The following is a 56,379-nucleotide window of genomic DNA, read 5'->3' on the forward strand; positions in this document are numbered from 1 at the left end:
CAGCCGCCGCCACAGCCGAAGCGCCCTCGGGTACCATTTCGTCTTCGTGACGAAACGGAGACGGCGCGTCTTTTTCGGCAAGGTGGAGGCGGCGCTCAAACGTGTCCTGTCTGAGGTTTCGGTCGGGGCCGGTTACGGGCTCGAGCTGGTCGGGGTGGACCGGGATCACGTCCACCTGTTCGTGACCGCTCCGCCGGACGCGCCCCCCTCCGAGGTGGCGCGCCGCCTCAAGGGGGAGAGCGCGCGCCGGATGCGCGCGACCTTCCCCTGGCTTAAGGGCCGCGTCCCGGGCGGGTCCCTCTGGTCCCCGAGCTTCTTCGTCGCCTCCGTGGGAGCGATCTCCGAGGGGGCGGTGCGCCGCTACGTCGCCGCCCAGGGGGCCTCGGCATGAAGAAGCCGCGCGCGAAACGGGTCAAGCGCCCCAAGCACCCCGGCGAGATCCGGGCCTGGCGCTTCGCGCTCCGGCTCGATCAGGACGTCTCCGCCCTGCACCGGGCGCTGGACACGGCCTGGGCGCTGCGCAACGACCTCGCCGAGGCCCGGGCGGAGAACGGACGCGTGATCCGGGCCGCGAAGGAGGCGGGGCTCGTCCCGCCGGCCCGGCTCACGAAACGGGACCAGGAGATGGTCCTCGCGGAGCGGCGCCGCCGGGACCCGAAAGGGGCCGGGGCGCTCCACAGCCTCGTGGTCAAGAACATCGCGGACCGGGTCGACGAGGGGTGGAACCGTTTCTGGGACGCGCTCAAGGAGCGTCGCCCCAACGTGCGCCCCCCCGAAGCCGATCCGGCGCGAGCGGTACCGGTCGATCACCTACCCCCAATACGGGAACGGGGCCCGTCTGAAAGACGGACGCATCGAGCTGTCCATGATCGGGACGTTCCGGCTGCATGATCACCGCAAGGTCCGGGGCCGGATCCAGACCGTGACCCTGAAATGGGCACACGGGCGCTGGTGGTGCGTCCTCACCAGCCTGATCCAGGCCAAGGACCTCTACCAGCCCGTACGCGCAGGGGTAGGGGACGCCGGTGCGGACCCGGGTCTGACCGCCGCCCTGACCCTGTCGGATGGGCGGGTGCTGGACCCGCCGCGGGCACTCGACGAGGGGCTCGCCCGGCTGCGGAGGGCGCAGCGGGCCCTGTCGCGCAAGTTCGAGGCGCTCAAGGCGCGCCAGGCGGAGGAGAACCGGGCCGCGAGGGCGGAGGGGCGTGAGCCGGTACGGCTCCCGCGGCCGAACCGGCTCCGGCGCCAGATCGCGGAGGTGGGCCGCGCCCACACCCGGGTCGTGAACGTGCGGGACCACTGGCACAAGGTGAACGCCCGGCGCGTCGCCAACGCCTACGACCGGGTCGCCTACGAGGCGCACGGGCTCATGTTCATGATCCGGAACCGGAGGCTGGCCCGGATCGCGTCCGACCGGGCGCTGGCGCAGCAGCGCCACGCGCTCGCCTCCGCGCTCGGCCCCCGTCTGGTCCCGGTCCCGAACCGGCGCGAGGGGGTTGGCGGGAACAGCCAGACCTGCGTCTGCGGCGCCTCCGTCCCGAAGACGCTGCGGGACCGGTGGCATCACTGCCCCGCCTGCGGGGTCAGCGCGCCGCGCGACGTCGTCTCCGCGAATATCGCGGAGCTGATCGCGTTCGGAACGCACAAGTTGACGACGGCCCCGGGCAGGGGACCGACAGACGTGGAGGGGGCGACGCCTCAGGCGCGCGAAAGCGCGCCGGGGACGGGTGAGGAGCCCGTCAGAGCCCCCGATGAAACGTCGACCTCTTGCGACCTGAGGTCCAATGAGAACACCGCCGGTGGCTTCGGCCTACGGCGGAAGGCCAGACTCGTTCCCATCGGCGTTTTGTCGTTGGAGCGTAAACCGAAACCTCACGGATACGAAAAAATCAGGAAGCACCCGGCCTCGGCCGGGTGAGGATGTCACCGCGCGTCCGGGCAGGCTTCGATTGAGAACAAAATAGGAACGTGCTATCCCATGGGTTCGAATCTCGCCATGGAGGACCGATGCGACTCGTTCCCGTTCCCGCCTTCACCCAGATCCCGGACGGCCGCATCCGGGTCGGCCCCCTGCGTGGCCCGATCAGTCGGGTCCGGACCGTTTTCATGCGTTACGGGATCCGGCTCAGCCTGGAGACGTCCGATCCGGTGATGGTCTCGCGTCACGCCCAGGGGCTCGTGCTCTCCTGCGCCGGACCCGGCGTGCGCGGATATCTGCTCGACCGGGACGGGATCGAGGCCCCGTCCAGCGACGTGGACGCGCTGATGGCGCTGTTGCTGCCGGACCGGTCCACCTGTCGGCTCACCGGCCACTACCGGGCGGAGGAAGACCGGATGGTGGAAAGCGAGGCGCTCTACTGGCGGGTCTCGGGGGAGGTCCTGTCCAGCGAGCGGCGTGAGCTGATCGGCACCGACGGGACCCGGCGTCTCCTCTCGGCCCGCTCGGCCCAAGCGCCGCGGCGCCGGGACGGGCGCGGCGCGGGACGGCTGATCGCCGTCTAAGCCTTCGCGCTCTTTGCGAATTTTCTGTTGACCCGATCTTTCAGATTCGCGATTGTCCTATTTATATTTTCGCAAATCGGGGTCGATCATGCTGAGCAGGGAGCTGGCGCGCGAGGCCTGGACCGGGACCGGCCTGACGATCGGGGATCTGACCGCGGCGGACCTGTCCGATCTTCGGGCGCGTCTTGATCGGGGGCTGCGCGCCTCCGGGCTGATCCGCGGTTCCTTCCGGATGCAGGGGCGGGTCCTCACCCGGTCCCAAGAGGGGCGACTTCGGAGCGCGGAGCTGCGCTGTCGGTCCGACTACTTCACCGACCGACAGGCGGTCACCTTCGAGGAAGGCGGGTTCGTGGGGTTCGCCGGCTGGGCGGATGAGGTGAACGTGCAGCCGGTCCTGACCGCCTTCATCGGCTGGGCCCGGGAGCGGGCACGGCGCCCCCTACCCGCGTGAGTCAGGGGGACGGGTCGTCCCCCTCAAGGTCCAGGTACCCGTTCTCGACCGCCGTCGCCCGGATCCGCCGCCAGGCGGAGAGGTGCGCCGCGTGCCCCGCCGGAGAGAAGCCGAGCCCGTCCCGGTTCTGCGTCGGCACGTCGCCGAGCAGGTCCGCCGCCGCCCCGATCAGGAGGGCGGACCGGCCCGCCCCCCGCGCCTCCGGGTCCACCCAGAGCTGACCGCCCATGTAGAACCCGCGCGCCGCCCCGTCCGGGCCCAGAAGCCCCATCGTGCCGGGCGGCTCCCAGTCCGGCAGCCAGCGCACGGTCCACCCGTCCGGGGACCGGGCGAGGTCCGGAAGGTCCACCCCCTCCGCCTCGAGCGCCTCCCAGAGGTGATCGTAGGCGCCGCAGCGCCCGTCGATCTCGAAGACGGGGAGGACCAGCGAGGGGCCGATGAACGCGTCCAGGTCATGCTCCCAGGGGTCGAGGGACCCCTCGATCGGCCCGTCCCGGACCAGGCGCAGCTGATCCGGCGCGATGATCATCCAGGACATGGAGCCGGGGTCCTCATGACGGTTCCGGTAGCCGATCCCGTCATAGCCGGCCGCCCGGAGCTCGAGGGCGAGCAGGTCGAACCCCTCCCCGGTCTCCTCCTCATGAGCGAGGAGCCGGCCCCGGACCTCGGGCCCGAAGGCGGCCCCCGCCTCGGAGACGGCGAGGAGCCCGAGGAGCCGGTCCAGCCCGTGATTGTCGTTCAGGTCCGGCAGGTAGAGGGGGCGCCTGATGTCCAGGAGGCCGGAGATCAGCCGGGCCCCGCCCCATTCGAACATCCGCTGACGCGCCGCGGCCCGGGTCCCGAAATGGGTGAACGGGGCCAGCTCGGCGGGGTCGAACCCCCACTCCCGGGTCGCGTGATGGACGAGCAGGAGCGCGTCCGTCTCCGAGCGGACCTCAGAGGCGGCGAGGTCGTCAAACCGGGTCACGGGCTGGGCTCCTCGGACCTGTCCGCGCTCGCATCGGCGCGCCGGGCGCCCGCGACCAGTTCCAGGGTCCGGTCGAAAAGCGATTCGGCGATCCCCGTCTCCTCCGCTCCGGACCGGGCGAAGGCGTGATCAAGCAGGAGCGAGATCTGCGCCGGCTCCCAGGTCCCGACCGGCCCCCAGTCCTCAAGGTCCGCGGAGAAGTAGGGCGCGAACCCGGCGCGGGGGGAGAGCTCCGCGCGGACCCGGTCACGGAACGCGGCCGCCTGTGCCGGGTCCGACATGACCCCCGCGTGCAACGCGCGGACCCGGTCTGGCGCGACCCGGACCAGGATGTCATCCGTCCCGAAATTGTAGAAGTCGGGCGAGCTGACCCGGGAGAAGGTCATCCCGACCCCGATCAGCCTTGAGACCTCGCGCATATAGGCTTGCGCGTAACCGAGCCGGACCGCCGGCCAGTCGACCGCGTCAGAGTCCACCCCCGCCGCCTCGGCGGCCAGGTCGAACTGGTGCTCATGCACCGTCTCGTAGAACCCGGAGAAGGGGAGCCGAAGCTCCGTCCCCTTGTTGTCCTGCTCCGCCATCTGGTCCTCCCCCCTCCTCTGGGAACAGCCTAGAGCCACCGCGCGAAAACACGAAATACCCCCTTTCCGAAACGCCCGATCCGGTGCAGGCTGGACCAATCAACAGGAAGGAGGGACGCATGTCCGTAGAAGGTCGTATCGAGAAGCTGCGCCGGGATCACCAGGAGCTGGATCAGCAGATCACCGCCCTGGAGGCCCATCCGGGCGCGGACCCGCTCGAGATCGTCGAGCTGAAGAAGCGCAAACTGGCCGTGAAGGAGGAGCTGGCCGCCATCGAGCGGGCCTGACCCCAAGACGGGGGATAACCTCCCCCGCCCCCTTCCCACCCGGGTCGATTTGCGATAAACAGGATTTGATTTCCTTTTTCGCAAACGGGACGACCCATGAAAAGACCCCTGCTCGGCACCGCCGCCCTGATCGCCCTGATGACCGGCCCCGCCTCCGCCGGCCCCGCCCTCGACGCCCTCGTCGGCCTGATGCCTGAGGGGGCGGAGGTGCGCCACACGGCCGAACGGGTCGAGGGGGGCGAGGAGGTCTATGAGGGGCTCGAGATCAGCGCGGGCGGGGACCTGGTCCGCCTGGAGGGGGCCCGTCTCACCCTGACGGAGGGGTCTGTCGGCCTGATCGGGGACCGGGTCCGCTTCACGCGCGCCGAGGGGGGCGGCGGGGAGATCGGCCGGATCGACCTGTCCGTCCCGCTCGCGATCAGGGGGCTCCCGGCCGGCACCCTGCTCGCCGGGGAGAACGGGGTGCGGGTCAGCCCGGAGCTCTGCGGGGCCCTGCGGACCCCGATCCGGGTGGCCGGCTCCGACGTGACCTTCGGGTCCGGGGGGCGGATCGCCTCCCTGCGCCTTGACGCGGTCGTCTCCGGCCCGGACGAGGCCTGCCTGCTCGACCTGACCCAGGAGCTGACCGGGGCGGAGCTGACGGACCCGGCCGGCCTCGGCCTCCGGGTCGCGGAGCAGCGGGTCCGGCTCCGGACCCCGGTCACCCCGGGCCTGCCGGAGGTGGCGACCGGGGAGACCTGGAGCTCCACGTTCAGCCTCTCCGGCGCGGAACTCCTGATGAACGGGACGGTCGAGCTGCGCCTGGGCCGGCTGGAGACGGGTCTGCGTCTTGACGGGGACAGCCTCCTGCCGCTCGCCGCGACCGGCCACGCGCGCGCCCTCGCCAAGGCGATCGCCGCCGGGCGCGCCCCGGAGGAGCAGCTCCCCTGGGCGGACCTGTGGAACGGGCTGCGCGCCGCGGTCGGTGAGGGGCTGGTGAGCCTCAAAGGGCTCGAGGTGACCGGGACCGGCCTGGCCGCCCTGACCGGTGTGACCGGCCCCCTGGACCCGGGGGCCCGGATCGACCTGAGCGGGGTGGCGCGCAAGAGCGAGGAGGGGCTGACCGGCTCGCTGACCCTTGACGGGACCGCGACCGCGCTCCTCGCCGTCGAGTTCGGGGTCGCGACCGGGCCCGCGGACCCCTCCTTCAACACGCTCCCGCCCGGCGCGCTCCTGACCGGGGCCCCGATCAGCCTCACCGGCGCCTCGGTCCGGTTCTCCGACCGCGGGGTCGGGCAGCTCCTGGAGCGGGTGCTCGGGATGAGCCCCTACGAGGTACTGAACGCCGCCCTCCCGGGCTGGCTCGGGGCGGAGAAGGGGGCGCTGGTCACCGCATGGGTTGACCGGGCCCGTGACGGGGGCATTGCCGCCTTCCGGTCGGCCCCGGCCGAGCCGGTCCCCCTCCTCACCATCGGGATGATGGGGCTCGGGGACTGGACGGTCCTGGGGCAGATGCTGAACGTCTCGACCGGAGCCGAATAACGGATCCATCAGCCCGTTTCGCAAAAAAAGGGGCCGCCCGGGGGCGGCCCTTGAGGTCGAGGCAGTCAGGAAGCGTAGCGGGACAGGCCGGAACGGTTCCAAACCGAGCAGTCCTTGCATAATCCCAGCGAATCAAGCTGTTGTAAAGGTTTTTCGCATCGGATAGGGTGAGAAAGCCCGTTTGGAGACCCTCCCCATGCCCCGAATCCTGATCATCGCCGACCTTCACTCCGACATGTGGGCGGATCGGGGCCGGGACCCGCTCGCGGGGCTGGACCTGTCCGACCTGGACCTCCTGCTGATCGCCGGGGACCTCTCGAACAAGGGGCACGTGCAGTGGCGTTACGCGCTCGACCGGCTCTCCGCACATATCGACCTGGACCGGGTCCATGTGGGGCCCGGCAACCACGACTATTACGGGGGCCGGGTCGACCGGGAGGACAAGCTGCGGGAGGCGGCGGAGGCGGCCGGGGCGCATTTCATGCAGAAGACGGAGCTAATCCATGAGGGGGTCCGGCTCCTCTACTGCACCCTGTGGACGGACATGGCCCTCGGCGGGCTGACCGTCGAGTTCAACCGGATGCGGGCGGAGGACCGGATGAACGACCACCGGGTGATCCGGGTCGAGTCCGAGGGGTTCCGGCGGATGTCCGCGCTCCATTCGAGCCGGATCCACGCGGACCACAAGGCCTGGCTCGACGCGCGGCTCGCCGCCCCGTTCGACGGGGACACGATCGTGGTGACCCATCACGCCCCCCACCCCTACAGCCTGCGCGGGACGACCGGGCCGGGCGACCTCCCCTTCGCCTACGGGTCTGACCTGAGCGAGCTGATCCTGGCCCGTCAGCCGAAGATGTGGGTGCACGGGCACACGCATCAGCCGGCGGATTACGAGGTTGGCCGCACGCGCGTCCTTAACGTCTCCCTGGGCTACCCGCCGGAGGTGGACCCGGGCCGGCCGGTCGGGGACCCGATGACCGGGCTGATCACCTGGGACCGGCCCGCCCCCCTGCCGTCCCCCTAGAGGTCCCAGGCGAGGGTCAGCTCACCGAGCAGACGCGCCTGATCCCCCTCCGCCTCCACGAGGAGGAGCCGGGGGGCGGCGCGCAGCGCCCGCTCCGCCCGCAGGTCGAACAGGAGGGTCGCGCCCGGGACCGCGACCCGGAGCCCGTCCCGGTCCCGGCTCACCCGGCCGGCGCGCCGCGCCGCCCCCTCGAGCTCCCCGGGCAGGAGCGCGACGAGGGTCTGCGCCCCCGTCTCGATCAGCGGCAGCGGTCCGATCTCGCGGCTCATCGCGGCCCCTCCAGCTCCGGGCCCGGGGCGGGCGTGGCGAACGGATCCGTCACGGTCAGGTCGGGCGGGCCGGACCTGGTCATCGCGTCGATCGTGGACAGGAACGCGGCGAGGCCGAACCCCGCTTTCCGGTCCGGCGCATGAACCCTTCCGTCCGCTCCGAGGATCATGACGTTCCCCGGCGTCTCCGTGTAGATGAACGGCGCCCTTGAGGGGGAGGTCACGTGCCCCTCGGTCCGGTCCAGGAAGGGCAGGTCCGGGCGGGGAACATGCGTGAGCCAGGAGGCGCGGCACTCGCGACCCGGGAACCCGGCGCTGAAGAGGAGGTCCGCGTCCAGGGACGGGACCCGCTCGATCCGGTCCGGATCAACCCCGAGCGCGGTCAGGACGCGTGGGCTGGAGAGCGGCGGCCCGCCGGCCACCGCGTCCACCATCACCCCGACGGAGGGGCCGGAGGCCGCCTCCTCCAGCAGCTCACGCGCGAGCGGGGTGAGCAGCGGGACCGGGCCGTGCTCCCAGTTCAGGGTCGCCTCCGGCATCGTCGTGTTCGCGGCGGCCCGGTAGGAGTTGACGGCCGGGAGGATCTCCGAGACGAGCCCGACGGCGCGCCCTTCGGGATCGAGCAGGGCCGCGCCCGAGTAGCCCGGGGCGATGAAGGACCGGTTCCCCTCCCCGTGGAACACCATCAGGCTCTCGGACTGGACGGGGGAGACCTCAACGCCCCGCCCGGCCCAGGAGAGGGCCATCTCCGGGCTCGGGAAGGCGCTCGGCGCGAGGACCATCACGTCCTCATGAATGAGATCGTGCGAGATCTCCCCCAGCTGGATTCGCGATTCGCTGTGCAGGGCCGGTTCCAGGTTCGCCACGAGGCGCCCCTCCGCGTCGAAGGCGTGAATCGAGGACAGGGTCGCCGGCTCCCCCTGCGCGGTGATGACCTGCGGGTTGGCCACGTGGGCGGCGGTCAGGACCCGGTTGATCCCGGTCTCCGCCCGGATCACCGTCCCGGTCCCGTACATCGAGGTGGCCAGGTCCGTGCCGTCGATCCGGTAGACCGCCATCAGCATGAGGGTCGCATCCGCGACCCGTCCGTCCCGGAGAAGCCGGCTCTGGCCCGGCGGGAAACAGGGGAGCGGCGGTTCCTCGATCCCAGACCCGTCCCCGGTCAGGCCGGCCCCGGACAGGGGGGCGGCGGGGCCGGTCAGGATCACCTCCCCGCTCTGGATCCGGTCCTGGAATATCTCGAGATAGGCGGCCTCTTTCCGCTCCCCGACGGAGGAGGGGAGCCCGTCCGGCAACGCGGCACCCGCCCCCAGGGCGCTCAGGAGCCCGGCAAGCGCGGCGAGCCGCTTCGGGGAGACCCCGTGTGAGAAAAGATCGGTCATGAGAAAACTCCCAACTCTGGAAATGGGCCGCGGACCCGAAAACGAGTAGCGTTTTTCGCGTGCCCCCTTCCGATTTTCCGGTCGGGGGTGGAGAGTGGGGGAGGATCACACGGATGGAGGCCGAGATGGGCGTGAAACTCAGGGACCGGGACCCGATCTACCAGTGCTGGCGGGTCGCGGCGATCTACCGCTGCGTCCTGCGCCACGGACGCGACCGGGACTGGGCCCTGGACCGGATCCGGGAGGTCTCCCCTGACGGCCGCAAGGATCATCTGGTCGAGGTCTGGTTTCTCGGGATGGAGGAGTTCCGCAGCGGGCGGATCCGCCCCGTCACGGAGGAGCCGATTCACGAGATCCGGCTCGCCGCCTGATCGGGCAATGAGAGGTCCGGCAGGGCCCGGAGCCGGGCCGCCACCTCGGCCATCAGACGTGCGAGAACACGTCCCCGCCCCTCCCGATCGGGCAGGTCCCGACCCCGGACCCAGAGCCTCAGCTCCTGTGAGCTGACCTCACAGAGATCCGCGAGCCGGCCTCTGGGGATCCGCATCTCCTCAGCCGCCTGGATCAGCGTGACGAACACGTCCGGGTCCGCGAGGTCCGGGGCCCGCAGCTCCTCGGCGTAAAGACGCAGATGCGCCTGAAACGACCGCTCCAGCCGCGCCCGTGTCCCGTCGAGACGGACGAGGGCGGAGCCGATCCGAACGTAGCCCGGGTCCGGGAGGTCAGACATCGGCGTCCGCCCCCTCCCTCAGCCGATCAGACGGGCGTGCGGCTCGCCCGGACCGCAGATGAGCGTGACCAGGCCCGCCTCGACGAGCTGGTCCAGCCGCGACCGTACCCCGAAACGCGCCGACCTTTGCCTGTAGTGCCCTTTCGAGACCATGTGCTCGGCGATCATGCTCAGCGGCACGTCCTCCCCGGCGAAGCCGCGTAGAAAGTCCAGGATCGCATCGTTGAAGGCGAGGTTGCGCCGGATGATCCGCGGCGCCGCCGGCACGCCCTCTGCCGTCTCGGCCAGGGCGGCGATCAGATAGGGGGGCCGGGTGAAGACGAGCGTCTGCCCGACCATCTCCGGGGTGATCGTCAGGGTGGTCAGCTCGCCACGGGCGATCATCATCCCGATCCGGACCGCCTCCTGGTCCAGAGGGACAGACCCGGTGACCGGGACGGGAGCCGAAACCGGGTCGGCTTTCGGGCTGCCTGCGCGGGCCGTCCGCGTGGTACCTCCGACAGAAGGCGCTTTCACGCGGGGGGCGGGTGTTGCGCGGGCGGTCGGCGCAGCGGCCGGGACCTCCGGAACGCGGGTGGCGGTGGCGATCTCGGGTTCGACGATCATGTTCATTTCGGTCAGCTCCTTCTGCTGTTCCTGTTGACCCGCCTCCGGGGTCTCGATCCGGGTCATCTGCTCTTCACCGGTCACATCACGGGCGACGATCGGGCCCTGCTCTACGGCCGGGTTGCGCCTGCGATCCTCTTTTCTCGCAGGCTCAGATCCGATCCGGCTCACCACAAGAGCGGGGATCGTCTCGACGCTCCGGCGTCCGCTCCGACGTCGCTTGCGTTTGTGCATGCTCAGGATCTCCGCCGCCTGGTCCGGGCCGATAAGGGTCGTTGAAGGGTCCGGGCAACGAGCCGTCCCCATCAGCGCGCTTCGGCAGTCCCGAACCAGGTTGAACGGGGTGCGAAAGTCCGAAGGGGTCGATGAGGTGAAGACCGGCTTCGCCGCATCCGCGTGCTCGAGGCGAATATGCCCACCGTTCGTCTTTGAGGGGGTCCACCCCTCCTGATGTAGTCGTCTGATCGTGTCCCGAAGGTCCGGCTGAACCCCCTTCAGGACGGAAGATAGTCCCGTCATTCTGACCCCGCCTTGCGAATAATGATCTGGAAAGGATAGGCTTGAGATCTCGGCTTTGCAATTATTTTTTCGCACATGCCTGGATGTCAAATGGGAAACAACAACAAGAGGAAGGATCCAAACATCCCCGCGCACCTCTGACAGATTGGGGCGGGAAGAGGCAAGGATCCGCCCCGACGGCTCTTTTCGGTGCCGGCGCCCTTGCGCAGCTGACGGAAAACGTATAATTTTTCGCAAATCTTGAGGTGATGAGGGTGAACATGTCGGACGTGAGCGGGAAGGACCTGATCGAGATGGGCTTTGCGCCCGCCCCCTGGTTTGGGGAGGCGCTACGGGAGATCACGGAGCGGCGGCTGTCCCTGTCACAGGCGGCCCGGATCGCACAGGGCTACGTCGACCGCATCGCGGCGGCGGAGGCCGCACGGGCGGCGCGCGAGCGGCCCCTGCACGCGACCCCGCCCGACTGGCGGCTTAACATCACGTCAGAATCCGAGGCCCGGTTCGGGCTCGCCAACGTGGTCGACGAGATCCGCCCGCACGGGGCGATCATGGCCGGGGACTGGGAGGCGGACGCCCCCTGGCGCCGCAAGCGGGGGTCAGAATGATCCGCCCCCCGCCTCCCCCGGCCGGCCTCGTCAAGGCAACGATCCTCCTCCTCGTGATCTGCGCCGTCCTCTACGCGCAGCGCACCGGCTGACTTGCGAGAAATAGAATCATGCGCGCCCTCCTCCTGACCGCCCTCCTTTCAACCCTATCCGCCCCCGCGCTGGCGGAGACCCGGATCGCCTCCTGGAACATCCGGAACCTCGGCTGGGACAACGGGAAGGATTACGCGGCGCTCGCGGAGGTCGGCTCCCTCTTCGACCTGATCGCGGTCCAGGAGGTGATGAGCGAGGAGGGGATCGGCCGGCTTGAGGCGGCGCTCGAGGCGCGCACCGGCGCGGACTGGGACCGGCTCTGCTCGCATCTGATCGGACGCGGCTCCTACCGGGAGATGTACTGTTTCACCTGGCGCGCGGACCGGGTCACCTGGGTCGAGGGGGCGGTCGTCTACACGGATGACCGGGACCTGTTCGCCCGGGAGCCGTTCTCCGCCGTCTTCGAGACGCACGACCGGGTCCGGTTCCTCGCCGCCACCCTGCACGCGATCTACGGGGAGGACGTTGCGGGTCGTGAGGCGGAGGCGCGCGCGCTGCGCGCCTATCACGACTGGCTTCGCGCGAGCTTCCCGGGCCTGCCGGTCCTCCTGATGGGGGACTTCAACCTCCCCCCGACGAACCCGGCCTGGGCGCCGCTCGGGGAGGTCGCCTTCCCGCTGATCCGGGAGGGGGCGACCACGATCTCCACGACCGACGGCCGGTTCGCCAACCTCTACGACAACATCTGGGTGGACGTGGGGGCCGATCTGCCGATCTCCGGCTACGGGAGGGTGGAGTTCCCGGGTCAGATCCTGGGGATCTCCCATGAGGCGGCGCGTGAGCGGGTCTCCGACCATATCCCGGTCTACGTGACCCTCGCCGCGGGGGCCTCCGCCCGGTTCGCCCCGAATGATGTCGAGGGGGGCCGGATCGGCGTTCAGGCCGGGACGGAGGGGGCCGCGCCCACCGCCGCTCCGGCCGGATCCGAGGCGGACGCGTCCGGCCCGATCATCGGGAACGCCCGCTCGAAGGTCTATCACCTGCCCGGCTGCCCGAGCTACGACGCTGTCGGGGCGGGGAACCGCCGCCCCTTCGCCTCCGAGGCGGAGGCGCTCTCCGCCGGGTACCGGCGCGCCGGCAACTGCTGATCTGCGAAAAACGGGCCGTTTCCCGTTTTCAGATTCGGCGACTATGATCAGGGCGTAGCCGAATGGAGCCGAAAAGTGCAGATCCGCCCCTCAACCTCTATGATCGCCGCGATCGCCGCGATCGGCCTCAACCTCACCCCTGGCCTCGCCCGGGCGGATTTCGACGCGGCGATGACCGCGCCGGCGCCGGTCACGAGCCGGGTCCTCGCCGCGGAGATCAGCGCGTTCCGGGACGGGGTGGAGAGCGTCCGCCCCCTCTCTGAGGGGGTGAGCGCGCGCGTGGATGAGGCCCTGGTCAGCTCCGGTGCCTGGCTCGCGGACCTCAGCCCATATGAGGGGCGCCTCAGCGCCGCCCGCTCCGAGGGGGTGATCCTGTCGATGACGGAGCCGGCCCCGCTCGTGGAGGCCCGGCTGAACGGGATGCTCATCGCCTATGAGGTGATTGACGCCCGGGCCCGCCTCGACCCGGCCGCCGCCCCGGACCCGGTGCCCGCGAAAGGGCTCCCCTCCCCCGAGACGCTCGAGATACTCATCGATCAGCGGCTTGGCCTGCCGCAGGGGGAGGCGGCCCTCGCCGGCTATGAGCGGATGATGGGGGCCTGGGCGGAGATCGGCCCGACCCCCGCACCTGCCCCAATCCGGACGCCGGAGCAGGAGGCGAGGGCGCTTCAGCTCCTGGAGGACGCCCCCGGGATGGCCCGCTTCCTGCCCCAGGACCTGGTCCGGATGGCGGCGGAGGAGCGGGCGGACCGGATCCGGGAGCTCGTTTCGGAGAACCCGGGACTTGAGCGGTTCGTGCACGACTCTATCCTGGCCGGCTCGGACCTGACCCGGGAACGGACCGCGGAGCTGTCAAACGGGCTCACCCCGGACCGGCTGGAGCGGCTGAGCGACCTGGTCGAGGAGCACCCGCGCGCGCGCCGGTTCGTGCCGGACTCGACCCTTGCGGAGATCGACGCGGCCCGCGTGCCGCTCCCGGAGGGGCGGGCGGACCAGATCCGGATCAAGACGAAACTGATCGGGATGCGGATTGACGCCCTCTCCGGGATGGGGCCGGCCCGGGACCCGTTCGCCCCTCTGGCGCCGGGCGGGCCGGAACCGGACCAATGAGCGGGGGTGCGCCCTCCCCGTTCCGCCCCTCAGGCGCGAGCCTCGGCCTGATCGGCCGGGAGATGACCCGTCTCTATCAGCTCCCGGACCGGTTTCTCGGCCGCGCCCTGATCGACCTCGCGCGGAGCGCGATCACGGTGGATCCGGACCTGGGCGGGGACCCGCGCAAACGCGGCTACGAGTCCCTCCTGATCCGCTCCGTCCTCCCGCGCCTCGCGCTCGCGCTCGGGGAGACCGGGCTCACCGCGCTTGAGGCGGCAGGGGCCCGCGCCGCCCCGGAGCCGGGACCGGAGCTGCGCACCCTGGTCGGGACCTGCCTCAACAACGCGGCCTTCCGCCCCTTCGTGGCGCAGCCGGACCCGCAGCTCCGCGCCCTCACCCTCGGCTTCGCCAACGGGTCACCCGTAACCATCGGTCTGGACCGGGTCTGCCCGCCCACCTTCGCCTCGGACGACTGGGTCGCCCGACACATTCGCGAGGTGAGCCGGGCCCGTTTCGGAACCGAGCGGTTCAGCGCCTGGGAGCCGGCGATGCAGGACTACCCGGGACGTGGCCGTTTCAGCTTCAAGCGGCGACCCGAGGTGCCCGCGGAGCCCGTCGAGGCGGCGGACGAGAGCCCCTGCCCCTGATCAGGGGGAGGGATGCGCTTAAGCGCGCTCCTCCGGGGCGCTCCTGATGAGCGCCTGCCGCTCCGCCCACTCCTTGTGGCCGAGAACGGTCTCCCCGCGCAGGACGGTCGCGCGCCACGCCTCGAGGCTGAGGTCCGCCACCTCCGGCGCGGGGGCGTCATCGGAGGCGAGCTTGCCCACGTTCATCCAGGGCTTGGACGGGATGAGCCGCAGCCAGTCCTGCGCGGACGGGATCACCCCGCCGCAGTCCTCGCGCACGTGCTGCTCCCCGATGAACCGGACCGGGACGGTCTTGCCGTCGGAGTTCTGAATCGTCACTCCGAAGACCCGCTCCGCCTCGAAGATCCCGAAGGCGTGGTGGCGCAGCGCCCGGTGACGAAAATCCGCAAACTGGCTTTTCGACGCGTCGAACCAGCTGTGAATCTCCAGATAGTCCTCCGGCCGCCCGCCGTATTTACGAGCCGACGAGACCGCATGATGCCAGGGGTGCGCCATCAGGACAACTCCTCAGGGTTCCACATCGGGATCATCCTCATCCTCCTCATCAGGATCCCCGAGCTCTGGCTCCCAGTCGTCCTCCTCCTCGTCATCGTACTCCTCGCCCGGAGTGTATTCGACGTCGATCAGCCGGATCCGGCCCAGCTCCGGGCTCAGATCATAGGAGCAGAAAGCGCTCCCCCCCTCGTTGTTGATCCAGTCCCCAGCGGAGGAGCCGTCATTCTCGAACATCGTCTCGAGAACGTCCTTGAAGGTGACATGGGAGGTTGTGCCGTCGTCGAGGGTCATCTTCGAGAGGATCTCGTCGACATGGGAGAGGGGAGTTAGAGTGATAAGCGTTTCTGCGCAACGGAAGCCCCGCATCGCCACTGCCGGATCAAACGCGTTGACGAACCCGTCCGACGAGGCGGTGAGACGGGTCAAGGCAGCGCGCTGCTCCAGCCCCGGGATCTGATCTTCAAGCATTTCCCGCTGTCGCCGGATATCTGGCTTTTCAGGGGCGTCCTCGACCGGGAGGCAGAGCGGATCCCGCTCTTTGATCTGGGTTGAGAGCGAATCGGCGCGGCTCTCAAGCCAGCTGATCCGCTCTGCGAGCGCCGCCTTCGTCTTCTCAACATCAGACGGGCCGGGACCGCTCTCGTCCTGGACGGCTGACTGCGATTGACGCTGTTCAAGTTCCGCCATAACGGAGAACTGTTCTTGCCGGAGTTCAATTTCCTCCAGAACTGAGATCTGCTCGCGACACAATGAAAGCAGCTCTCTCGCCTCCACCGGGTCCACCTCGCAGATCGGATCCCCCGCCCGCACGATCATCCCGCCGGTGACAAACCAGGTGAGGACGAGTCCGGAATCCGGCGATCTGAAGTCGGCATCGGTCCCGGTCGGGCTGATCACCTCGTCCCTTTGATAATAGATCACGTCATTGATCTGTCCGGAATCTCCCCCGCCGGACATGCTCGCCTCGACCCGGGTGATCCCCAGCTCCGCGAGGAACGGGTAGAGCCAGATCTTCGGGTTGGGCTCATCCAGATCCATCAGGTCATCATCCGTCTCGTCAAGCAGGTCCGTCATCCGTCTCTCTCCTCATGAGGCCATCTGGAGGCCGGTCTGATCCGGCGCGTCCTTTTCAGGTTCCGGCTCCGGCAGCGCCTTGACGATCCGGTCCGCTATCGCGTCGATCCGCCCGGTCACGTCGGCGCCGGCGACCCGGGACAGCTCCCCCAGGAGCCCGGCCGGGTCGAGCCCGCGGAGCGTTTTCGGGAGCACCTCCGCGTAGGCGCTCAGGACCCGTTCGGGCAGGTCCGGGTTCACCACGTCCCCGCCGCAGCGGGTGGTCGCGAGGGCGAGCTGGTCGCGGATCTGGGTCGCGTTGGTCCGGATCCCGGTCAGGTATTCCCGCACCCGCCGCTTGGGCAGGTCCGCCAGCGCGTCGCGCAGCCGCATCCCGGCCCGCAGCGCCAGATCGTCCGGCTCCGCGTTCCCGGCCGCCTTGTTCTGGCTGATCCGCCAGCTGATCTCCCTCTTGTCCCAGGGGTTCTGGGTGACGGTCAGCTCGATCGTGGACAGGATCCGTCCCCCCCGCTCCAGGGAGAAGATCAGCGAGGCCCGCTCCGAGGTGGCCCCCATCACGACCCCGGTGTAGCCGCCGACGCAGTGCCGCTCGAGCCGGCCCTGCCGGTCGAGCGCCGCGCTCGAGGTAAGCTCGACCGCCCTGACCCCGTCCAGGTCCAGCTCGCCCAGGAGCGGGGACCAGGAGAGCGGCTCCCGGCTCGTCATCACCTCGTTCTCGAAGGTCTGGCGGACGTGGTGCCAGCGGACCTGCGCCTCGCGCAGGGACTTGATCGTGTGCCCCTCTCCGATCAGCCTCGTCATCTCCGCCCGGATCGGGTTCATGCGGTGATCCCCGCTCGAGAGCTCCTGGACGTAGGCGGCGAGCGGGGCCGCGTCGGCCGGGTCCGGCTCCGCCTTCTCGCGCAGCGCGAGGGCGGCCCGACCCATCCGGTCGAACTCCAGCTCCGGCCGGTCCCGGAGCCGGCTGATCAGGAGCCCGGTCACCAGCGCGGTCGAGAGGGCGCGCAGGTAGTCCGACGTCTCCCGCTCCGGGAGCTGCCCCTTCAGGTGCAGGCAGGCGGACCCCCAGGCCCCCTCCCCGGCCGCGGCCGGCGGGACCCGGGACATGTGGCGCCGGAACGGCCCCTCCCCGAGGCTGAGGACGGAGCGGAGCCGCTCCGCCTCGGACACGTAGGTGAGCAGGTCGACCGCGTCCTCCGGGCTGGTGGGGACCTGGTCCGCCCGCACCCGTTTCGCCGTCTTGAGCGCGATGTCCCGGACCGTCTCCGCGTCAACCCGCAGGAGCGGGACCCCGAACCCGCCCGGCCGGACGGCGGGCTCCCGGTTGAGCGGTGCCGCCCCGTCCAGCGCACGGGTGAGGGTCGCGGCCATCCGGGCCTCAAGCTGCGCGTAGCGCCGCATCTCCGCCGGGGCGAGCCCGCCCCGCTCCGCGATCAGCGGGGTCAGGGGGGCGCGCTGATCGATCAGGTCGCGGAACGCCGGGTCCCGCAGGATCAGGCCCGCGTGCAGCGGGACCGCGCGGAGCGCCTGAAGGCGCGCCTCCCGGTCCCCGCAGGAGAGGAAGTTCACCTGGTCGATCAGCGGGGCCCGGCGCTCCTCCGTGAGCCGCAACACGGGCCGGTTCAGATAGGCGAGCGCCCCCTCCGGCAACCGGTCCCGGATCATCCGGGAGAGGGCCGCGATCTGCTCGGGCGCGTAGCCGGCCTCCCCCGCCTCCTCCGGTCGGAGGACCGCCCGAACGAGGATTTGCGGCGGGATCCCGACCGCGACCGGCCGGAACGCGGGACGCGCCCCCTTCGCCGCAGACCGGTCGATGTCCGCCGCGCAATCCGCGAGCGGGTCCCGTTTCGGGTTCACGAGGAGCCCCCCGTCAAAGCCGGTGTCCGGCCGGTACCCCACATAGAGGAGGGTCAGCGGGTTGCGCCCGGTAATGAGCAGGAGCTCCTCGAACCCGGTCAGGTCCGGCTTTTGAAGATGCAGGGTGGTCCCGGTCACGACAGGGGTCTCCTCTCACTGGTCACGGTGATCTTAGCGGGGTTATGCGAACAACTGTAGCTTTCCTTTCCTCGCTTCCCCTCAAGAGGAGATTCCGGTATGCTCGGCCAAAACGTGAGGGGGACGGATGGGGAGATACGCGCAGCCGACGAACGTGCAGGAGGCGGTCCGGATGGCGGACCGGCTCGCAGCCCTGCTCGGCCGCCTCGGGGTCCCGCTCTCCCAGGCGCGCGCGCTCGACCTGATCGCCCGGATCTGCGGCCTGCCGGACTGGGACCGGATGCGCACGGGCCTCGTCCGGCTCGAGGGAGCGCAGGTCCCGATCGCGGATCACGCGCTGACCCGGCTCCTCCGGCTGGACGAGGAACGGTCCGAGCAGACGGTCCGGGCGGTCGAGCTGGTCTGGTTCGCGCATCTGACCGATCCGGAGCTCGCGGACCCGGGTCTCCCCGCGGCACGGATCTGGCTCCGGTCGGCGGTGGAGGCGGCGCACGCCTGGGCGCGCGCGTATCGGACCCCGCTCACCCCGGATCACCTGGCCGCCTGCCTGGAGGCGGGGACCGGGGCCGGATACCGGTCACATCGGGCGTGGCGCACCCCGCTCCTCCCCGCCCTCCTGGACCTTCAGGCCTGGGCGCTCGCGGACCGGATCAGCGCCCCCTGGGCGGACCGGCTCGCCGCCTGTCTGGCCGCAATCCCCGGCTATGACTCGGCGATCCCCCTGTCGGGCGCGCCCCTGCCGGAGGCGTTCCGGCGGGCGGCCGGGGCGCGGATGCGGCTCACCATGCGCCCGGTCCGGGACCTGATCGATGAGGTCCGGATGGAGACCGGGCCGGACCTCCTCCGGATCGGCTGAGCCGTCCCGCGGACGGCTTGCCCCTGTTTGCGACAAGCGGAACGGTCAGGGCCCGTCCGGCCCCTCCGTCCCCTGCTCGCCCTGGCCGCGGTATTTCAGCTGAACGAGCTGCGCCGCCTGCTCCGTCAGGTCCGTACGGACCCCTTTCAGGACCGGCTGGAACAGGGCCCCGCCCGGCTCCGCGTAAAGATACCGGACCTCGACGAGCGCGCCCGGAGCGGGCATGGGCTGGTTCGGGGGCACGGTGACGTTCCCGACCGGGACCCAGGGCCCCTCGATCCCGTCCTGAAGCTCGAGCCCGATCGACGCCTTCCCGTCGCGGCCGGGGGTGACCCGGCAGGTCGCCTCCGCCCAGAACTTCACCTTGAGCGCCTCCCCGCCGGAGCTGGGGCGGCCGGGCGTGTAGACGCTGTCCGCGTGACGCAGGACGAACCCCTCCGCCCCGGCGCGCCGGAAGGACCCATGGGCGCCGAGCCTGATGAAATCGGGCAGCGGGGTGGGCACGTCGACCCGGAGCTGATCGAACAGGCCGATGTTCTGGATCGTCTTGTCCAGATGCGCGAGGACCGCGGCGCGCTCCCGGAACGGGGCCTCCGGGCCGATCATGAAATGCCGGGTCACGTCGAAGATCACCAGGTGATCCCCCATGTCCTCCGCGTCGAGCGTGAGCGGTCCGACCACCTCGGCGAGCCGGCGAAACGCCGCGTCGATCGGGGCCTGCACCCCCACCGCGAGTCCGCGCCGGTTCGCGTAGACGGCCGCCCCGTCCTCGAACAGGGCCCCACGCCGCTCCCCGTCATGCTTCTCCTGCACGAGCCAGTCCGGGCCGAGCGCGAGCGCCTCCGCCTCCGTGACCTCGTTGAGGAGCTGCGGGCGGAACCCGGTCACCTGACCGGCGAGCTCGGACGAGCTGAAGGCGACCCCGCTCTCCTGCTCCGTGTATCCCCCCTTGATTTTCGCAGAGACGACCTTCTCGAACTCTCTGAGGGCGGAAGCGTAATCGGACCCCTCCAGCTTGACCCCGTCGCGGAGCGCCTTGCCGCGGCGCCCGTTCTGGAACCGGACGTCCCATCCGGTCGGGCCTTGTGCGAGATGGACGTTGTAGACCTTGTCCGAGGACCCCTCGCGGAAGAACAGGTGGGCGGATTTCGGCTCGGACATCGGGACCTCCTTTGGGTTGCCCGATCACAATAGGGAGGGGAGGCGAAAACGGAAAATGCCGGACGAAAAAGGCGGGTTCACGGACCGTTCGGGGCTAACGCCCGCCGCGCGAGGTCCGGGCGAGCGCAATCTCGAGCCGCTCACGCAGGCGGGGCGGGAGCGCCGGGAGGCGTCGCCTGAGCTCCGTCCGACCGGAGAGGGAGAGGCGACCGACCACCCGGTCCGCGTGCTCATCGATCTGGTCCCGTTTCAGAGAGCACAGGCCCCTTAGAACAGCGGAGACCCCGGAGGAGGTGCTGAAGAGGCGCCAGGCGAGCCTGGACGGCCGAAAACTGAGGGGCTTCCTATCGAAACGCAGATCGAGGCTCAGCCCGTCCGTCTCGTAATCCGGCCAGGACCCGTCCGGGACCGGGAGCCCCGCGCGCATCGCCTCGAACACCGCCCCCGGCACGATTCGTGCCCGGGTGAGTCGGGCGAGCTCGCTGACCAGAGCCCTCTCGCGGTCGGCGGGCGGATGAGACGTGAGCGATTCGACGATCAGGAGGAAGCCCCCGCCCAGCGGGGTCAGGACCCCGTTCTGACGAAGAAGATCTGCAAAAAGATCGCCATCTGCTGCTGAGACCTCCTGCGGGGCGAGGAGTACGCGTCCCGGCTCAGCGATGAGACCGGCGAGCGGGGGCACGTTTTGCATCCCGACAAGCATATGTCCCGTCAGATCCGGCCGCGTTAACCAGCCCGCCTCCCGCGCTGCGGAAAAGAGAGACGGGTCACCGATCTCCCACCCCTTGAGATCAACATACCGGATCGCCGAGCGGATCAGATCGATCAGGGGGGGCCGTATCACGGCGTCCGGGAAATGTCCGACGAGCTCCGGAGCGGAGAGCCACCCGGACCGGGCCGCCTTCTCGTGCCCTTTCGGGTCCGCTGCGGCCCAGGCGGCGAGGGTCTCATGCCGATGCGCCCTCCGCCGCACCTCCGGAAAACTGAGCGCGGGGCCGCGGGTGCGCATATGCCCGACCACCGAACGGTCCTCGAGCAGTCCCAGCTCACTCGCACGCCAATAGGTGATCGGGTCCTTCTCACGCCAGTCCGCGTGGGTCGCATAATAGGCGGCTGCGGCCCTGACCGAGACCTCCGTAAGCCGGGACCGGTCGACCATATGCGGGGTAACATGGGGGTCCCCGATCAGGTCGGCACGTAGCGCGAGCGCATAGCTCTCCGGATCCCCCACGCGCCAGCTCTCCGGGTCCGGGAACTTTCGGGCCTGCGCACGGACCCGGTCAAACTCGTCAGGCCTCAGCATGCAGACCTCATTACAATTCCCGGAGCGCCGTCCCCATTAACCGGAAACCTCGCTTTTTAATATCTGATATGCGGATCCACGTCCGATTTCAACGAGGAAGCGTTGCCCCCATGAATTTGAACAAAACTCGCCGCAATCCCCTTCGTTCAGGGAGGGGTCAAGGCGTCTTCCTTTTTCCCCTGACGCCGCCTTTTCCTGACGGCACGCATTTTCTGTCCGATCCGGGCCCGGTCCGGATCCGCCTGCGTCTCGACATAGGTCCGGACGACTTCAAGGGGGGCTCCGCCGCAGGAGACGACGCAGTAGCTGGGGGACCAGAAGCTGTCCCCCCAGAGGACACGGCGGACCTCCGGCCACCCCTGCTGGCGCAGGCGCCGGGCGGAGACCCCCTTGAGGCTGCCAACCAGCTTCGACAACGCGAGCTGGGGCGGGTAAGAGATCAGGAGGTGGATGTGATCCCCGTCCGCTTCCACCGCCTCCAACGTCGCCCCCATGTCCGCGGCGACCGAAGTCATGACCCCTTTCAGGAGGTCCCGGACCCGGTCCGTCCGGATCGCGTCCCGCCGGTACTTGGTCGTAAGGACCAAGTGCGCGTTCAGACGATGAACTACGTGCCGTCCTGTTCTGAAATCTGACATTTTCACACTTCCATATCTGTGAAGGGTGAGTATATTCGCCTTATGCGAAAACTCAAGGCGTACAGGTTTCGGATCTATCCGACGGCGGAGCAGGAGGAGATGTTCCGGCGCATCTCCGGCTGCTGCCGCCTGGTCTATAATCTGGGCCTGGAGCAGCGCCGGACCTTCTGGCGTCAGTACCGGGACACGCAGGGGCGTCATATCTCCTGCGCCGGCCAGCGCCGGGAGATCAAGGACCTGAAGGCCGAGGCGGCGTTCCTCAAGGAGGTCCCCGCCCACTGCCTCCAGATGGCGCTGGTCGACCTGGACAGCGCCTTCCAGCGCTTCTTCTCTGGGGCCGGCGGGTACCCGCGGCCGCGAAAGCGGCTCCGCAACGACAGCTTCACCTTCCCGGACCCGGAACAGATCCGGGTGGACGTGGGGCGCGGGGTCCTGATCCTGCCGAAGTTCGGCCGGACCTCCCGCGACAACGGCCCGATCCGGGCCGTGTTCCACCGTCAGCTGGAGGGGCGGGTCCGTCGGGTGACGATCGGGCGGGACGGGACGCACTGGTACGCCAGCGTCCAGGTGGCGGTCCGGGTTCGGCGCGCGCTGAAGCCGGAGGGGATCACGGAGGCGGATGTCGTCGCCGCGGACCGCGGCGCGGTGGTCCCGGTGGTCACCTCGGACGGGGCCCTCCTCGGCGCCCCGGTGACGACGGAGCGGGACCGGCGCAAGCTCAAGCGGCTCCAGAAGCAGCTGGCCCGGACGCAGCGCGGGTCGAAACGCCACCTGAAGGCACTGGGGCGGCTTCGGGCGAAGACGGCCAAGCTGACGCGCCGGCGTCGGGACATGACGCATCAGATCACATCGACGTTCGCGAAAAACCACCGCGTCGTCATCCTCGAAGACCTGAAGGTTCAGGCCATGACCGCCTCCGCGAAGGGGACCGTAGCGGAACCCGGCCGGAACGTGGCCCAGAAGGCGGGCCTGAACCGGTCTATCCTCGACGTGGGCTGGGGCGAGATCGAACGCCAGCTCCGCTACAAGCTGGCGTGGCACGGCGGGGTCCTGCTTAAGGTCCCGGCCGCGAACACGTCACGCACCTGCGCCCAATGCCTCACCGTCGATGCGGCGTCCCGCGTCAGCCGGGACCGGTTCCGGTGCACCAGCTGCGGTCACGAGTCGGACGCCGACGTGAACGCCGCGATCGAAATCCGGAGACGGGGGCTCATCGCCCTCGGACTTCGTCCCCGGCCGGGACTGCCGGGGCTGCCCGTTGAGCCCTCTGCACCAAGCACGGCGCCATGCGAGACGCGGGAAAAGGAAAAGTCAGGGACTCAGCCGCGGGGAGCGATCGCGCCGGAAACGGTGCGGGCGTGAGCCGCGAGATGAGCCTGAAGCCCCGTACTTCAGTGCGGGGAGTGTTCACCAAAACTCGCCGGGAACTCGGGCATTTTAGAGAGACCAGAGAGATCGCTACCTGTCGAATGTTAATTCTCGGAGACGTCTGTCGTTTTCAGAAGACGGCTGCACTGAACATTAGAAGCCGATTGCACTACAGCGACGGAGGAGGTTGGATCCATCAGGCAATGACGATTGGATCAAGGCCTTCGGCAGGCTCGACCTTGACTGACACCAACCGTTGCCGGCCCGATAGGTAGCCGAAGCAGAGAAGCGCTAGGCCCACCGCCACCAGGAAGCCCCCCACGCGGGCGTAACCTCCGCCGGGCTCGTAGAGCAGGCCCACCAGCAAGGGACCGGATGCCCCCAGTCCGTAGCCAACCCCTTGCACCATGCCGGACAGTTCGGCGGCCACATGGGCATCACCTGAGCGCAATACGATCATCGCCATGGCGATGGAGGTCAGCGCCCCCTGGCCGACACCTTGCACGCCAGCCCAAAACCACACGCTATGCAGTGGCGCGGCAAGGCAGCCGATGAATCCAACGACCGTGAGGGTCACGACGACCATGTTGAACCAAGACTGGTTCGGCAGGCGCGTTGCGATGATGGGGGCCGCCAGGCATGCGGCGGTTTGCAGCAGAATCGAGACCGAGACGATAAGGCTAGTATCCACCGCAGGTATGCCACGATCTCGCAGGAATGGCGCAAGCCAGCCGAAGACGGTGAATGAGTACATCGACTGCAAAACCATGAACGCGGTGAGCTGCCACGCCAGGGGACAGCGCCAAAGTCCCCGCACTCGGGGCGTCGCTATGCGCCGGATGGCGGCCCCCCTGGGGAGCTGAAAGAACCAGCATGCGCAGGCGATGGCGGCCGGTACGCACCAGAGCGACAGCGCTTGCGTCCACTCGCCCCCGAGGGCCATTTCCAGCGGCATCGTTGCTCCGGCTGCGGTGGCGGCGCCCCCAAGCAGCGCCATGGCGTACAACCCCGCCATCACCCCAGTGGCATGGGGGAAGTCACGCTTGATCAGGCCTGGCAGCAGGACGTTGATGATGGCGATTGCCGCCCCGGCAAGCACAGACCCGCACAGCAGGCCGGTTAGACCACCCGCTCCACGTAGTGCCACCCCGACCGACAGGGCGATCATCAGGCAAAAGATCGTGCGCTCGGCACCGATGCGCCGAGCCAGCCAGGGTGCAAGCGGGGCGAAGAGCCCCAGGCACAAGACTGGCAAGGTGGTCACCCAACTGGCCAGATGCGACGACAGATTCAGGGCTGCTTTCAGCTCTGGCAGCAGCGCTCCCAGGCTGGGAAAGATCGTGCGCAGATTGAACGCCACGAGGATCAGGCTGCACGCCAGGAACAGCGTCCCCGCCGATGGCGCGGGTGCCGGCATCGGTGATTCGTTCACTTCGATGTCGATCAGCGTATCGCTGGCTTCAGGCTCAAGCCGACGCTCCTGAAGAGCAATCGCCGGCGCATGGCCGTCATCAGTGGGGGTAGTCACAGCGGGAACTCCGATCGTTGGCCTTGGGTAACCGCGCTTGAGCCAGCGCGGTTGCGTGCAGAATACATTAGCGCTAATGTAATTTGCAGTCAGCAACCGAAGGTCGCAGTCATGAACGAGAGAAATGAGCCCGGCCTGGGCGAGCTGCTCCGCTACGTTTCGGATCTGGTGGAGCACGGTGCCGAGGAGCACTACCGGCAGATGGGCCTCCAGTACCGGGCGCGCTATACGCCCGTGCTCAGGGCAATTCAGGCGGGCGCCAAGACAGTCACGGAGATCACCGCACGCACGCACCTGACCCAAGGCGCTATCAGCCAGACAGTTGGCCACATGGAGAACGACGGGGTGATTTCCCGCCATCGCGTCGAGGATGGGCGCAAGAGCAGTATTCGGCTCACCCCCCATGGCAAGGAGCTGGTGGCCAAGCTGAACCAGCACTGGAGCGCGACCTTTGCGGTGATCGAAGAACTCGAAGGGGAAATCGGCCATCCGCTGCGCCGCATTCTGGAAGACGCCGCAAAAGCGTTGGAGCGGCAAGGCTTCGCGCAACGCCTAACGCACATCAAACTTGGTCAGCCGCGAGGAATCGATCAATGAGCAGCACCCCCAGCGGGTTGAAAAACTGGTTCGATCAGGGCGGCCAGGCCTACGCCCGTTTCAGGCCGGAATATCCCGCCGAACTCGCCGCCTACCTTGCCTCGGTGGCGCCCGACGCCACCCTTGCCGTGGATGTTGGCTGCGGAAACGGCCAGCTCACCGGGCAATTGGCGGAACATTTCACTGCCGTCGTGGGGCTGGACCCGAGCGCCGATCAGGTGGCGCATGCCACTCCCCGGACCAATGTCGACTATCAGTGCGCACCTGCGGAGCAGATGCCGCTGGCGGATCACAGCGCGAGTCTCATCACTGCCGCGCAAGCCGCGCACTGGTTTGATCTGCCGGCCTTCTACGCCGAGGTGCGCCGCATCGCGCGGCCCAGCGCCGTTCTGGCGCTGATCAGCTATGGCGTCATGCGCCTGGACGAAGGCCTGGACGCTCGCTTCCAGCAGTTCTACGGGCAGGAGATCGGCCCCTATTGGCCGGCCGAGCGCCGGTTAGTGGATAGTGGTTACGCCACCCTGGATTTTCCGTTCGCGCCGCTTGCCCCACCCGCCATGGCGATCCGCCTCGACTGGAATCTGGAGGAGTTTCTCGGCTACATCGCGACCTGGTCAGCCGTGCGCCGTGCACGGGAAGCCGGGCGGGAGGACATCCTGCATCGCTTCGCGAGCGACATCGCCGACATCTGGGGCGACCCGGCGAGCAAGCAAGCTATTTCCTGGCCCATCAACATGAGAATTGGACGAGTATGAGCAACCCAACCTGCGCCACTTTATCCATCGGCCTGTGCCATAGCGAAACGCTGACCGTGGCTGCGCGCCACACCGTTCCCGAGGTGGAACCGGCCTGGCCGGGCTTCGCCGACATGCCGCCCGTCCTGGCCACGGCGATGATGATCGGCTTCGTGGAGCAGACCTGTATCGAGGGGCTGCGCCCATTCCTCTCGGCGGAACAACGGACAGTGGGGACCCATGTCGACGTGAGCCACATCGCCCCCACCCCGGTGGGAATGACGGTGACAGCTACAGTCGAGCTCATCGGTATCGAGGGCAAGGCGCTGCTGTTCAAAGTGCAATGTCGGGACGAAGGCGGCGTCATTGGCGAGGGCACGCATCGGCGAGCAATCATCGACCTGAGCAGATTCACCCAGCGCCTACAAGAAAAGGCGGCACAGGCCGGGAATTAGCCTCCGTTCCAAACTACTCTACAGCCGAGTTCTCAATTCGCGGCAGGCTAGCGAAAAGGCTGCCTTGGGTCGACAGCGGCAATCGGATCGTTGCCGCACTTAACTGCGCCCTGCTCTGGGGCGCCTCTTTATTTATGCAGTTGAACCGCGGGATAGCAGCTTTAGACCGTCTGGCCGCAGTTCGCCCCTGGGCGACACATGTCGGTAGAGCGTCTGCCGGGTAATACCAAGTTCTTCGCAAAGATCGCTCACCTTGGTTTCCGGCTGCCCCATCGCTGCCATCGCCAGGCGTAGCTTGGCGGCGGTCATCTTGAACGGCCGGCCACCTTTCCTGCCACGTGCCCGCGCCGAGGCCAAGCCAGCGATCGTGCGCTCTGCAATCAGTTCGCGCTCGAATTCAGCGAGTGCGGCAAAGATGCCGAAGACCAGCTTGCCGGCGGCCGTCGTGGTGTCGATGGCTGCGCCGTGGCCGGTCAGCACCTTGAGGCCGACGCCACGTCCGGTCAGATCGTGCACGGTGTTGATCAGGTGGCGCAGGTCGCGCCCGAGCCGATCCAGCTTCCACACCACCAGCGTGTCACCTTCGCGCAGTGCTTTCAGGCAGGCAGCGAGGCCGGGGCGATCCTCGCGCTTGCCGGACGCCTGATCCTCATAGAGATGCGCCGGATCGACGCCGGACGCGATCAGCGCGTCGCGCTGCAAGTCAGTGGCCTGAGATCCGTCCGCCTTCGATACTCGCATGTAGCCAATCAGCATGCCCCACCTGTCACATATACGTTCGATTATGTGACAGTGTGAGTCTGAAAGCTCTCGCCGTCAAAAATTGACACCTAACCCGTCATTTATTCTATGGCGCGCAAATGGTATTCAAGGAATGTAATGTGACAGGAATTCCGGAGGGATGCCCTCCTTGGCAAACATAACGCGCAATCGTTCCAAGGATTCGGGGTCGCGCCGTCCAAAAGCGAACAGCGCGAACAGGGAGCGAGCCCTCTCGGGATTATGACGAGCCTCGGCAACCGCCTCGTTAAGCGCCTTGACCGCTTCCTGCCAGTGATTGACAGGCTCCTTCTCTCGCTCAGCAGTCGTCAGGCCGTTGGTGAACCCGGTGTTCGGTTCTGACAGGAACAGCGTTGCCTGCTCCCCGTGCAGACTCAACACCTTCGATTCGATCAGGTCGATGGCGGTGGCCGCCGCTTCCAGCATCTGCAACTGCACCGCAGGGGCCAAAATCTCGAAAGGACGCCACAAGCTCTGTCCGGCGCGCAGTGGATGGCCGCAATGCTCCCAGACTTGGCGAATGCTGCTCGCGCTGCCGCTACAACAGTGCGAGAGCGGGGTGTTCAGCTCATCGAGCAGGGTGCGCAGCAGCCGGAACCACAGCCCAGCATGGATTCGTCGGCGCGGCAGCTCCACAAAGCCGGTCGTCAGGGCCTGCCAGGTACGCCGATCCATGCAGGCAATCGCCTCATTGGCGGGATGTGGAGCAGCATCGTCCTTCTCCCACTGGAGATACCGGCCAGGCAGGCCCCAATAGGACGCCAGCCAGCAGCCATGCTGCGGACAACTGAGCATCAAGGGGAGTTGCCAGACAAGCAACAAGGCCTGGTTGGCCGTATCGTGCAGACACAGCGGACATGCCCGGCGAGTCGGCTGACTCGGCAGCCACGCACGCCAGCGGGTGATGGATCGCGCCTTGCGCTTTGGCAGCAGCACCGAGCATTGAAACGCATAGGTTTCCAGGGCCGCAGGCACCGAATCGTCGAGGCTGTCCAGCAGCCACGGCACCCAGCCGGCCAGGCTCATACTGCGCAATCGCTCGAACTCAACGCCGCTGCGCTGGGCAAGCACCGTCAACAGCGACGGAGGAGGCGCGGTATCCAGCTCATCGAGTTGGCAGTGACCAAGATCGTGTACCAGCAGCTCGTGCACATCCATCTGGTAGCAGGAGGCGACCCGGTTGAGCCACGAGGAGAGCGCCTCGCCTTCTTTCGGGGCCGGATGCAGCGGCCAGCGCGGCGCAGGTGTCACATCAGTTCCCGCTCGAACTGTCGGCGCCGCTCACTGGGGCCAGCGTAGTCGGCCATGCTCAGCGTGCGATGGTTGATCGCCTCCTCGCCGCTCTCCACGGCGGCCACGGCCGCGGCCATCAGCAGGTGCGCCAACTCACCAATGGTGCCTTCGCTGCGGGTGAGCAGGTAGCGGGCCATGTCCAGCGTGGCAATCGGCGAGGACCGCCGCAGCGGGAGCGACGCAGCGAAGCTGGCCAGCAGCGAGCAGCAATCTTCATTGACTTCCCACGGTGGAAGCAGCATTGGCTCGAAGCGGTTTTCCAGTTGATCGTCCGAGCGGATGGCGAGATACGCCTCGCGCGTGCCAACACCGACCAGCGGGATACGCAGCTCGTTGCCGAGAAAGCGCAGCAGGTTGAGGAATTCCCGCCGGTTGACGCTGTTGCCTGCCAGGACGTTGTGCAGTTCGTCGATCACCAGCATGCGCACGCCAACCTTGCGTAGTAGGGCCAGTGCCAGTTGCTCCATTTCCGGCAACCGTGGGCGTGGGCGAAGCGGTGCACCCATCGCGGCCAGCAGCGAGACATAGAAGCGGATCGCCGAGGGCTCGGATGGCATCTGCACCACCAGCACGGGTATGTGCTCCTGGTCCGTGTCGGTGCTGGCCGGGTGTGTCCGCCGGAATTTCTCGACGATCATCGACTTGCCGTTGTTGGTCGGGCCGATCAGCAGCAGGTTGGGCATGCGTTGCTTGTTCGGCCAGGCATACAAGGCCTCCAGCCGGTTCAACGCTTCGACCGCGCGTGGATAGCCGATCCAGCGGTCGGCGCGAAGGCGCTGAATTCGCTCGCTGGCCGGCAGCCTTGCCAATCCCTGCGCCGCCGGAAGCAGGTGAGATAGGTCGATGCAGGGATACTCGTCCACGGCTACCACTCCTCGATCTGCTCGAACGGTTTGGCTGGCGGCAGGTTGCCAACCTGCGAGTCGGCGCTGTCCGCGTCCGGCGGTGTGGGCTTGACGGGTGGAGGCGACAGCTTGAGGTGCTGGCGTCGATCCGCATCACGCCGCGCCTTGCGCGTGGCCTTCTGCGCGGTGGACACGATCTCGCGCATCTGGCCGATCATGCGGAACAGCGCCGATTCATCCACCTGCTCGCGCCCGAGCTGCCGTAGCCGTGCCAGCGCCTGGCGCTGCTCCCAGAGCGTGACGGCCGGATGGGACAGGGTGCGGTACGGGATTTCCAGGTAGTGCTGTCCCTCCGGCTCCAGCACCCAGATACGGCTGATGTCGCGGGGATCGCGCCGGATCAGGAACGCGGGTAGGCGATCGCGCCGGGCAATCCACGGCTTGAGCGCGTCAGCGTAGTAGTGGATGTGGTCGATGACGAAGCCGGTGCGGGTCAGCGTGCGACGGATGACCGGCAGGAAATCAACCAGAAACGCGGTGGGCCGCGTTACCACAGGAGGCACGCCGATTCGCGCCACGGCCTCGGCCCAGCGCGCGGCCGGCGGCTGGAACAGGCCGTTGTGCACCGAGCCGTGATAGGTGCCCACGGCCAGAGTGAGCCAGCGCTCCAGCTCGCGCAGGGTCAGGGCGGCCATCTTTTCGGCGTCGTACTCGCCGCGCTGGCCAGGATTGGAGAAGGTCGTGCCCGGTAGGTTGTCATGGATCATCTGCATCGCCGTGCCGATGATGCGTTCCACGATGCCTCCGTAGTGCGGCTGGCCGGGTGGCCGGTAGTCCAAGCGGATGCCATGCTGCTCGCAGCCCCGGCGCAGCGCCTCACTCTTGAACTCGGCCGCGTTGTCCAGGTAGAGCAGCCTGGGCTTGCCGCCCATCGGCCAGTTCACCTCTACATCCAGCCCCTCCAGCCAGGGACGCTTGTCGCAGGCGACGTGTGCCAGGCACAGGCCGACCGAGACGGCGGACGGTGCTTCGAGCGTGACCACCATGCCGAGCACGCAGCGGGTGAATGCGTCGATGGCCAGCGTGAGGTAGGGACGGCCAATCGGCTGCCGGTCGCGCACGTCTACCACGACCAGGTCGATGACCGTGTGGTCGATCTGCACTTGCTCCAGTGGCTCAGAGACTGTCGGCGGGACGCCGCCAGCACCTTGCAGTTCGCGGGAGGCATCCTGACCTTCCCGGCGGCGAACGGTCTTGATCTGATCAAGGCTGGCGATCCGCAAGGCCACGGTATTTCGTGCCGGCACCCGCAGTTTCTGTGCCTTGCAGGCTTGAGCGACTTCACGATGGAAGGCCGCAATGCTGCGCTTCTGCTTGGTCAGGAAACGCTTTTGTATCAGCTCACGGATGATGCGCTCGACCGACTCAGGCAAGCGGCCCTTGCCTTTACCACCACTCGACTGTCCAGGCGCCAAGTCAGTCACCAGCCCCACGCCTTGCCGGGCGCGGCGGACCAGGACGTATACCTGCCGCCGGGACAGGCCCAGTGCTTGAGCTGCCGCGTCGGCCGCTTCATGCCCGACCGTCTCCGACTGTGCCAACGGCCCGATGATCTCCGCACGACGGCACGCACGCTCCCATGCCTGTTCTGAAAGGGTAACCACGCCGTGCTCGGTAATCCGTGGGGTGTAGGTCGCCATGCTCACCTCGCTTTGGTGCACACGAGTAGTGAACATAGACGAGTTTCGTGTGGGGGAGTCCTGATATTGGGCTGTCAGGAGCCGGATGCACAGCAGGCATCAATCTGCGATGATTGGTGCAGTTGTCTCCTGAAAATGACAACGTCGCTTCAATATATTGCTTTATGTACACGAATGCTCATGATCCACATTAAGTATGGGGAGATTCATGGATCAATATCTCAAAAGATAACTGATAATCCAGAATACTATCACAAGGGATATTTTTGAAAAATTAGGCGGGCCACAATATACTTTTGATACATGAAACTGACAATAGTGATTAACCGCCCTCTCTAAATAGAAATAAAAAATCGTACAGAGCGGATCTTTTTTCGCATTGCATTATGCCGCGTGCCATATTATTTTTCGCATATCAGAAACGTGGAGCAAGGTGATGAGCCTGGACATGCCTCTGTCGGACCTTCTTCAAACCCTCTCCGTGGAAGACCTGGAGAACCTGCGCAGCACCGCGGAGAGAACCATTCGCGAAAAACGCGAATCTGAGATCGAGCGGGCCGTGGAGGAGATCGAAGCGGTCATCGCCCGCTACGGTCTTCCGATCGGGGAGGTGATCAGCCGGATCGACGCGCGCTCCGAGCGTCCGGCGAAGTGGCGTCACCCTGAGCGGCCCGAGCTGACGTGGTGTGGTCGTGGTCGTCGCCCGAGCTGGCTGAACGAGGCGATCGACGAGGGCGTCGAACTTGCGAAAATGCGGGCCTGATCCGTTTAGCGCGACCCCTTCGAGGGCCGCGCCAATCCTGTTTCGCACGACCTGACGAGACCGCGCTCCGCCTTTTCGCGCCACGACCCTATTGTCGATCTTGGCGAGCGGAGCGGGTCATGAGCAGGATCGAGGATTTCGGAGCACATCTGCACGGGGCGGCGAAGGAGCGCTGGCGCACCTATCGGGAGGCGATGTCGCGTGCGAGGCGCGAGGCGGGGGACCCGCTCACCGCCCCCCTCGCCGAGGCTTTCCCGGAGCCCCCCTATACCCGACTGATCGAGGACGGGGCGGACCCCTGGGTGATCGCCTTCGTTCGCGCCGCGCGCGAGCAGATCCCGGCCAGGCCCCGAGACCCCTATCGCGCGCGCCCCTGGGCGCGAACGGTCCGCGCACTGCGCGACATCTCTGTCGACCTGATCGAGGGGGTGATCGACCGGGGCCGGGTCGAGGCGCGCCTTGCGGATCCCGGGTCCCAACGTCTGCGCGAGGGGCTCGAGGGCCGGATGGCGCTCTACCTCGCCCTCGGACATGAGCGCAGCCTGCGCGGACACCGCCTGACCCGGACCGCCTACCAGGTCCTCGACGGGGTCAGACATGACCCGCCGCTGATCCGCTGGGAGGTCCGGCGGGACCGGTCCGGCGGGCGCGCGGAGGTCCTGGCATCCGGTCGGAGCGAGGAGGAGGCGATCACCGCATTCCGGACCCGTCTCACGACGGATGCGGGTGCGCCCGCGGCGCGTCGCGCCCCGATCGAGATCTTCAGCTGGCGCGGACACCCCGAACGGGGCGCGGTCATCGGGGTGAAGAACGGGCCCCACCTGATCGAGCTCGCGCGCCTGCCCTCCGTGAGGGAGGCTCAGACGCATCTGCGCGAAAATCGGAACGCTCTGGAACGTCGCCTCGCGCAGCTGCGGGACCTCCCCCCGGAGCGGGGGGAGGCGAACCGGGACCGGAGCGGCCCCGCCCTGCGCCGCGGGGACGTCTCCCCGGCACGATTCCAGGAGCTCTTCGGGTTCCGTGGCGTGCAGTTCGGAAACTACGTCGAGGGGGCGCGCCGCCAGGCGGACCTGAACCGGGCCCATGACGCGCTTCTCGACCTCGCCTCCGTGATCGGCTGCGCCCCGAAAGCCCTCTCCCTCGGGGAAGCGCTGGGCCTCGCCTTCGGGGCGCGTGGACGTGGCGGGAAGGGGGCGGCCGCGGCCCATTTCGAGCCGGATCAGGTTGTCATCAACCTGACCAAGACGAACGGGGCCGGATCCCTCGCACATGAGTGGTTCCACGCGCTCGACAATCATCTCGCGCGCAGGGCCGGGGCGCGCAGCACCCAATACGCCTCCGAACTGAACGGGCCCGTCGCGCGCCTGATCGGCCGGCTCACGACCGGGACCCGGATGGCGGAGCGCTCCGCCCTGCTCGACCGGGTCCGGTCCTCCCCCTACTACGCGACCCGGGTCGAGATGGCCGCCCGAGGCTTCGAGGCCTTCGTGATCTCAGAACTCGGGGCGCGCGGGGTCGTCAACGACTACCTGGCCAACGTGATCCCGGAGGAGGCCTTCGAGGCGGTCGCGGCCCTGCGCGGCCAGCCCCCGGGCGGCTACCCCTACCCGCTCCGGACGGAGCTCGGGGCGGTGGGCGACGCCTATCGGCACCTGCTCGCGACGCGCGAGGTTCGTGCGACCCTCGTAGCGGAGGCCAGACCATCCGGAACCGTCCCCGCGCCCCCGGACCCTCCCCCTCCCCCGGCATCTCCGGCGTCACCCCCGGCCGAAACGAGAGCGGGCCGGGAGGGGCGATCGCCCCCTCCCGGCCCGTCGGACACGCCGGATTTCGACTGGTGCTGATCAGCCCCGGCGACAGTCCCAGGTCTCCCCCGAGGAGGGGTCATGCATGACCATGTCCGGCCGGCCGATCCCGTCAAAGGTCAGGTTCCCGTAACCCACCAGCTCCAGATAGGCGGTCCGACCGTCGACCCCGTCAGGCCGAAGACGCCCCTCCCGGATGATGGACCGGTCATACTCGTTGATCATCTGGTAACTTTCCGCGGTGAAGGCGTAGGTGGTCCCGCCGCAGGACCAGCGTCCGACATAGACCGGCTCCGCGGATTCGGCGGAGGGGGCCGCAGGGGCGGCGGGCGAGACGGCCGGGGCGTTCAGGGCGATCCCCTCCGCCGAGATCCCGCGCATCACCTCCCGGATGAAGGAGGTGCTGTTGCCGTCCACGGTCTCGCCCCGGTCCGCCATCGCCTGAAGCAGGGCGATCAGGGCCGCCTCGGTCGCGTCCCCGTAGACCCCGTCGACCTGACCCGTGTAATGACCGCGCTCCGCAAGAAGGGACTGGACCCCGCGACGCCCCGCCTCGTCAAGGCGGTTGAACTGGCCTTCAAGGATCGCCCGGATGACCCGAACCGGTTGAGAGACCGGGGCGGTGATGGACCCGGCGAGCTCGCAGGACCCGGTGACGAGGGTCCGGCACCCGTCCCCGACCGGGCTGAACCCGGTGCTCGTCCCGACCAGGACACACTGACGACCCTTCGTCTCCCCGGTGTTGAGGAGCGCGGCCCAGGCCCCGTCCGGCCCGCGGAGCAGGGTCCCGCCCCCGACCGCGTTGCACCCCCCGGGTCCGGTGATGAACACCTCGATGAAGTCCGAGTTGACCTCGATCTGGCCGCCCCCCTCCACCCCGTCAGGGAGGGTGATCGGGTAGGTCCCCGTCTCAAGCGCCGCCGCCGGCGCGGCGAGGAGGGTGAACAGGGCGAGAAGAGCGGGTCTGGACATGCGGGTCTCCGAAAAAGAATCTGTGTCCCCCCAAACATAGGGATCGATCTGCGAAAATAAAAGATATTCTTATTCTATTTTATGTGCAGCCTCAGAGGAGGAGGAGGGATGCGACCGCCAGCCCCAGGAGCGGTGGGCCGATCTGGGCCGGAATCGCCCGCACACTCCCGCCCTTGACCGCGATCACGTAGAGGGAGAGCGCAAAGAAGGAAGTGATCACCAGGGGAAGGAGGGCGACCGAGCTGGTGGCCCCGGGCAGGAGCGCCATCGTGTTCAGTGCGAAAAATACGGCAGCCACCGCGCTCAGCGCGTGAAGGCGTGCCTGAGACAGGACCCGAACCCAGACCTCCCCGAGATCCGCTCCGAGCGGCAGCAGACCGGAGAGATGCGCGCTGAGCGGGAGCGCCGCCGCGAACCCGATCAGGCCGACAGGCACGCCGAGGAGCAGGGTTAGGATCGCGATCGGGATCAGCAGGATCAAGCTCAGGATCCAGACCCCCTTGAGGATCCGCATCCCCAGATCTGCGTCTTCGGGTCTCATGCACGCCCCCCCGCAACCTCAAGCCCCCGCTCCAGCCGGCGTATCATCGCCCCGGCGCCGGTGAACCCCTCGATCTTGAGCACGCGCCCCGGATCCCCGGGAGCGGCGAGGAAGAAGGTAGGGGTGCGTTCCAGCGCGAACTCCCTCCGGGTCGACTCGAACCGGTCCCGAAACTGGAGCCCCTCCTCCGCCACGCAGCCGGAGAGCGCGACGCGGGAGGCGCCCAGGAGCCGGGCCTGCGGCAAGATCAGCTCCTCGAGCCCCCCCTCCGTCGGAACGGAGGCGGTCATCTCGAATAGCGCGCGGACCCGGTCCGGCGGGGCGAGCCGGCTCCCTTCCCGCTCGAGACAGGCGGCGGCCACCGTGGAGATCAGGCCGGAACGGCCGTAGCCGACGGAGAGGTAGGCGGCGGCGAGACCGCGCGCCTCAGCGAAGCGGATGAGAGGGTCCAGGCCCGTCCGGACGAATTCACGACAGAAGGCGCAACCGGTATCGCTGATCACCAGGAGGTCCGCACCGGACCCGGTCAGCTGCTGGTGGTGCGGGGTAGGCCCGATCCGCGACAACCGGGTTCCGATCGGGTCCCGCCCCGAGAGGGACGGGATCTCCGGCGGGCGGGAGATCAAATAGGCGGAGGTGAGGCCAGCCAGGGCGGTAGCCCCCCCGCCGATCAGAAGGAGCCGGCGCATCCGCCGCGACTCCTCCCGTTCCCGTCTGCTCGGTTTTCCGGTCATGATCCCCCCCTGTTGCGTCCCGCCTGATATTAGGGGTTTTTTATTTTTTCGCAACACGAGCGATGGGATCAGAACGCTCTGCCCGTCACTTCGCGCCCGGGGAAAAACCCGGCTTGACCGGAAAAATAGGCTTCGCCGGATCAACCGGCTTCCAGGGCTTTACGCTCTCACCCCCCTCGGGCTTGGGCGGGGTGATCGGCTTGATCGGCTTGACCGGGGTCTTGATCCCGTCACCCCTCTGGGTGAACTGCTGCTCATACCGCTCCACCCGATCGGTACGGGTCGAGAGGGGGCCGTTTTCCAGTCCGTTCACCGGGCTGTTGTGGGACTGGCGGGTTTCGCGGCCGTCGATACCCCTTTGCAGGTCCTGACGGGAGCCTCCCGTCACGCCCCCTTTCACGCAGTCGTTCCGGAGGATCTTCTGCGGCGAGGCGCAGATATCCGCCAGAGCCCTCTTCTCGGGGGAGACGATCGTGGGTTCGAACGTCTTCGGGGTCTCCGCAACGAGGGAGACGGGAGACATAACCAGGACAATCGCAAGAACCGGGAGTCGCATGTGTTCGCCTTTCGCGTTGAGATGCGAGTCGCTTCTATCATCTTTTTTCGCACATCAAAAGGGAATCCATACGAAAGTCTTTATCTTTCGTATGGGGTCGCTTCAGGCCGGGTTTGGAAGAGCGCCCTCCCGCTCACGGGCCGCCCGCTCCTGATCGAGAAGGATCGCGGCCGCCCGGGGGCTCATCGAGGCGACGAGGTCGCGTGCCGCGCGCTCCGTGTAGATGACGCCCGGGTTGTGGGCCTTGCCGATGCGGCCACCCATGACGGTACGCCACTCCGCCCAAAGGGCGGAGCGCATCCGTTCGTTCTTCCAGTCATGTTCGAGAACGCTCTCCCAGGTGGTCTCCGGACGATGTACGCGCGCCGGACCGTTCGGCTGCACACGGGCCCGCTTCCAGGCAAGGATCTCTTCGAACCGGATCGGGACCCCTCCCCCCTTGATCCCGCGCATGAACTCCTCCGTGGCCGCCCGCGCCTCCGCGTTCGGCTGCCCGTTGCGCTCGGCCCGGTTCTGGACGATCCCGATATTGGCCGCCGCCGTCACCGGGTCCTCCCCTTCGAGTCCGGTCAGCTCCAGCGTGGAGAGGCTGGTCTGCTCATCCGCGCTCCGGATCGAGAACAGGTGGCAGCGGGCGTCCCGCGCCTTCGAAGTGTAACCGCCGACGCAGTGACGCATCCGCTGCCCCTCCTCGCGGAGCTCGTCGAAGTTGCGCAGGGGGCGGACGATCAGACCGTTGGAGGCGTGGTAGGTCTCGGTCAGGATCGGGAAGGCGGTGTCCCCGTAACGGTCGAAGCGCCCCTCCTGATCCGTCTCGGCCGTGATCCGACCCTCCGCCTCCATCATCGCCGGGATCCGGCCCGCGTAACGCCGGGCCACCTCGAAAAGATGCGCGGCGAGGTTCTTCGCGTTCCCGAGAACGAGCTTCGCCGAGGCCTCGAACCCGTCGATCAGGAACTCCCCCGTCACCGCCGGCAGGGGCTCCCCTGTCCCGGCGATCGAGGCGAGGACCTGCGGCATGAGCGCGGTTCGCGAGAACCCCTCGATCGCCTCGATCGCGTCGATCGTGGTGAGCGCCATGGTCCGCCGGTCGAACCGGTCCGGATCGAAATCCGCCGCCCGTGCGAGGGTCGCCCGATACTCGACCCAGTTCCCGCCGGAGGCGTTGAGAAGGTCCCGCACCGGGAGGTCGAAGGCGTTGGCGATCGGGACCGCACAGCCGCTCAGCACGTCATAGAAGGCGGCCCATTCCGGGTCATCCCGGGGGGTCCGGTCCGGGGGGAGCTCCGCCAGATAGCGCATCGCCTTGTCCAGGGACACCACCCCGCTCACGGAGAAGCGACGGGTCCGGTTGACCCCGAGCGCGTCCTCCCCGCGCACCGCCTCCCCCGCCTCGAAGAGCGGCGCGGCCGGCGCCGGGACGGTCAGCCGGCTGATCCGCTTGACGGAGGCTTTCGGAAGGCCGGTCCGCTCGGTCAGGAGCGGCTGGATCGGCTCAAGCAGGTCCACCGCGCGCGACAGCTCTCGGCTCTCCGCGATCATCCCCGCCAGGATCGGCATCGCCCTCGCCGCCTGCATCCGGTAGCGGGCCTGGTCCCCGCGCGGGGTCGCATACCAGGCGACCGCGATCGGGGAGGGCCGGGAGACGGAGACCAGCGCCTCACGGGCCTGATCCAGATCGAGATCCCCCATCTGACCGGTCTGGAACGGAAGGGACCGATCACGCGCCGCGGTGATCGTGTCGAAGCCGGACATCGGGGCCCCGAGCCGGAGCTGCGCGCCGCGCGCGAGCACCAGGTCCCCGTCCCCCATCCGCCGGTGCAGGCCCTGGCCCGCCAGCGTCCGGTCATGAACCTCCCGGGGCAGGATCAGCCGGCGCTCCTCCTCGGGGCGTTTCGCGGCGGGGTCCCCGCCGCCCAGGAAATCCTGCCAGGCCGCAAGCTGGGCGTGGGGGTCAGCAACCCGGCTCACCTCCCCCTCAAGTCGGACCGGGTCCCGTGAGAGCTGGCCGAGGATGAGCATCGCCACCCCGACCGAGCCCCGGATCGCCTGATCGCCGTTCTGGAACCGGAACCGGAACGGGGTCCCGCGCGGGACCGTCCCGTTGCAGGCGGAGAGATGGATCCCGGACATGACCCCGCTACGCGGGTCCGTGCGGAACCGGATCCAGGACGGGTCCCCCTCCCCCGCCCAGACGAAACCGGAGAGGGGGCCGTCCCCCTCCCGTGCCGATTGTGACCGCATCAGCATCCGCTCACGCCTCCCATCTCACGTCGTCCATCTCGAAATCCGGATCCTTTTCGGGCTCCGGCGCGTCCATTTCCGGCTCCTGCCCCTCCGCGGTCGGGTCCGTCCCGCCCGGCTGATAGGCCCGCTCGACCCCCGCGGCGATCCGGTTGATCCGGGCGATCGCCTCGTTGACAAACTCCCGTTTCTGACCGTCGATCTGCAACGGGAGCCCGTCGAGCAGGGAGAGGATCCGGTAAAGCCGGTCCTGCCCCTCCTCCGTCTCGATCGAGAACTTCGCCATGTATTTGTGGTCCTTGCCCGGGTTGCGCAGGGCGCGACGCGGCGTGTCCCTGAACGCAGGCAGGGGCTGACCGTGCACCGCCTCATGCAGGCCGGGCCGCTCGGACCAGAACTCATAGGTGCTCTGCCGAAGCGGGATCATGTCGATCGCGACCGTTTTCGCCCCTACCCGGATGATGATGTCCGCCACCATCGGCTCACCGGCCCGCCCCTCCGGGTCGATCCCGCCCCAGACCCGGAACCCTTTGGACCCGTCACGGGCCAGCTGGTCCCGGATCAGGTCACGCACCGCCTCCGCGGCGACGAGACCGGAGGGGAGATTCACCGGCAGCTTGCCCAGATCGACCTTGCTGTCATGGATGACGATCCCGCGGGAGACCTCCCCCTCCATGTTCCGGTAGAGCGAGACGGTGCCGAGGTTGTTCTCCTTCGCCACGTTGATCGCCTGAAGCACGTTCCCCTGAAGCACCTGGACCGGCAGCGCACGACGCAGCCGCGCCATCTGGGTGAACTCGGCCAGATAGTCCTCATTCACCCCCTGCGAGAGGCCGGGCCGGAACCGGATCGTCTCCATGTCCCGCGACAGGAGGCGCGAGACCGCCATCGTTTCCGGTTTCGCCATGCCCGGCGAGATCAGCCGGATCTTGTAGGCGGAGGCCAGATCGAAATGGCGGGTCTCCTGCGGCGGGATGAGGTCGACGACCGTGTTCACCCGGCGCGCGTCTGGATCATCAAGGGTCGGGAAACGGACCGCGACGCCGGGCTGGAGGTTCTCCAGGAGCCAGATCAGGTCCGTCAACTTCCCGTGCTGGGTCGCGAACCGGCCCGGAACCCCGGTCGGGTTCTGAAGCGCCGCGTCCATGTCATAGCCGGAGGGGAGATGCGGACGCATCAGGGTGGGCAGGTTCTGCCGGATCCGCTCCGCGTAGGGGGCGAACCCGTCCGCCCCGTGCAGGGTCGCGCAACGCTCCACCATCGCGATCAGCCGCTCCGCGGTGACCGCCTCATCGGTGAACTCGTGCACGCCGGTCGCGATGTAGAGCGGGGAGAGGAAGACGGAGGTGTCCAGGTCCTCCTCGGCCCGTTCCTGACCCGAGAAGATCGCGGTCGCCTTGATGTCGATCCGGCCCGGGAACTCCTTCGGCTTGAGCGGGTTCGCGTTCCGGCTCTCCAACTCCTCGATGAGCACGTCGAACTCCATCCGGATCCGCTGCACGAGATCGTCCTGCTCGGCCGCCGGTAGCATGATCGACCGGGCGAGCACCCGGTTCGCAAGGCTCTCGATCCCGCTTTTCGCGGTCCCGGACCCCTCGTCCACAAGCCCCTCGCCCCGATCCGCCGCCGCCTCCGCCTCCGCGAAATCCGTGAACCCGAGTCGGCGCGCGAGCCCCGGCATAGAGAGGAGCACGTTGCGGGTCGCCTCGTCGCCCACCTTGTTCAGCAGGTCCGGCACGTCATCCAGGAGGAGCGGGTGCGACCGGTTCCCGTCGACGGAGGCGCCAAGGGAGCGCAGCTTCCCGTTGCGCTGCTGCATGATCCGCATCTCCGGGGTGAGGCCGGTCATCACGGAGACCACCTTCGGGTCCTCCACCTGCCCGTAACGGTTCCCGCGCCCCTGCGACTGGACGTATTTGATGATGTCGACCGGGGTCTCCAGCTCGATCATGGTCCGCCCGCGCTGGTCCTTGAAGTCCGGGGAGGCGTGGTAGGACCCCCCCGTTGCGCCGGCCGAGTTGTAGATCAGGACGTCCAGTTCCCCGGAGTTGAACGCGTCGATCACGGCGCGGCGGTCCCGCTCCTCGGTGGCTCGACGCTCGATCCGACCGTCCCGGTAGCACAGGGTCCGGCCGGAGATCTCCCCCACCCGCATCCCGTTCGCCTCAAGCCGCTCCTTCAGCGCGTCAACCGGGGAGACGGGCAGGTCGTCGGGGAGCTGGTCGATCAGCGCGTCGACCCGACGCGCCGCCTCCGCCACCTCGCGCGAGACCTGACGCGCGTCCTGACGCTCCCCGTTCAGGGTGAGCCGGTAGAGCCCGTCATGGATGCGACGGATCTGGTCCTTCAGACCCAGCGGCGGGAGGGCCGCGATCTCCTCATCCGTCATCCGCCCCTCATCGGCCCGGATAAGCTCGTTCAGGAGCGCGGAGTTGGTGGAGTGGAAGGTGATGAGGGGCTTGCGGTTCATATCCATCTCCGCCGCCGCCACCTCGACCACCTGGTCGATCTTCAGCGCGTTCATGGTGATCCGGGCCAGGTTCGCGAGCGGGCCGCCGATGGCGAGGCTGTACTGCGAAAGCTCGTTGGTCCGCTGCCGGGCCACGTTTTCGGGCACGCCGCGGTTGACCATCGCCCGGAACTCGAGCGCCTGACGACGGCCGACCAGCTCACCGATCTGGGTCGAGGCGTCAATCATCCCCTCCACGATCGGGGAGAACCGGTTCATCACGTCCTGGTAGTGGAGCATCCGACGATCATCGGGCAGGTTCACCTGGAACTCGATGTTGCTCAGGTCATGGTCCCGCCGCAGCATCACCCCGTCCTCCGCCAGCATGGAGGCGAAGGACTCCTGGGCCACCTCACCGCCGGACTGGATGTTCTCGAGGATCGTGTTGAGACCCTCCCCCGCGGTGGCGGGCAGAAGCGGCTTGTAGAGGTTGAGCCCTTGCGGGTTGCGCGCCGGGGTCGCCGTGCCGAACACGACCTGACCGGCCGGGACCCGCTCGAGCGCCGCGCGGACGTTGCGCCCGGTGTTCGAGCGCGGGTTGAGCGCGTTATGCGCCTCGTCGAGCACGATCATCGTGTTCGCGTTCATCGCGTTCTCCATCCAGAGGGACGGGTCCGCCTCCTCGCGACAGTTGAACTTCGAATAGGTGGTGATGAGCAGGTTGTACTTCTCAGGCCACTGACCGGAACGGAAGATCTCCTTCTGCTCCTTGTCAGAGAGGGAGCGGACCTCCTTGGAGATCACGTTGCCGGTGGTCGGGTCGACGGAGACGTCGGTGAACTTGGAACCGGCGCTCAGGAAGCCGACCCGGATCTCCGGCCAGGCCCCGACCGCCTTGAGGTCACGGCAGACGTCCGGAACGTTGATGGTGCCGGATTCCGTGAAATAGAGGACCCGGTTCTCCGGGTTCGCCCGGATATGGGTGCGCGCCATCGCGGCGAGGCTGCGCCCCTTGCCGACCCCGGTCTGGTCGGCGAGCAGGAAGCCGCGTCCCCGATCCGCCGCGTTGAGCCGCATGCCGACCGCGTCCACCTGTTCCGGGGTCAGCAGCTCGCCCAGTTCCGCCGGGGAGCGGCCGAGAGCGGCTGCGACCGCCGCGTCCACCCCGCCCATCGCCTCCATGTCCCGGCTCACCCGTTGCAGTGCCCGCGAGGTGGCCCCCTCGAGCGCGATCGGGATCATCGTGAACGGCTCCCCCACGCGGGAGAGCGGCATGTAGGGGCGCTGGCGGACGTTCTCCTCGCGCGTATCCTCGGCCCGCGCCTCGGCCCGGTCCTGCTCACCCCGGTTGAAGTCCCGGATCCGGCTGCGGGAGCGGAAGACCTCCCGCTCAAGATTGGGCAGGTCCTCATGGGTGGCCACCCGGAAGGTGCGCAACGCCGCCTGGGGGAGCGCCTCCAGCGGTTCAGGCCGCGCGTCCCCGATGAAGAACATCATCAGCCCGACCCCGTCCCTGACCCCGTCGGCCACGTTCGGGGCGATCTCGGCCACCGCCTCGACCCCGTAGGCCCGGCCGACGTCGGAGCGAAGCCGCTCATTGATCTCCATCTCCGCCGTGCCGGGCACGATCAGGATGGTGGAACCCTCGGCGGGACGGCGGGAGAGCGCGTTCAGCGCGAAGCCGGAGACCCCGTCCGCGCTCACGTCGGACAGGTCGAGCACCTGAAGGGGGGCCCCCTCCTCGCGCATGCGCGGCAGCGCGATCGCGAGATCCGGGTGCCCCCGGTAATCGACCCGGTCATTCCCCTGGGTGACGCGCCGCAGGAGGCTCAGGGTGGCGGCTGAGGGGCGAACCCCCTGCCCCGGCTCGGAGCGCCGCGACAGCACGAACTCGGTGGCGGCGCTCAGTCTGAGCGCCCGCATCAGGCCGGCCCGGTCGGACCCCGCCTCGATCGCGACCGCGGTGATCTGGCGCAGCATGGCGGTCCGGGCCAGCTCGACCGCCTCGGCCCGGTCCAGCTCGATCTGCCCGCGCGGCCCCGGCTCGATCGCCGCGTCGATCACGCGGCCGAAGTCGTCCGCGTGAAGGGTCCCGTGGCGCGCCATCATCAGAAGGCCCGCGGCGATCCCGTCAAGGTCAGCGGCCCGGTGCGCGCGCAGGAAGAGCGGGGCGGCACCCCCCTCCCCCTCATGCACGAAGGAGCGGGTCCCGTCCTCGGCGGAGACGCGGCGGAAGAACCGTCCCGACCCGTCCCGAACCACCTCCTCCCCGCGGAGGTTCAGACCGATGAGGCTGACCGTCTCCGGGTCCGGAACGGAGGGGGGCCGGCCGGTCTCCCGCTCCTCCTGGCGCGGGGCCCGGGGGACGAGGTTGACGGTCATTTCGGCGGAGAGGATCCGATCAAGTCCGATCTCGACCACCTCGGCGCCGAGCGCCTCGGCGAGGTCCGGGATCCGGACCGTCTTGTCGGACTGGCCCTTGAAATAGCGCAGCACGCGCGGGTTCACCGGGGTGGGCTGGAACCCGTGCTCCTGGGAGATCCGGGAGATCTCCTCCCCGCGCGTCCCCGCCCCGACCAGAAGGATCAGGCCGGACCGACCGTCGCCGGTGACGACCCGCTTCATGCGCGCCTCCCCGTTCGGGAAGGTGATCCATTTGACGACCTTCTGGGGCGCTTCACTCATGTCCGTTTCTCCGCTGGCAGGATCGTTCAGGGGTCACTTTCAACGAGAGGAGAGAAAACATGAACCGTTTTTTTCTCGCAAAAGAGAAAGGGGCGGCCGCTTGGCCGCCCCCGCCTGTTCCTTTCAGATCTGAGGGCTCAGGCGCCCAGATCGGCCTCCTGAACCCCGTCCAGAAGGGCGTCCAGGTCGTCCGCGTCCATCGCGCTCGGCGCGGGCGCCGAGGGGGTGGCGGGTGCGGCCGCCTTGGGCGCCTCCGCCTCCGCCTTCACGGCCGGGGCCTCGACCACGGCGCGGATCGCCTCGCGAACCTCATCGCGGAACTGCGCGACCGCATCCTTGCAGGCGGCGATGTTCGGGTAGGGGACGGCGAAGTCCTGACCGAAGGCCTTGATCGCCACCCCGCCCTTGAGCAGGACGCTCTGGCGGGACCAGCCGGTTTCGGGGGCCGCGTCGACAGAGACCCCGACCGCCTCGAAGAAACGACGCATGTCATCGTTCGAGACCGAGCGCCATCCGCCCTTGTGGAAGGCGGCCTTGCCCTCCTCGGTCGCGGTCTCCAGGAACCGCTCCTTGAGCCGGTCAGCCGCGTCCTTCGGCAGCGGGTTCTCCCCGGCCGTCTCGTTGAGCGCGTACTGAACCCGCACCCCGGTCGACAGGACCTTGAACTTCTCCGGGTCGATGGTGGAGATGTTGACGTTCCCGCCCTTCTCCTTGGCCTCCTCGATCTTCTCGGCGATCATGTCCGCGGTCGTGTTGCCGACCTTGATCTGGCGCGAAGGGACGACGGAGACCGGGGTCTCGGTCAGCGCCTTCTCGACGGCCGGCAGCAGGTCGCCGAACCCCTCGATCACCATTTTCGCACGCTCGACCGGATCGTTCGGGACGAACTCGCCGTCGACCATCGCGCCGCCCAGGCCGAAGGCCTTCGATCCGACCTTGCCGCCCTCGTTCATGAAGACGTAAGCGCCGCCCGTCTTGCGGAAGGCGTCAGCGAAGGCGTCGCGCAGCTCGTCCAGCGAGCTGGCGGACTTTTCCTGCTCCGGGTAGATGACGTTCATCACGATCTGGGTGTGCCCGTCGCGGCTCTTGCCGGGCAGGACGCGCAGGTTCGCGATCCCGTCATAGATGACGTCATGCTCGTTCTGGGGGACCCCGTTGAAGGTCCGCATCCAGCGGGAATCGTAGATCCCCTTCTCCCCCTCACGGACCCGCTCGATCCGCAGGGTGCCGCCCTTCTCGATGTCGACGAAGGACTTGTGCCCCTTCTTGGTGAACTCCTTGATCCCGACCGACTTGCCGCCGTTGTTCGGGACCCGGACCTCGATCTCGGCGCCCGCGGCCGGACCGGTCATGACCTGGCCCTTGACGGTGGTGTCGGTGAAGGCGGTCGCCTTCAGGATGATGTTCCCCTGCGGCTTGGCGGCGCGCGCGCTCATCTTGCGACGGGACTGGTTAAAGGCGGCGGTCAGCTGTGACATGTTTCAGGTGCCCTTTCTCAAGCTATCTGATGTCCGACCCGCGAGAGAGCGGGTGACGAATCGGTTTTTCGCACAGGGCGGTGAAAACTGCGACTCATTTTTTCGCAAATCAGCGTCGAACACCCGTGGCCCGTTTCGGGGCGCCCCCCTTCGAGCCCCCCTTCCCCATGTTCTTGTCGATGAAGGCGGAGCAGGCGGTCATGTCCGTCCGTGCCGTCTCCGGCAGGTCGATCCCGGCCTCTTCGGCCAGCTTCTCGGCGAAGGCGAGCTGCTTCTCGGACGGGGGGCGCGGCGGGGCCTTTTTCATGGCCGCGTCAATCCAGGACGACAGGTCCCGGGCGGAGGCGAGCGCCGCCTCCGGGATCTGAGCGCCGGTCCGCTCCGCCAGGCTCCGCGCCAGCGCGACCTGCTTCTCAGAGGGGGCTGACGAGGGGCGTTCGCCCCCCTCACCGGCCTGGCGGGACCCCAGGTGCTCGTCGAGGAAGGCGCGGCATTTCGCGCTGTCCGTGGTGACCCCGGGCGGAAGCTTGATCCCCTTGCGTTCGGCCACCATGCGGGCGGCGGCGATCATCTTCTCGGTCGGCTTCGACCCCTTCCCGATCGCCACCTGTTTTCCGGAGGCGCTCGCGATCCGGGAGATCTCCACCTCCGTGTCCTTCAGGATGCGGGCGACCGCGTCCTCTGCCGTCATCCGCCCCTTCTCGACGAAGTCGAAGGCCATCTCCCACTGCGCGGTCCGAGCCGGGTCGACGACGTTCGGGGCGATCTCCATCAGCAGATCATAAAGCGCCATCCCGCCGGGCGAAGGCTGGAGCGTCTTCCCCTTGGCGACGATCTGCCCCTGGGTGAGGAGCCCCTTGACCACGTCCCCCCGGGTGGCCGGCGTACCGATCCCCTTCGCGTCCTTGAGGCGGGCCCGCTTCTCCGGGTCCTCCACGAGGCGCCAGGCCTCCTTCATCACCTTGATGAGCGCCCCCTCCGTGTAGCGGGCGGGCGCTTTCGTGGTCAGGGTCCGGACCGTGGTCTCGACGATCTTTCCGGACTCCCCGGGCCGGATCTCCGGGAAGAGTGGCTCCTCCTCCCCCGTCTTGAGGGGGGCGGCGCCGGTGATCTCCTTCCAGCCCAGAATCAGCGGGACCCGGCCGGAGGCCCGGAAGGCCCAGTCATGCCCTTTCCAGGGGACCGTCATCTCCACGGTGGTCTGACGGTACTCGAAATCCGGGGCGAGCGCTGCCAGGTACTGGCGGGCGATCAGATCGAAGAGTCGCGCCTCGTCGGCGGGGAGGCGGGGGATCACCTCGCCGAAGGTCTCGGCGGTGTTCGCGTTCGGGATGATCGCGTAGTGGGACATCCCCTCGAGCGCCTTGTCGGAGAAGTGGCCCGTTTTCCCTTTTCGCACCTCCGGTTTCGCCAGGAGGGCGCGGTGAGGACGCAGCGGGCCCAGCCCGGTCAGGGCGGAGACCAGCTTCGGGACGTCCGCGATGTTGTTCTCGGGAAGGTACTGCGCCTCCCCGCGCGGATAGGTGATCACCGTGTAGGTCGCGTAGAGGGACTGCGCGGTCGAGAGGGTCTTGTCGCCTGACCAGCCGAACCGGGCCGAGGCGGCCGCCTGAAGGGCGGTCAGGTCGAAGAGGCGCGGCGGGCCCTGGCGCTTCTTCTCGGATTTCACCGAGACCGGACGGGTCAGCCCCTTGGCGGCCTGGGCGAGCCCGTCCGCGTATTCCCGCTTGAGGATCCGGCCACGCAGCGGGTCCGCCGCCTCGAGCGCCTCCTCATCCGCCTCGAGCTCCTCATCCGGCTCCGCCTCCGGCTCCTCCTCCTTCACGACGCTCGCCGGCAGGCGGGCGCAGGTGAGGACGAGGGGTCCGGCGGCGACCCGCACCTCCGCATCCACCTCGTAGAGGTCGCGCGGCTTGAAATCGAGGATCTCCTTCTCCCGTTTGCAGACGATCCCGAGAACCGGGGTCTTCACCCTTCCGATCCCGATCGCCCCCTTCTGTCCCGGGGGCTTGAGGGTGACGGTCGCGGTCCGGGTCAGGCTCAGGTTCGTCACCTGGTCCGCCTGCTCGCGCGCCTGGCCCGCCATATAGAGCCCGTGGAACTTCTCGTTCGGGTGCAGCCGCTCAAACGCCTCACGCAGGGACTTCGGGTCCTCCGCGTTGAAGATCGCCCGTTTCACCACCCCACGAAACCCGATGTAGTCGACGATCTCGCCCCCGATCAGCTGCCCCTCCCGATCACAGTCAGTCGCGATGATGATCGTGTCCGCCCCGGTCGCGGCCGCCCGGATGTCGTTCAGGAACTTGCGCGCGTCCGGGACCGGGACCTTCTCGTAGAACTTGCCCGGCCAGAGCAGGGTCGCCGACCACTCCTTCCACTCCGCACGGACGTCATCGGGCTCCTTCAGGGTCAGGATATGCCCCCGCGCCGGGAGCACCTCCCCGTAGCGGTTCCCGACAGCCGCCCTGATCGCTTTCGCCTGGGACGGTTTTTCACAGATGACGACGGACTTGCCCACGCGGCCCCCTCACGTTCCGGTTCTCATTCCGCACAGGTATGCCTTATCGGAACGGAAAGCGAAACGGTTTTTCGCACATTTTTAGAGCGTGGGCTCCGTGTAGCCGATCCGGACGATCGGAACGCGTCCGCTGAGTTCCGCGAGCGGCAGCGCCGGATCCCGCTCAAACCGCTCGTTCAGGGTCTGAAACGGGGCGTTCGGGTTCTCGCGCATCGCCTGGGCGACCCGGAACTCCGTGAGGGACTGACGCAGGGCGGTCCCGAGCGGGACCGAGGCGGTCAGATGAAGCCGCAAGGCCCGTTCCAGGCACCGGCCCTCAGTCAGGGAGGCGTTGGGGGAGAAGGACCCCATGAGGTTCTGCGGGGGACCGCCGGCCTCGGACGGACCGTCCGAGAGGTAGTCCAGCTCCGTGTCGATCACCCCGCAGACCGCCTCGGCGAGCTCCTCACGCACGGTGAGGTTGGCCCCGGCCGCCCGAAGCGGGGCGATCCGGTCCGGCTCCTGAGACTCCAGCAAGGTGACGACCGCACGCGCGAGAGCGATGACCCCCGCCTCATGAGACACGCTGAATCGCCCGATGTCGCGACCGAGCCGGCCGCACCAGGCCGCGTCCGGGGTCCCGTCCGCGACCGGGCTGCGGGCCTTGTAGATCCGAAGGGCTGCAACCGGGTCGGACTGGAACTCCGCCTCGATCTCCATCAGATCCCCCGGCTCCCCGGTGATGAGGAGGCCGGCGGAGACCCCGAGCGCGTCCGGGGTTGCGGGCTTCCCGCGCAGCCAGGACCGGATCCGATCCCCGTCCCGGGTCTCGGGCGGGGGCGGGAGCGCGGCCGGGACCCGGACCGGGCCAGGGGGGCGGCCGCCCGGAGCGGCGGGGAAAAGGGGGACGGAGATCAGGTCCCCCTCCTCGTGATGAAGCCGAACCGGGCCGTCAAGGAGAACGAAACCTGCGGGAGGGGACGGTTTTCGCGCCGGCGGACGCTCCGCGGTGCGCCCCGGCGGGGCGTTGCGTGCGGGAGCCCCCACGCCTCGTGTGACCGACCGGGGCGGACCCTCGAACCTGCGCATCGCTTCGGCGAGCGGGGACTGAGGCGGAGGGGTCTGCGAAACGGGGGGCGGTGCCGGCGTTTCGACCCGGGCGGGGACCGGGGACGCTGTCCCCCGCGGCGAGAGGTCCGGGACCGCGCCGAGCGTCTCCACGAGCGCGGCGAGGACCGGGTAGGCCCGTACGGCCGTGAGCCCGCGGGCCACCTCATCATAGAGGATCCTGGCCACGTCCTCGGCCGCCTGGCCGGGGTCGGAAAGGGTGAGATGGCCCGCGACACTCTCCGCCAGGGATCGCCCCGGACCGGGAACGGCGGCGCGCAGCCGCTCGGCGAGGTCGCGGCGCGATCCGGCCCCGAGACGGTCCCGCACCGCCTCCTCAAGCGCCGGGCGCGCCCGCCCGCTCTTCAGAACCTCGAACAGGAGCTCGGCGGCGCGCTGCGCGTTCCCGTCCGCCATGACCCGCTCGAGCAGGTCCCCCTCGGGACCGGTCCTGACACGGGCCCCGGAGGTCACGGTGAGACCCCCGCAAGTTCGCCGCGCACGGCGAGGGGGACGATGTTGTCATGCGAGAGGTCGGACCGGCTGCGCAGGAGGGTGCGCTCCCCGCCCGGACCGGTCATCACCCGGCGTTCCGAGGTCATCAGCCGCCCGCCAAGCATCAGGAAATGGGACTCCGTCTCGATCACCGTTCCGGGGTCGGGCGCGTAACGGCCAGAGATGGTGAGGCGCTCCCCGTTTGAGAGCTCCTGGGAGAGGAAGCGGAACAGGTCGGATTCGGGCGCCTCGATCCCGTCCGTCGCGAAGAGGTATCCGGTGCAGGCCTCGTTGCGCGCGACGAGGACGTTCCGGCCGTTGACCGGACTCAGGGAGACATGAACGGGGACCGGGGCGAGCCGCAGGCCGGAAAGCAGAAGGCGCTGGTAGAACCCGTCCGCGTCCTCCGGAACCGGATAGATCAGGGTGACCCCGGTCGGGGTGAAGGACTCTTTTGGTGGTCGCATCATCAGGGGGGTGGTTTCCTTGTTTATCCGCTCGATTATCGTTCTTGATGGGATTGTGGATCAGAAGGGGAGCTCCGGCTGATCGGAAACCGGCGGCGCCGCGGCGGCGGGCGGGTCCGCCTTGCGCCGCACACCGGGCGTCTGGTGATGGAACCGGATCGTGTTCACCGCCTTCTCGTCCGACTCCATCTTCTGGACGAGCGCGTTCCCGATCCGGGCGTCGAGGGTGCCCGCGACGGACATGTAGCCGATATCGACGTTGCGCTCCTGACCGATGCGCCAGATCCGGTCCTCGATCTGGATCATGTTTGACGGGGTCCAGTCCGGCTCGACGACCCGCATGCGGGCGGAAGCGGTGAGGGTGATCCCGGTCGCGCCCGCCAGGCTGATGATGATGCCGCGGATACGTTCGTCCTGCTGGAACCGATCAATGATCAGTTGTCGCTCGGACGGCTTGACGCTCCCGTCATATACGAGAAAGCTTCCCGGTAACCGTTTTTCGCTTTCCTCGTGAATGATGCGGATGACCTCCTTGTGGTGCGCGAACACCACGGTCTTCGTCCGATTCTCCGGGGCCATGTCGGTCTCATCCTCCAGCTCGTCGAGGATGAACTTTGCGCAGTGCGGCGCCTTGATCAAGCCGAGGTTTCGTCTGACGCGCGCCAACTCGTTGAAATTTGGCGTATCCGGGTCGATGAGGGAGATCGCGTTGATCACGACCCCAGCCTCTTGGGTCTCCCCGACCCGTACGTCCGTACGCGATATGCGGCTGACCAGCGCCTCCAGATTCGCCTCCGCCTCGCGCAACAGCTCCTTGTCCTCCTTCGAGAGGCGCACCGGGATCTCGAGCGGGGTGCGGAACTTCGGCGGCAGGTCCGTGTCGCGCTTGAGACGCCGGATGAAGGAGCCGGAGCCGCGCATGCGCAGCTGAAGTTCCGTCTCCCGTTGCGGTTTTCCGTCCATCGGGATGATCATCTCGACCTCCCGGTTCCCGCGCCGCATCTTCTTCTTGATCAGGACCGGGGGCTGGTAACGGTTGAGGAAGATCTCGCGCGCCTTGGGTCCCCTGCCCCAGATGTCCGGGCGGGAGGAGGTCAGGAGCGGCCAGAGCTCGGAGACCCGGTTCGGCTTCGGGGTCCCGGTCAGGTGGACGAGCTGTCCGGCCTCCGTGAGAGGGAGCATCCGGGCCCCGTCGAGCTCGGTCAGATCGCCGAGCACCGCCTTGGTCCGCTGGGCCTCCTCGTTCTTGAGGTTATGCGCCTCGTCAGTGAGGATCAGGTCCCAGCGGCGCTCGCGCAGACGCTCTATGTTCTTCTGGAGGATGTCGTAGTTGATCACCACGACGTTCGTGTCGGGGAACTCAGACCCCTCCGCGTAACCGACGGTCAGGTCCCGGTTCACCATCCACTTGTCGATCTCGCGGGTCCATTTGATCTTCATGTTCGCCTGGCAGATGACGAGTACGTTTGTCGCATCCGGTTTGGCGTTCATCAGGCCGATGCCCTGGACCGTGTTGTGGGTTACGATGTAGTCGTCCGTCACATAAAGGTGGTCCGGGGCGTCCACCGCGATGCACTGGACCGGCTTCACGCTGATCGGACGCACACGTGAAAGAATGCGAACCGGCGCGCTAATCGCGCCCGGATCAACCGTTCTCGGGAGATGCACCCGCAGCAGCGGCGCCTTGTCGTCGGCGCGGGCGGTTCCGCCCAAGGCGCGGACCTCATCCTGGAGGCGTCTCATCGCATCGATATCGGAAGGGCGCACAACGAGATGGCCGTCCGGTTCACGGTCCGAGATCGGCAGGATACGCGCCATAAGACCTGCTCCGCTCCGTCCAGAATGGGAGATGAGCGGGATTTGGAGTTGTGCACCGGCCTCGAGACGTGTCCGGATCTCCGCAAGTCTCAAGACGACAGGCGCGCCCGCACCTGATGCGTCGCGCTCTTCTACCGCCCACAGATGCTCATCACAGCACTCGGTCGTCGCGCCGTCCGAGAAGGTGACGCGGAAGACCTCCCTCTCCCCTTGCGGGTAGACCCCGGTCACCCGCGTCGGCTTCCCGTCGGATCCGGTCACGAGATCGCCGACGTTTATATCTCCCATCCGGCGCCATCCGTCAGGGGTCAGGATCCTCGCGTCGAGCGGTTGCGCTTTCCCAAGCCCCATGTCGTCCGCGATGATGCCGGATCTTCCTGACCTGGCGATCTGCTGGATCCCGGTCTTCTGGAAGGGGAGATAGTCGATATCGGCGGGGACCGGGACGGAGAAGTCCGCAGGCGCCTCCTGCGCCTTGGAGATTCGGATATTCGCAGCCGCAGACCGGACCCGCTCCTGCAAGAGCGCCTGCGCCTTCTCCGTCATGAACCCCTCGAGGTTTCCGGCGATGAACGGGTCCCGGGTCCGGTAGGGACGCGTCCCCATCCTCTCGGCGATCTGCGGCGACGGGGTTTCGATCGGCAGCCAGCCCGCCGCCTCGAGCGCCTGGATACGGAGCTCGTGATCCGCGTCGCAGTTGGCGACGAAGTCCTCCCGGGTCGCCCCGACCTGAAGGGCGCGTTTCCCGGGGCTCACCCCGGCGCCACGGCCCAGAAAACGCTCCAGCCCATCCTCGGATGGTTTTTCGTCAAAGGCGAGCGCGGCCATGTCCCGCGCCTCCCGGGTCGCACTCACCCCGAAACGGAACTTCAGAAGGGGGATCAGATAGACCGGAGGCCCGCCGATCGAGGGGGGGGCCGTCCAGATGGACATCCCGTCCTCCTCCTTCCAGGGGGCAAGACCCTGAAGCTCAAGGAAGCGGCGCAGCTTCGGCGGCATCGTCTCGGTGGGGCCGGAGACAACCGCGTTGTAGCGCGGCTGATCCCCTTTGAACTTGGGATCCTTGCGCTTGATGTTGACTCTCAGGACCATTTCGTGTCTCCCGTCACCCTCCTTCGGGTCTAGCCTCGGGCCGTGAAAACACAAAGCGGCGATGCTCCGGCCCCGACCGCATGGGGTCTGGCCGCCCCCCCGCCGAGGTCCGCATCGCCCCGCCCCGGGGGGGCTGACGATCGGCCCCATTATTTTATTCGTTATTTTTTTTCATAAACCAGTTTGACACCCTCTATTTTTTTTCTCATATTAAATTCACAAGACGCATGGTGTCCCCCGGAGCGGTGACATCATAGGGCGAAACCGGGAGGAAGGGCCTCCCACGTAACCGAGGGCTAGGACATGACCGCGCAGGTTAAGACAACGGACCAGGGTGAAGGAGCCGAGGGTTGGGGTTTTTCCGGCCAGGGGCATAACGCCGCCATCATTTTCTCGGTGGAGACGATCACCCCGGAACAGGCCCGGAAATATCTCGAGGCCCGTCCTCAGGGCTACCACCCCGACCACAAGCGGCCGATCACGGAGACCCGTGCGATCGCGACCTATGCGGAGGCGATGCGGGCCGGCGGCTGGATCAACAACCGGATGCCGATCATCTTCGATCAGGACGGGAACCTGGTTGACGGGGCCCTCCGCCTCGAGGCCTGCATCCTGGCCGAAACCCCGTTCGAGACGCAGGTCGCCCGCAACGTGCAGCGCGACACCCTGCACACGATCGACCAGCATCGCCGTCGCTCATACACCGGCGTGCTCGAGGCCCGCGGCGTCCGAAACGCCGGCGCCGTCATGCGGACCATGTCCAAGCTGATCCGGATCGAGAACGGGATCCTCGGCAAGCAGAACCTGCCCATCAGCTGGTCGCGCTATGACCGGGTCTTCTCGGCCAACCCGGAACTGGTCGAGGCGGTCGCGATGGCCGAGGAGATGCGCGGCTCGAGCCTGCACTCCACGCCCCGACCGGTCCTGATATTCATGGCCCTGAAGGCGGGCAAGCGTCGCGAGGTCCGCCAGTTCATGGCGGCGATGAGCGACCCGGAGGCCTTCGATCCGACCAACCCGGCGGTCATCCTCGCCAACCAGATGGACACGATCCGCGACAGCGGCGGGATGATGGACGTGGACAAGGCGCTCGCCCTGTCGATCCTCGCCTTCAACGAGTTCCTGGAAGGGAAGCCGCGGCGCAAGCCCTACGCCTGGGAGCCGGACTACGGCGAGGGCCGCCTGAAGAACGGGATCGTGTCGAACTGGAAGCTCGTGCGCGAGACCGCCCCGGACAACCTCGGGATGCCGAAGGTGAAGGGGTACCCGGGCCTCTCGGACGGGGTGTTTGACATCCGTCGGGACGCGGACGAGTTCGCCGGGCGTCTCGTTGACGTGATCAAGCAGGGGATCAGCGACGACACGCAGGACAGCGGGATCGAGACCCGCCTGGTGACCCCGGAGATGGCCGAGCGCTGGCTCCAGATGTTCAACACCGAGAACCGGAAGATCCAGCGCAGCCACGTCGACATGATCGTGCGTGACATCCGGGACGGGAACTGGATGGTGAACGCACAGCCGATCTGCTTCACCGGGGACCCGGACAAGGCCGGTCCGGACGACAAGTGCCGCCTCCTGAACGGTCAGCACCGGCTCGAGGCCTGCAAGATCTCCGAGATCCCGATCGAGATCCCGATCGCCAAGAACGTCCCCGAAGCTGCCTTCGCCACCTACGACATTCACGCCAAACGGACCCTCAAGGGGACCGAATCCGCGGCCAAGGCGGATGACCGGGTCCTGAAGGCGGCGGCGAAGATCCAGTGGCGCGTCGACCAAGGCTACCCGTCCACCTACCGGCTCACCCCCTCGGCCAGCGAGCTGATGCGGACGATCCAGAACCACCCCCACCTCGGGGACGGGTTCGCCCGCGCCCGCCGGATGAAGAAGTTCGCATCCGCCGGGGTGATGACCTACCTGATCTATCGGGTTACACAGGAGCACGCGGAGATCGGGGAGCAGTTCCTGGACGATCTGGAGACCGGTGAGGGGCTCGAGCGGGGTAACCCAGTGATCGGGGCCCGGACCAGCGCCATCGGAGAGCGCGGGAAGCGGAACCGGAAGGACACGCTCGAGGAGCTCGAGGAGGCCTGGCGCGCCTACAAGACCTACAAGGGGATCGCGGAGGAGCCGGAGAACCCGTTCCTCTCCGACAGCGCCCAGGACGACCTGTTCCGCGACACCGAGTGATCCGGGACCGGGAAGACGAACGGGAGGGGGGCGCGAGCCCCCCTCCCCTTTTTCAGCGCGGCAGCAGAAGGGTCCCGAGCACCCCGCCCCGTCCGGCCACGCCGCGGGCGACCCGGCAGAGGGAGGTCAGGTCGTCGGGCCTCGCGCCCATCCGGGCGAGCCGGGAGATCGCGCCCGACTCGAGACGCGCCCTGGCCGCGGGCTCCGACAGGAGTGCGGCCGCCTGCGCCGGCTCATAACCGGCGGACCGGGCGAGCCGGTCCGCGTAATCGGTGATCGCGACGACCCCCTGTTCAGACCCGATCACCCCCTCGCAGCTGCGCAGCATCAGATCTGCGATCAGCGCCTCCTCCGCGAGCTCCGCAACGGCCCGGTTCGAGAGGAGATCCGCCGACTGGCCGAGGACGGGGCCGGATCCGAACAGGAGGAGGAGAGGAAGAAGGAGCGCGGATCTCATTGGGCGCCTCCGCTCCGCTCGGCCCAGGTGCGTCTCTGATCCAGGATCGTCACCCAGCTCAGCATGTTGTCCGGGGAGCGGTCGAGCGCGATGAAGGCGCAGAGGCTCTCCGGATCCGTCAGCTGATAGCCCCCCATCAGCTGCTGGACCCGGGACAGGACCGCGCTTTCGAGGCGGGTGTCGATGAAGATGCTGATCGGGGTCAGGCGTGCGTAAAGGTTCGGGTCGTTCGCGTTGAAGGTCATCGTGGTCGGGGTCTGATATCCCCAGCCCCAGTTCCCCCAGCCGCCCCACCAGCCGTAAAAGCCGTTCCCGCTCAGCCGAAGGTAGGGGGTGGTGACCGGATACCCCTCAGGCAGCGAGGCGACCTGCGGGGCCGGGACGAGGCGGGGGATGTAGCCGTATTGTGGCAGAAGGTCGAGGATCTCCTCCTCCATCTCCTGCGTACCGAAAACGTCCCTGCGATATTCCTCACAGGAGCAGTCGACCCGGTAGGCGATGGTGAGATGGGCGAGCAGGTTGATGATCTCACTCGCCTGCGCGCTCGTGTCAAATACCCCGTGTTCGATCAGCCCCCCCTCCCCGTCATCCAGGTCGGCCAGGTATCGGATCCGGTAATAGGGCGCGTTGGGTCCGGAATGCGGGTTGAAACTCGGGCCACCGTCGCTCTCGGCGATCACGGGGGCCGGGGCGAGCGCGGCGGTCGCGCCGAGCAGCAGGAGCGCGAGGGTCAGGATCGGTTTTCGCATGGTCGGCCCCCGGAACGGAAGGATCGGTTTCGCGCTGAAGATAGCGCGAAACGCGGCCTTCGTAACCGGAAATAACCGCTCAATCCCCGATTTTCAG

52 protein-coding genes (1 of these 52 only partly in view) are annotated in these 56,379 nt (G+C 68.0%); 21 read left to right on the top strand and 31 right to left on the bottom strand.

Annotated features, from left to right (window positions below; genetic code table 11):
- The 5 genes from tnpA (C8N34_RS03495) to C8N34_RS03515 all read left to right on the top strand — a co-directional run.
- Positions 1-391 (top strand): IS200/IS605 family transposase (tnpA, locus tag C8N34_RS03495; RefSeq protein ID WP_108127771.1); only part of this gene is annotated, 391 nt, incomplete at its 5' end.
- Entirely contained in the window at positions 388-891 is a 504-nt protein-coding gene (locus C8N34_RS03500; RefSeq protein ID WP_108127773.1) for a hypothetical protein, read from the top strand. The genes tnpA (C8N34_RS03495) and C8N34_RS03500, both read left to right, overlap by 4 nt.
- A complete protein-coding gene (locus C8N34_RS03505) occupies positions 866-1,918 on the top strand; it encodes an RNA-guided endonuclease InsQ/TnpB family protein (protein WP_108127775.1) in 1,053 nt (350 codons plus the stop codon). Before C8N34_RS03500 ends, C8N34_RS03505 begins: the two co-directional genes overlap by 26 nt.
- A gap of 89 nt (positions 1,919-2,007) precedes the next feature.
- A complete protein-coding gene (locus tag C8N34_RS03510) occupies positions 2,008-2,502 on the top strand; it encodes a hypothetical protein (RefSeq protein WP_108127777.1) in 495 nt (164 codons plus the stop codon).
- A gap of 88 nt (positions 2,503-2,590) precedes the next feature.
- Positions 2,591-2,953 (top strand): hypothetical protein, encoded by a 363-nt coding sequence (locus tag C8N34_RS03515; protein WP_145693581.1) that lies wholly within the window; start codon positions 2,591-2,593, stop codon positions 2,951-2,953.
- A gap of 1 nt (position 2,954) precedes the next feature.
- Here the strand turns inward: C8N34_RS03515 and C8N34_RS03520 are convergent, their stop codons facing one another.
- A complete protein-coding gene (locus C8N34_RS03520) occupies positions 2,955-3,767 on the bottom strand; it encodes a hypothetical protein (protein ID WP_145693580.1) in 813 nt (270 codons plus the stop codon).
- A gap of 149 nt (positions 3,768-3,916) precedes the next feature.
- Positions 3,917-4,501: a hypothetical protein gene (locus tag C8N34_RS03525; protein WP_108127783.1), complete on the bottom strand. Its 585-nt coding sequence runs from the start codon at positions 4,499-4,501 to the stop codon at positions 3,917-3,919.
- A 119-nt stretch (positions 4,502-4,620) separates the two neighbouring features.
- Here C8N34_RS03525 and C8N34_RS03530 point away from each other — a divergent pair, with 119 nt between their 5' ends.
- From C8N34_RS03530 to C8N34_RS03540, 3 genes are all read left to right on the top strand, one after another.
- Positions 4,621-4,788: a YdcH family protein gene (locus tag C8N34_RS03530; RefSeq protein WP_108127785.1), complete on the top strand. Its 168-nt coding sequence runs from the start codon at positions 4,621-4,623 to the stop codon at positions 4,786-4,788.
- Between the two features lie 96 nt (positions 4,789-4,884).
- Positions 4,885-6,309, top strand: coding sequence for a hypothetical protein (locus C8N34_RS26210; protein ID WP_158640586.1), 1,425 nt, complete (start codon positions 4,885-4,887; stop codon positions 6,307-6,309).
- A 196-nt stretch (positions 6,310-6,505) separates the two neighbouring features.
- Entirely contained in the window at positions 6,506-7,333 is an 828-nt protein-coding gene (locus tag C8N34_RS03540; protein ID WP_108128091.1) for a metallophosphoesterase, read from the top strand.
- Here the strand turns inward: C8N34_RS03540 and C8N34_RS03545 are convergent.
- Complete coding sequence (locus C8N34_RS03545; RefSeq protein ID WP_108127788.1) at positions 7,330-7,602, bottom strand: hypothetical protein; 273 nt, start codon at positions 7,600-7,602, stop codon at positions 7,330-7,332. The genes C8N34_RS03540 and C8N34_RS03545 overlap by 4 nt on opposite strands.
- Positions 7,599-8,984, bottom strand: a complete 1,386-nt coding sequence (locus C8N34_RS03550; protein WP_108127790.1) for a S1 family serine peptidase — start codon at positions 8,982-8,984, stop codon at positions 7,599-7,601. Before C8N34_RS03550 ends, C8N34_RS03545 begins: the two co-directional genes overlap by 4 nt.
- 113 nt (positions 8,985-9,097) lie before the next feature.
- On the opposite strand from C8N34_RS03550, the gene C8N34_RS03555 reads away from it, so the two are divergent.
- The gene (locus C8N34_RS03555; RefSeq protein ID WP_108127792.1) at positions 9,098-9,355 is read left to right on the top strand and encodes a hypothetical protein; all 258 of its coding nucleotides are present in this window, start codon (positions 9,098-9,100) and stop codon (positions 9,353-9,355) included.
- Here C8N34_RS03555 and C8N34_RS03560 read toward each other — a convergent pair.
- A complete protein-coding gene (locus C8N34_RS03560) occupies positions 9,331-9,714 on the bottom strand; it encodes a hypothetical protein (protein WP_108127794.1) in 384 nt (127 codons plus the stop codon). The genes C8N34_RS03555 and C8N34_RS03560 overlap by 25 nt on opposite strands.
- 18 nt (positions 9,715-9,732) lie before the next feature.
- Positions 9,733-10,386 (bottom strand): hypothetical protein, encoded by a 654-nt coding sequence (locus C8N34_RS03565; RefSeq protein ID WP_108127796.1) that lies wholly within the window; start codon positions 10,384-10,386, stop codon positions 9,733-9,735.
- Between the two features lie 713 nt (positions 10,387-11,099).
- Between C8N34_RS03565 and C8N34_RS03570 the strand changes: the two genes are divergently transcribed.
- From C8N34_RS03570 to C8N34_RS03585, 4 genes are all read left to right on the top strand, one after another.
- The gene (locus tag C8N34_RS03570) at positions 11,100-11,444 is read left to right on the top strand and encodes a hypothetical protein (protein WP_145693579.1); all 345 of its coding nucleotides are present in this window, start codon (positions 11,100-11,102) and stop codon (positions 11,442-11,444) included.
- A gap of 110 nt (positions 11,445-11,554) precedes the next feature.
- Entirely contained in the window at positions 11,555-12,625 is a 1,071-nt protein-coding gene (locus C8N34_RS03575) for an endonuclease/exonuclease/phosphatase family protein (RefSeq protein WP_108127800.1), read from the top strand.
- A gap of 75 nt (positions 12,626-12,700) precedes the next feature.
- Entirely contained in the window at positions 12,701-13,735 is a 1,035-nt protein-coding gene (locus C8N34_RS03580) for a hypothetical protein (RefSeq protein WP_145693578.1), read from the top strand.
- A gap of 62 nt (positions 13,736-13,797) precedes the next feature.
- Complete coding sequence (locus tag C8N34_RS03585; protein ID WP_145693577.1) at positions 13,798-14,364, top strand: hypothetical protein; 567 nt, start codon at positions 13,798-13,800, stop codon at positions 14,362-14,364.
- Positions 14,365-14,382: 18 nt separating this feature from the next.
- On the opposite strand, the gene C8N34_RS03590 is transcribed toward C8N34_RS03585, so the two are convergent.
- From C8N34_RS03590 to C8N34_RS03600, 3 genes are read right to left on the bottom strand one after another with little or no spacing between them, the layout of a single operon-like run.
- Positions 14,383-14,859: a DUF6915 family protein gene (locus tag C8N34_RS03590; protein WP_108127806.1), complete on the bottom strand. Its 477-nt coding sequence runs from the start codon at positions 14,857-14,859 to the stop codon at positions 14,383-14,385.
- Between the two features lie 12 nt (positions 14,860-14,871).
- Positions 14,872-15,933, bottom strand: a complete 1,062-nt coding sequence (locus C8N34_RS03595; protein ID WP_108127809.1) for an HlyD family secretion protein — start codon at positions 15,931-15,933, stop codon at positions 14,872-14,874.
- Positions 15,934-15,945: 12 nt separating this feature from the next.
- Positions 15,946-17,928 (bottom strand): hypothetical protein, encoded by a 1,983-nt coding sequence (locus C8N34_RS03600; RefSeq protein WP_108127811.1) that lies wholly within the window; start codon positions 17,926-17,928, stop codon positions 15,946-15,948.
- Positions 17,929-18,100: 172 nt separating this feature from the next.
- On the opposite strand from C8N34_RS03600, the gene C8N34_RS03605 reads away from it, so the two are divergent.
- The gene (locus tag C8N34_RS03605) at positions 18,101-18,784 is read left to right on the top strand and encodes a hypothetical protein (RefSeq protein ID WP_145693576.1); all 684 of its coding nucleotides are present in this window, start codon (positions 18,101-18,103) and stop codon (positions 18,782-18,784) included.
- Between the two features lie 45 nt (positions 18,785-18,829).
- On the opposite strand, the gene C8N34_RS03610 is transcribed toward C8N34_RS03605, so the two are convergent.
- The 3 genes from C8N34_RS03610 to tnpA (C8N34_RS03620) all read right to left on the bottom strand — a co-directional run bounded on the left by C8N34_RS03610 (position 18,830) and on the right by tnpA (C8N34_RS03620) (position 21,886).
- Positions 18,830-19,945: a DNA ligase gene (locus C8N34_RS03610; RefSeq protein WP_108127815.1), complete on the bottom strand. Its 1,116-nt coding sequence runs from the start codon at positions 19,943-19,945 to the stop codon at positions 18,830-18,832.
- Between the two features lie 94 nt (positions 19,946-20,039).
- On the bottom strand, positions 20,040-21,248 hold the full coding sequence (locus C8N34_RS03615; RefSeq protein WP_108127817.1) for a hypothetical protein: 1,209 nt from the start codon (positions 21,246-21,248) through the stop codon (positions 20,040-20,042).
- A gap of 146 nt (positions 21,249-21,394) precedes the next feature.
- Positions 21,395-21,886: an IS200/IS605 family transposase gene (tnpA, locus tag C8N34_RS03620; protein ID WP_422387660.1), complete on the bottom strand. Its 492-nt coding sequence runs from the start codon at positions 21,884-21,886 to the stop codon at positions 21,395-21,397.
- 42 nt (positions 21,887-21,928) lie between these two features.
- Here tnpA (C8N34_RS03620) and C8N34_RS03625 point away from each other — a divergent pair, with 42 nt between their 5' ends.
- Complete coding sequence (locus tag C8N34_RS03625) at positions 21,929-23,248, top strand: RNA-guided endonuclease InsQ/TnpB family protein (RefSeq protein WP_108127819.1); 1,320 nt, start codon at positions 21,929-21,931, stop codon at positions 23,246-23,248.
- Positions 23,249-23,450: 202 nt separating this feature from the next.
- Here C8N34_RS03625 and C8N34_RS03630 read toward each other — a convergent pair whose 3' ends face one another.
- Positions 23,451-24,782: a CynX/NimT family MFS transporter gene (locus C8N34_RS03630; protein WP_199750658.1), complete on the bottom strand. Its 1,332-nt coding sequence runs from the start codon at positions 24,780-24,782 to the stop codon at positions 23,451-23,453.
- A gap of 111 nt (positions 24,783-24,893) precedes the next feature.
- Between C8N34_RS03630 and C8N34_RS03635 the strand changes: the two genes are divergently transcribed.
- The 3 genes from C8N34_RS03635 to C8N34_RS03645 are packed head-to-tail and all read left to right on the top strand — an operon-like array spanning position 24,894 to position 26,568.
- Entirely contained in the window at positions 24,894-25,379 is a 486-nt protein-coding gene (locus C8N34_RS03635; protein WP_108127823.1) for a MarR family winged helix-turn-helix transcriptional regulator, read from the top strand.
- Positions 25,376-26,134 carry a class I SAM-dependent methyltransferase gene (locus C8N34_RS03640; RefSeq protein ID WP_059318880.1) on the top strand — a complete coding sequence of 253 codons (759 nt, stop codon included), beginning with the start codon at positions 25,376-25,378 and terminating at the stop codon, positions 26,132-26,134. Before C8N34_RS03635 ends, C8N34_RS03640 begins: the two co-directional genes overlap by 4 nt.
- A complete protein-coding gene (locus tag C8N34_RS03645; RefSeq protein WP_059318881.1) occupies positions 26,131-26,568 on the top strand; it encodes a thioesterase family protein in 438 nt (145 codons plus the stop codon). Before C8N34_RS03640 ends, C8N34_RS03645 begins: the two co-directional genes overlap by 4 nt.
- Before the next feature lie 132 nt (positions 26,569-26,700).
- On the opposite strand, the gene C8N34_RS03650 is transcribed toward C8N34_RS03645, so the two are convergent.
- The 4 genes from C8N34_RS03650 to C8N34_RS03665 all read right to left on the bottom strand — a co-directional run bounded on the left by C8N34_RS03650 (position 26,701) and on the right by C8N34_RS03665 (position 31,186).
- Positions 26,701-27,324 carry a recombinase family protein gene (locus C8N34_RS03650; protein WP_108127825.1) on the bottom strand — a complete coding sequence of 208 codons (624 nt, stop codon included), beginning with the start codon at positions 27,322-27,324 and terminating at the stop codon, positions 26,701-26,703.
- 111 nt (positions 27,325-27,435) lie between these two features.
- A complete protein-coding gene (locus tag C8N34_RS03655; RefSeq protein ID WP_084929512.1) occupies positions 27,436-28,599 on the bottom strand; it encodes a TniQ family protein in 1,164 nt (387 codons plus the stop codon).
- A complete protein-coding gene (locus C8N34_RS03660) occupies positions 28,596-29,504 on the bottom strand; it encodes a TniB family NTP-binding protein (RefSeq protein WP_084929511.1) in 909 nt (302 codons plus the stop codon). Before C8N34_RS03660 ends, C8N34_RS03655 begins: the two co-directional genes overlap by 4 nt.
- Positions 29,505-29,506: 2 nt before the next feature.
- Positions 29,507-31,186 carry a Mu transposase C-terminal domain-containing protein gene (locus C8N34_RS03665; RefSeq protein WP_172405657.1) on the bottom strand — a complete coding sequence of 560 codons (1,680 nt, stop codon included), beginning with the start codon at positions 31,184-31,186 and terminating at the stop codon, positions 29,507-29,509.
- 436 nt (positions 31,187-31,622) lie between these two features.
- On the opposite strand from C8N34_RS03665, the gene C8N34_RS03675 reads away from it, so the two are divergent.
- Both C8N34_RS03675 and C8N34_RS03680 read left to right on the top strand, forming a co-directional pair.
- Complete coding sequence (locus C8N34_RS03675) at positions 31,623-31,949, top strand: H-NS histone family protein (RefSeq protein ID WP_108127826.1); 327 nt, start codon at positions 31,623-31,625, stop codon at positions 31,947-31,949.
- Between the two features lie 119 nt (positions 31,950-32,068).
- Positions 32,069-33,793: an LPD5 domain-containing protein gene (locus C8N34_RS03680; protein ID WP_108127828.1), complete on the top strand. Its 1,725-nt coding sequence runs from the start codon at positions 32,069-32,071 to the stop codon at positions 33,791-33,793.
- Here C8N34_RS03680 and C8N34_RS03685 read toward each other — a convergent pair whose 3' ends face one another.
- The 11 genes from C8N34_RS03685 to C8N34_RS03735 all read right to left on the bottom strand — a co-directional run bounded on the left by C8N34_RS03685 (position 33,794) and on the right by C8N34_RS03735 (position 52,889).
- Entirely contained in the window at positions 33,794-34,726 is a 933-nt protein-coding gene (locus tag C8N34_RS03685; protein WP_108127830.1) for a peptidoglycan-binding domain-containing protein, read from the bottom strand.
- A 91-nt stretch (positions 34,727-34,817) separates the two neighbouring features.
- On the bottom strand, positions 34,818-35,267 hold the full coding sequence (locus C8N34_RS03690) for a hypothetical protein (protein WP_145693574.1): 450 nt from the start codon (positions 35,265-35,267) through the stop codon (positions 34,818-34,820).
- Entirely contained in the window at positions 35,264-36,001 is a 738-nt protein-coding gene (locus tag C8N34_RS03695; protein WP_145693573.1) for a hypothetical protein, read from the bottom strand. The genes C8N34_RS03690 and C8N34_RS03695 overlap by 4 nt, the downstream gene beginning before the upstream one ends.
- A gap of 85 nt (positions 36,002-36,086) precedes the next feature.
- On the bottom strand, positions 36,087-36,557 hold the full coding sequence (locus C8N34_RS03700) for a hypothetical protein (protein WP_108127836.1): 471 nt from the start codon (positions 36,555-36,557) through the stop codon (positions 36,087-36,089).
- Positions 36,558-36,659: 102 nt separating this feature from the next.
- On the bottom strand, positions 36,660-38,807 hold the full coding sequence (locus C8N34_RS03705) for a PcfJ domain-containing protein (RefSeq protein ID WP_108127838.1): 2,148 nt from the start codon (positions 38,805-38,807) through the stop codon (positions 36,660-36,662).
- A 4-nt stretch (positions 38,808-38,811) separates the two neighbouring features.
- Entirely contained in the window at positions 38,812-43,935 is a 5,124-nt protein-coding gene (locus C8N34_RS03710; RefSeq protein ID WP_108127840.1) for a DEAD/DEAH box helicase, read from the bottom strand.
- A 137-nt stretch (positions 43,936-44,072) separates the two neighbouring features.
- Positions 44,073-45,413, bottom strand: coding sequence for a hypothetical protein (locus tag C8N34_RS03715; protein ID WP_108127842.1), 1,341 nt, complete (start codon positions 45,411-45,413; stop codon positions 44,073-44,075).
- Positions 45,414-45,522: 109 nt separating this feature from the next.
- Positions 45,523-47,931 carry a DNA topoisomerase gene (locus C8N34_RS03720; RefSeq protein ID WP_108127844.1) on the bottom strand — a complete coding sequence of 803 codons (2,409 nt, stop codon included), beginning with the start codon at positions 47,929-47,931 and terminating at the stop codon, positions 45,523-45,525.
- A gap of 81 nt (positions 47,932-48,012) precedes the next feature.
- Complete coding sequence (locus C8N34_RS25895) at positions 48,013-48,630, bottom strand: hypothetical protein (RefSeq protein WP_145693572.1); 618 nt, start codon at positions 48,628-48,630, stop codon at positions 48,013-48,015.
- 857 nt (positions 48,631-49,487) lie between these two features.
- Positions 49,488-49,982, bottom strand: coding sequence for a hypothetical protein (locus C8N34_RS03730; RefSeq protein WP_108127848.1), 495 nt, complete (start codon positions 49,980-49,982; stop codon positions 49,488-49,490).
- 57 nt (positions 49,983-50,039) lie between these two features.
- Complete coding sequence (locus C8N34_RS03735; RefSeq protein ID WP_211317722.1) at positions 50,040-52,889, bottom strand: SNF2-related protein; 2,850 nt, start codon at positions 52,887-52,889, stop codon at positions 50,040-50,042.
- Positions 52,890-53,192: 303 nt separating this feature from the next.
- On the opposite strand from C8N34_RS03735, the gene C8N34_RS03740 reads away from it, so the two are divergent.
- Complete coding sequence (locus C8N34_RS03740) at positions 53,193-55,076, top strand: ParB N-terminal domain-containing protein (protein ID WP_108127852.1); 1,884 nt, start codon at positions 53,193-53,195, stop codon at positions 55,074-55,076.
- A 52-nt stretch (positions 55,077-55,128) separates the two neighbouring features.
- Here the strand turns inward: C8N34_RS03740 and C8N34_RS03745 are convergent, their stop codons facing one another.
- The 3 genes from C8N34_RS03745 to recJ all read right to left on the bottom strand — a co-directional run.
- A complete protein-coding gene (locus C8N34_RS03745; protein ID WP_108127854.1) occupies positions 55,129-55,533 on the bottom strand; it encodes a DUF5333 family protein in 405 nt (134 codons plus the stop codon).
- Entirely contained in the window at positions 55,530-56,282 is a 753-nt protein-coding gene (locus C8N34_RS03750; protein WP_108127855.1) for a hypothetical protein, read from the bottom strand. The genes C8N34_RS03745 and C8N34_RS03750 overlap by 4 nt, the downstream gene beginning before the upstream one ends.
- Positions 56,283-56,375: 93 nt before the next feature.
- Positions 56,376-56,379: the 3' portion of a single-stranded-DNA-specific exonuclease RecJ gene (gene recJ / locus C8N34_RS03755; RefSeq protein WP_108127856.1), read on the bottom strand. 1,799 nt of this gene lie beyond the right edge of the window; the window shows 4 of its 1,803 coding nt (coding positions 1,800-1,803); its start codon lies beyond the right edge, outside the window; it ends in the stop codon at positions 56,376-56,378.

This window comes from Gemmobacter caeni (genome assembly GCF_003054195.1).
GTDB lineage: Bacteria > Pseudomonadota > Alphaproteobacteria > Rhodobacterales > Rhodobacteraceae > Gemmobacter > Gemmobacter caeni.

Coding starts and splice junctions, on each gene's coding strand:
- C8N34_RS03500 (WP_108127773.1), top strand. CDS start 388: ATGAAGAAGCCGCGCGCGAAACGGGTCAAGCGCCCCAAGCACCCCGGC.
- C8N34_RS03505 (WP_108127775.1), top strand. CDS start 866: ATGATCGGGACGTTCCGGCTGCATGATCACCGCAAGGTCCGGGGCCGG.
- C8N34_RS03510 (WP_108127777.1), top strand. CDS start 2,008: ATGCGACTCGTTCCCGTTCCCGCCTTCACCCAGATCCCGGACGGCCGC.
- C8N34_RS03515 (WP_145693581.1), top strand. CDS start 2,591: ATGCTGAGCAGGGAGCTGGCGCGCGAGGCCTGGACCGGGACCGGCCTG.
- C8N34_RS03520 (WP_145693580.1), bottom strand. CDS start 3,767: ATGTTCGAATGGGGCGGGGCCCGGCTGATCTCCGGCCTCCTGGACATC.
- C8N34_RS03525 (WP_108127783.1), bottom strand. CDS start 4,501: ATGGCGGAGCAGGACAACAAGGGGACGGAGCTTCGGCTCCCCTTCTCC.
- C8N34_RS03530 (WP_108127785.1), top strand. CDS start 4,621: ATGTCCGTAGAAGGTCGTATCGAGAAGCTGCGCCGGGATCACCAGGAG.
- C8N34_RS26210 (WP_158640586.1), top strand. CDS start 4,885: ATGAAAAGACCCCTGCTCGGCACCGCCGCCCTGATCGCCCTGATGACC.
- C8N34_RS03540 (WP_108128091.1), top strand. CDS start 6,506: ATGCCCCGAATCCTGATCATCGCCGACCTTCACTCCGACATGTGGGCG.
- C8N34_RS03545 (WP_108127788.1), bottom strand. CDS start 7,602: ATGAGCCGCGAGATCGGACCGCTGCCGCTGATCGAGACGGGGGCGCAG.
- C8N34_RS03550 (WP_108127790.1), bottom strand. CDS start 8,984: ATGACCGATCTTTTCTCACACGGGGTCTCCCCGAAGCGGCTCGCCGCG.
- C8N34_RS03555 (WP_108127792.1), top strand. CDS start 9,098: ATGGAGGCCGAGATGGGCGTGAAACTCAGGGACCGGGACCCGATCTAC.
- C8N34_RS03560 (WP_108127794.1), bottom strand. CDS start 9,714: ATGTCTGACCTCCCGGACCCGGGCTACGTTCGGATCGGCTCCGCCCTC.
- C8N34_RS03565 (WP_108127796.1), bottom strand. CDS start 10,386: ATGACCCGGATCGAGACCCCGGAGGCGGGTCAACAGGAACAGCAGAAG.
- C8N34_RS03570 (WP_145693579.1), top strand. CDS start 11,100: ATGTCGGACGTGAGCGGGAAGGACCTGATCGAGATGGGCTTTGCGCCC.
- C8N34_RS03575 (WP_108127800.1), top strand. CDS start 11,555: ATGCGCGCCCTCCTCCTGACCGCCCTCCTTTCAACCCTATCCGCCCCC.
- C8N34_RS03585 (WP_145693577.1), top strand. CDS start 13,798: ATGACCCGTCTCTATCAGCTCCCGGACCGGTTTCTCGGCCGCGCCCTG.
- C8N34_RS03590 (WP_108127806.1), bottom strand. CDS start 14,859: ATGGCGCACCCCTGGCATCATGCGGTCTCGTCGGCTCGTAAATACGGC.
- C8N34_RS03595 (WP_108127809.1), bottom strand. CDS start 15,933: ATGACGGACCTGCTTGACGAGACGGATGATGACCTGATGGATCTGGAT.
- C8N34_RS03605 (WP_145693576.1), top strand. CDS start 18,101: ATGGCGGACCGGCTCGCAGCCCTGCTCGGCCGCCTCGGGGTCCCGCTC.
- C8N34_RS03610 (WP_108127815.1), bottom strand. CDS start 19,945: ATGTCCGAGCCGAAATCCGCCCACCTGTTCTTCCGCGAGGGGTCCTCG.
- C8N34_RS03615 (WP_108127817.1), bottom strand. CDS start 21,248: ATGCTGAGGCCTGACGAGTTTGACCGGGTCCGTGCGCAGGCCCGAAAG.
- tnpA (WP_422387660.1), bottom strand. CDS start 21,886: ATGTCAGATTTCAGAACAGGACGGCACGTAGTTCATCGTCTGAACGCG.
- C8N34_RS03625 (WP_108127819.1), top strand. CDS start 21,929: ATGCGAAAACTCAAGGCGTACAGGTTTCGGATCTATCCGACGGCGGAG.
- C8N34_RS03635 (WP_108127823.1), top strand. CDS start 24,894: ATGAACGAGAGAAATGAGCCCGGCCTGGGCGAGCTGCTCCGCTACGTT.
- C8N34_RS03640 (WP_059318880.1), top strand. CDS start 25,376: ATGAGCAGCACCCCCAGCGGGTTGAAAAACTGGTTCGATCAGGGCGGC.
- C8N34_RS03645 (WP_059318881.1), top strand. CDS start 26,131: ATGAGCAACCCAACCTGCGCCACTTTATCCATCGGCCTGTGCCATAGC.
- C8N34_RS03650 (WP_108127825.1), bottom strand. CDS start 27,324: ATGCTGATTGGCTACATGCGAGTATCGAAGGCGGACGGATCTCAGGCC.
- C8N34_RS03665 (WP_172405657.1), bottom strand. CDS start 31,186: ATGGCGACCTACACCCCACGGATTACCGAGCACGGCGTGGTTACCCTT.
- C8N34_RS03675 (WP_108127826.1), top strand. CDS start 31,623: ATGAGCCTGGACATGCCTCTGTCGGACCTTCTTCAAACCCTCTCCGTG.
- C8N34_RS03680 (WP_108127828.1), top strand. CDS start 32,069: ATGAGCAGGATCGAGGATTTCGGAGCACATCTGCACGGGGCGGCGAAG.
- C8N34_RS03685 (WP_108127830.1), bottom strand. CDS start 34,726: ATGTCCAGACCCGCTCTTCTCGCCCTGTTCACCCTCCTCGCCGCGCCG.
- C8N34_RS03690 (WP_145693574.1), bottom strand. CDS start 35,267: ATGAGACCCGAAGACGCAGATCTGGGGATGCGGATCCTCAAGGGGGTC.
- C8N34_RS03695 (WP_145693573.1), bottom strand. CDS start 36,001: ATGACCGGAAAACCGAGCAGACGGGAACGGGAGGAGTCGCGGCGGATG.
- C8N34_RS03700 (WP_108127836.1), bottom strand. CDS start 36,557: ATGCGACTCCCGGTTCTTGCGATTGTCCTGGTTATGTCTCCCGTCTCC.
- C8N34_RS03705 (WP_108127838.1), bottom strand. CDS start 38,807: ATGCTGATGCGGTCACAATCGGCACGGGAGGGGGACGGCCCCCTCTCC.
- C8N34_RS03710 (WP_108127840.1), bottom strand. CDS start 43,935: ATGAGTGAAGCGCCCCAGAAGGTCGTCAAATGGATCACCTTCCCGAAC.
- C8N34_RS03715 (WP_108127842.1), bottom strand. CDS start 45,413: ATGTCACAGCTGACCGCCGCCTTTAACCAGTCCCGTCGCAAGATGAGC.
- C8N34_RS25895 (WP_145693572.1), bottom strand. CDS start 48,630: ATGGAGATCGAGGCGGAGTTCCAGTCCGACCCGGTTGCAGCCCTTCGG.
- C8N34_RS03730 (WP_108127848.1), bottom strand. CDS start 49,982: ATGATGCGACCACCAAAAGAGTCCTTCACCCCGACCGGGGTCACCCTG.
- C8N34_RS03735 (WP_211317722.1), bottom strand. CDS start 52,889: ATGGTCCTGAGAGTCAACATCAAGCGCAAGGATCCCAAGTTCAAAGGG.
- C8N34_RS03740 (WP_108127852.1), top strand. CDS start 53,193: ATGACCGCGCAGGTTAAGACAACGGACCAGGGTGAAGGAGCCGAGGGT.
- C8N34_RS03745 (WP_108127854.1), bottom strand. CDS start 55,533: ATGAGATCCGCGCTCCTTCTTCCTCTCCTCCTCCTGTTCGGATCCGGC.
- C8N34_RS03750 (WP_108127855.1), bottom strand. CDS start 56,282: ATGCGAAAACCGATCCTGACCCTCGCGCTCCTGCTGCTCGGCGCGACC.